Annotated in this window: 61 protein-coding genes, 1 pseudogene and 1 other annotated feature; all 62 genes and pseudogenes read right to left on the bottom strand. The window is 60.8% G+C overall.

Annotation, left to right across the window (positions count from 1 at the left end; all coding sequences use genetic code 11):
* Nucleotides 1–62: 62 nt before the first annotated feature.
* Nucleotides 63–839 (bottom strand): tRNA pseudouridine(38-40) synthase TruA, encoded by a 777-nt coding sequence (gene truA / locus KJQ12_RS04840; protein ID WP_015253318.1) that lies wholly within the window; start codon nt 837–839, stop codon nt 63–65.
* 331 nt (nt 840–1170) lie between these two features.
* Nucleotides 1171–1536, bottom strand: coding sequence for a 50S ribosomal protein L17 (gene rplQ, locus KJQ12_RS04835; RefSeq protein WP_015253317.1), 366 nt, complete (start codon nt 1534–1536; stop codon nt 1171–1173).
* A 48-nt stretch (nt 1537–1584) separates the two neighbouring features.
* Nucleotides 1585–2529, bottom strand: coding sequence for a DNA-directed RNA polymerase subunit alpha (locus KJQ12_RS04830; protein WP_015253316.1), 945 nt, complete (start codon nt 2527–2529; stop codon nt 1585–1587).
* A gap of 160 nt (nt 2530–2689) precedes the next feature.
* Nucleotides 2690–3091: a 30S ribosomal protein S11 gene (rpsK, locus tag KJQ12_RS04825; protein WP_015253315.1), complete on the bottom strand. Its 402-nt coding sequence runs from the start codon at nt 3089–3091 to the stop codon at nt 2690–2692.
* An 18-nt stretch (nt 3092–3109) separates the two neighbouring features.
* Nucleotides 3110–3475: a 30S ribosomal protein S13 gene (rpsM, locus tag KJQ12_RS04820; protein ID WP_015253314.1), complete on the bottom strand. Its 366-nt coding sequence runs from the start codon at nt 3473–3475 to the stop codon at nt 3110–3112.
* 21 nt (nt 3476–3496) lie between these two features.
* A complete protein-coding gene (gene rpmJ, locus KJQ12_RS04815; RefSeq protein WP_015253313.1) occupies nt 3497–3610 on the bottom strand; it encodes a 50S ribosomal protein L36 in 114 nt (37 codons plus the stop codon).
* 43 nt (nt 3611–3653) lie between these two features.
* Nucleotides 3654–3869, bottom strand: a complete 216-nt coding sequence (infA, locus tag KJQ12_RS04810) for a translation initiation factor IF-1 (RefSeq protein WP_015253312.1) — start codon at nt 3867–3869, stop codon at nt 3654–3656.
* A gap of 2 nt (nt 3870–3871) precedes the next feature.
* Entirely contained in the window at nt 3872–4153 is a 282-nt protein-coding gene (locus tag KJQ12_RS04805; RefSeq protein ID WP_213483720.1) for a KOW domain-containing RNA-binding protein, read from the bottom strand.
* 34 nt (nt 4154–4187) lie between these two features.
* Nucleotides 4188–4940 (bottom strand): type I methionyl aminopeptidase, encoded by a 753-nt coding sequence (gene map, locus KJQ12_RS04800; protein ID WP_213483719.1) that lies wholly within the window; start codon nt 4938–4940, stop codon nt 4188–4190.
* A complete protein-coding gene (locus KJQ12_RS04795; RefSeq protein ID WP_015253309.1) occupies nt 4937–5590 on the bottom strand; it encodes an adenylate kinase in 654 nt (217 codons plus the stop codon). The genes map and KJQ12_RS04795 overlap by 4 nt, the downstream gene beginning before the upstream one ends.
* A gap of 69 nt (nt 5591–5659) precedes the next feature.
* The gene (secY, locus tag KJQ12_RS04790; RefSeq protein WP_213483718.1) at nt 5660–6952 is read right to left on the bottom strand and encodes a preprotein translocase subunit SecY; all 1293 of its coding nucleotides are present in this window, start codon (nt 6950–6952) and stop codon (nt 5660–5662) included.
* Nucleotides 6952–7392 carry a 50S ribosomal protein L15 gene (gene rplO, locus KJQ12_RS04785; RefSeq protein ID WP_015253307.1) on the bottom strand — a complete coding sequence of 147 codons (441 nt, stop codon included), beginning with the start codon at nt 7390–7392 and terminating at the stop codon, nt 6952–6954. Before rplO ends, secY begins: the two co-directional genes overlap by 1 nt.
* 58 nt (nt 7393–7450) lie before the next feature.
* Nucleotides 7451–7636 carry a 50S ribosomal protein L30 gene (gene rpmD, locus KJQ12_RS04780; RefSeq protein ID WP_015253306.1) on the bottom strand — a complete coding sequence of 62 codons (186 nt, stop codon included), beginning with the start codon at nt 7634–7636 and terminating at the stop codon, nt 7451–7453.
* A gap of 13 nt (nt 7637–7649) precedes the next feature.
* A complete protein-coding gene (gene rpsE, locus KJQ12_RS04775) occupies nt 7650–8147 on the bottom strand; it encodes a 30S ribosomal protein S5 (RefSeq protein ID WP_015253305.1) in 498 nt (165 codons plus the stop codon).
* Between the two features lie 28 nt (nt 8148–8175).
* Nucleotides 8176–8544 (bottom strand): 50S ribosomal protein L18, encoded by a 369-nt coding sequence (gene rplR, locus KJQ12_RS04770; protein ID WP_015253304.1) that lies wholly within the window; start codon nt 8542–8544, stop codon nt 8176–8178.
* Between the two features lie 84 nt (nt 8545–8628).
* Nucleotides 8629–9171, bottom strand: coding sequence for a 50S ribosomal protein L6 (rplF, locus tag KJQ12_RS04765; protein WP_213483717.1), 543 nt, complete (start codon nt 9169–9171; stop codon nt 8629–8631).
* 28 nt (nt 9172–9199) lie between these two features.
* Nucleotides 9200–9598, bottom strand: coding sequence for a 30S ribosomal protein S8 (gene rpsH, locus KJQ12_RS04760; protein ID WP_213483716.1), 399 nt, complete (start codon nt 9596–9598; stop codon nt 9200–9202).
* Nucleotides 9599–9631: 33 nt separating this feature from the next.
* Nucleotides 9632–9817: a type Z 30S ribosomal protein S14 gene (locus KJQ12_RS04755; RefSeq protein WP_015253301.1), complete on the bottom strand. Its 186-nt coding sequence runs from the start codon at nt 9815–9817 to the stop codon at nt 9632–9634.
* 25 nt (nt 9818–9842) lie between these two features.
* Nucleotides 9843–10385, bottom strand: coding sequence for a 50S ribosomal protein L5 (gene rplE / locus KJQ12_RS04750; RefSeq protein WP_015253300.1), 543 nt, complete (start codon nt 10383–10385; stop codon nt 9843–9845).
* A 31-nt stretch (nt 10386–10416) separates the two neighbouring features.
* Complete coding sequence (gene rplX / locus KJQ12_RS04745; RefSeq protein ID WP_015253299.1) at nt 10417–10770, bottom strand: 50S ribosomal protein L24; 354 nt, start codon at nt 10768–10770, stop codon at nt 10417–10419.
* Between the two features lie 84 nt (nt 10771–10854).
* A complete protein-coding gene (rplN, locus tag KJQ12_RS04740; protein ID WP_015253298.1) occupies nt 10855–11223 on the bottom strand; it encodes a 50S ribosomal protein L14 in 369 nt (122 codons plus the stop codon).
* Between the two features lie 41 nt (nt 11224–11264).
* A complete protein-coding gene (gene rpsQ, locus KJQ12_RS04735) occupies nt 11265–11528 on the bottom strand; it encodes a 30S ribosomal protein S17 (RefSeq protein ID WP_213483715.1) in 264 nt (87 codons plus the stop codon).
* Between the two features lie 46 nt (nt 11529–11574).
* Nucleotides 11575–11784: a 50S ribosomal protein L29 gene (rpmC, locus tag KJQ12_RS04730; protein WP_213483714.1), complete on the bottom strand. Its 210-nt coding sequence runs from the start codon at nt 11782–11784 to the stop codon at nt 11575–11577.
* A complete protein-coding gene (gene rplP, locus KJQ12_RS04725) occupies nt 11774–12208 on the bottom strand; it encodes a 50S ribosomal protein L16 (protein WP_015253295.1) in 435 nt (144 codons plus the stop codon). Before rplP ends, rpmC begins: the two co-directional genes overlap by 11 nt.
* A gap of 3 nt (nt 12209–12211) precedes the next feature.
* Nucleotides 12212–12877 (bottom strand): 30S ribosomal protein S3, encoded by a 666-nt coding sequence (gene rpsC / locus KJQ12_RS04720; protein WP_213483713.1) that lies wholly within the window; start codon nt 12875–12877, stop codon nt 12212–12214.
* A gap of 12 nt (nt 12878–12889) precedes the next feature.
* On the bottom strand, nt 12890–13225 hold the full coding sequence (gene rplV, locus KJQ12_RS04715) for a 50S ribosomal protein L22 (RefSeq protein WP_213483712.1): 336 nt from the start codon (nt 13223–13225) through the stop codon (nt 12890–12892).
* A gap of 82 nt (nt 13226–13307) precedes the next feature.
* On the bottom strand, nt 13308–13589 hold the full coding sequence (rpsS, locus tag KJQ12_RS04710) for a 30S ribosomal protein S19 (RefSeq protein WP_213483711.1): 282 nt from the start codon (nt 13587–13589) through the stop codon (nt 13308–13310).
* Between the two features lie 107 nt (nt 13590–13696).
* Entirely contained in the window at nt 13697–14527 is an 831-nt protein-coding gene (gene rplB / locus KJQ12_RS04705; RefSeq protein WP_213483710.1) for a 50S ribosomal protein L2, read from the bottom strand.
* Nucleotides 14528–14554: 27 nt separating this feature from the next.
* Nucleotides 14555–14848, bottom strand: coding sequence for a 50S ribosomal protein L23 (rplW, locus tag KJQ12_RS04700; protein ID WP_015253290.1), 294 nt, complete (start codon nt 14846–14848; stop codon nt 14555–14557).
* Nucleotides 14845–15471 carry a 50S ribosomal protein L4 gene (rplD, locus tag KJQ12_RS04695; protein ID WP_213483709.1) on the bottom strand — a complete coding sequence of 209 codons (627 nt, stop codon included), beginning with the start codon at nt 15469–15471 and terminating at the stop codon, nt 14845–14847. The genes rplW and rplD overlap by 4 nt, the downstream gene beginning before the upstream one ends.
* Before the next feature lie 31 nt (nt 15472–15502).
* Complete coding sequence (gene rplC / locus KJQ12_RS04690) at nt 15503–16120, bottom strand: 50S ribosomal protein L3 (RefSeq protein WP_213483708.1); 618 nt, start codon at nt 16118–16120, stop codon at nt 15503–15505.
* 55 nt (nt 16121–16175) lie between these two features.
* Nucleotides 16176–16487 carry a 30S ribosomal protein S10 gene (gene rpsJ / locus KJQ12_RS04685; RefSeq protein WP_015253287.1) on the bottom strand — a complete coding sequence of 104 codons (312 nt, stop codon included), beginning with the start codon at nt 16485–16487 and terminating at the stop codon, nt 16176–16178.
* Nucleotides 16488–16722: 235 nt separating this feature from the next.
* Complete coding sequence (locus KJQ12_RS04680) at nt 16723–17769, bottom strand: ABC transporter substrate-binding protein (protein ID WP_213483707.1); 1047 nt, start codon at nt 17767–17769, stop codon at nt 16723–16725.
* 160 nt (nt 17770–17929) lie between these two features.
* Nucleotides 17930–18976: a FecCD family ABC transporter permease gene (locus tag KJQ12_RS04675; protein WP_213483706.1), complete on the bottom strand. Its 1047-nt coding sequence runs from the start codon at nt 18974–18976 to the stop codon at nt 17930–17932.
* A 111-nt stretch (nt 18977–19087) separates the two neighbouring features.
* Nucleotides 19088–19972 carry an ABC transporter ATP-binding protein gene (locus KJQ12_RS04670; RefSeq protein WP_213483705.1) on the bottom strand — a complete coding sequence of 295 codons (885 nt, stop codon included), beginning with the start codon at nt 19970–19972 and terminating at the stop codon, nt 19088–19090.
* A 285-nt stretch (nt 19973–20257) separates the two neighbouring features.
* Nucleotides 20258–21451, bottom strand: a complete 1194-nt coding sequence (gene tuf / locus KJQ12_RS04665; protein WP_015253285.1) for an elongation factor Tu — start codon at nt 21449–21451, stop codon at nt 20258–20260.
* 111 nt (nt 21452–21562) lie between these two features.
* Nucleotides 21563–23647 (bottom strand): elongation factor G, encoded by a 2085-nt coding sequence (gene fusA / locus KJQ12_RS04660; RefSeq protein ID WP_213483704.1) that lies wholly within the window; start codon nt 23645–23647, stop codon nt 21563–21565.
* Nucleotides 23648–23675: 28 nt separating this feature from the next.
* On the bottom strand, nt 23676–24146 hold the full coding sequence (rpsG, locus tag KJQ12_RS04655) for a 30S ribosomal protein S7 (protein WP_213483703.1): 471 nt from the start codon (nt 24144–24146) through the stop codon (nt 23676–23678).
* Between the two features lie 46 nt (nt 24147–24192).
* Nucleotides 24193–24615 (bottom strand): 30S ribosomal protein S12, encoded by a 423-nt coding sequence (rpsL, locus tag KJQ12_RS04650; protein ID WP_015253282.1) that lies wholly within the window; start codon nt 24613–24615, stop codon nt 24193–24195.
* A 136-nt stretch (nt 24616–24751) separates the two neighbouring features.
* Entirely contained in the window at nt 24752–24982 is a 231-nt protein-coding gene (locus KJQ12_RS04645) for a ribosomal L7Ae/L30e/S12e/Gadd45 family protein (RefSeq protein WP_213483702.1), read from the bottom strand.
* Nucleotides 24983–25379: 397 nt separating this feature from the next.
* Complete coding sequence (gene rpoC / locus KJQ12_RS04640) at nt 25380–29000, bottom strand: DNA-directed RNA polymerase subunit beta' (RefSeq protein WP_213483701.1); 3621 nt, start codon at nt 28998–29000, stop codon at nt 25380–25382.
* A 98-nt stretch (nt 29001–29098) separates the two neighbouring features.
* Complete coding sequence (gene rpoB, locus KJQ12_RS04635; protein ID WP_198285761.1) at nt 29099–32662, bottom strand: DNA-directed RNA polymerase subunit beta; 3564 nt, start codon at nt 32660–32662, stop codon at nt 29099–29101.
* 396 nt (nt 32663–33058) lie between these two features.
* Entirely contained in the window at nt 33059–33673 is a 615-nt protein-coding gene (locus tag KJQ12_RS04630) for a class I SAM-dependent methyltransferase (protein ID WP_213483700.1), read from the bottom strand.
* Between the two features lie 90 nt (nt 33674–33763).
* Nucleotides 33764–34132 carry a 50S ribosomal protein L7/L12 gene (gene rplL, locus KJQ12_RS04625; protein ID WP_015253277.1) on the bottom strand — a complete coding sequence of 123 codons (369 nt, stop codon included), beginning with the start codon at nt 34130–34132 and terminating at the stop codon, nt 33764–33766.
* A gap of 78 nt (nt 34133–34210) precedes the next feature.
* The gene (gene rplJ / locus KJQ12_RS04620) at nt 34211–34714 is read right to left on the bottom strand and encodes a 50S ribosomal protein L10 (RefSeq protein ID WP_213483699.1); all 504 of its coding nucleotides are present in this window, start codon (nt 34712–34714) and stop codon (nt 34211–34213) included.
* Between the two features lie 51 nt (nt 34715–34765).
* Nucleotides 34766–34917 (bottom strand) — a sequence feature (ribosomal protein L10 leader region).
* Nucleotides 34918–34931: 14 nt separating this feature from the next.
* Nucleotides 34932–35624 (bottom strand): 50S ribosomal protein L1, encoded by a 693-nt coding sequence (gene rplA, locus KJQ12_RS04615; protein ID WP_213483698.1) that lies wholly within the window; start codon nt 35622–35624, stop codon nt 34932–34934.
* A gap of 145 nt (nt 35625–35769) precedes the next feature.
* On the bottom strand, nt 35770–36195 hold the full coding sequence (rplK, locus tag KJQ12_RS04610; protein WP_213483697.1) for a 50S ribosomal protein L11: 426 nt from the start codon (nt 36193–36195) through the stop codon (nt 35770–35772).
* Nucleotides 36196–36346: 151 nt separating this feature from the next.
* Nucleotides 36347–36880: a transcription termination/antitermination protein NusG gene (gene nusG / locus KJQ12_RS04605; RefSeq protein WP_015253273.1), complete on the bottom strand. Its 534-nt coding sequence runs from the start codon at nt 36878–36880 to the stop codon at nt 36347–36349.
* Nucleotides 36881–36907: 27 nt separating this feature from the next.
* Nucleotides 36908–37117 carry a preprotein translocase subunit SecE gene (gene secE, locus KJQ12_RS04600; protein WP_213483696.1) on the bottom strand — a complete coding sequence of 70 codons (210 nt, stop codon included), beginning with the start codon at nt 37115–37117 and terminating at the stop codon, nt 36908–36910.
* Between the two features lie 18 nt (nt 37118–37135).
* The gene (gene rpmG, locus KJQ12_RS04595) at nt 37136–37285 is read right to left on the bottom strand and encodes a 50S ribosomal protein L33 (RefSeq protein ID WP_213483695.1); all 150 of its coding nucleotides are present in this window, start codon (nt 37283–37285) and stop codon (nt 37136–37138) included.
* 686 nt (nt 37286–37971) lie between these two features.
* Nucleotides 37972–38622 (bottom strand): RNA polymerase sporulation sigma factor SigH, encoded by a 651-nt coding sequence (gene sigH / locus KJQ12_RS04590; protein ID WP_425315960.1) that lies wholly within the window; start codon nt 38620–38622, stop codon nt 37972–37974.
* Nucleotides 38623–38823: 201 nt separating this feature from the next.
* Nucleotides 38824–39492, bottom strand: a complete 669-nt coding sequence (locus tag KJQ12_RS04585) for a TetR/AcrR family transcriptional regulator (protein ID WP_213483694.1) — start codon at nt 39490–39492, stop codon at nt 38824–38826.
* A gap of 49 nt (nt 39493–39541) precedes the next feature.
* Entirely contained in the window at nt 39542–40582 is a 1041-nt protein-coding gene (locus tag KJQ12_RS04580; protein WP_213483693.1) for an ABC transporter permease, read from the bottom strand.
* Nucleotides 40579–41313: an ABC transporter ATP-binding protein gene (locus tag KJQ12_RS04575; RefSeq protein ID WP_213483692.1), complete on the bottom strand. Its 735-nt coding sequence runs from the start codon at nt 41311–41313 to the stop codon at nt 40579–40581. The genes KJQ12_RS04580 and KJQ12_RS04575 overlap by 4 nt, the downstream gene beginning before the upstream one ends.
* 134 nt (nt 41314–41447) lie before the next feature.
* The gene (locus tag KJQ12_RS04570; protein WP_015253264.1) at nt 41448–41999 is read right to left on the bottom strand and encodes an NYN domain-containing protein; all 552 of its coding nucleotides are present in this window, start codon (nt 41997–41999) and stop codon (nt 41448–41450) included.
* A 1-nt stretch (nt 42000) separates the two neighbouring features.
* Nucleotides 42001–42810: a 23S rRNA (guanosine(2251)-2'-O)-methyltransferase RlmB gene (rlmB, locus tag KJQ12_RS04565; protein WP_213483691.1), complete on the bottom strand. Its 810-nt coding sequence runs from the start codon at nt 42808–42810 to the stop codon at nt 42001–42003.
* Nucleotides 42807–43274, bottom strand: coding sequence for a Mini-ribonuclease 3 (locus tag KJQ12_RS04560; protein WP_213483690.1), 468 nt, complete (start codon nt 43272–43274; stop codon nt 42807–42809). The genes rlmB and KJQ12_RS04560 overlap by 4 nt, the downstream gene beginning before the upstream one ends.
* Nucleotides 43271–44719 carry a cysteine--tRNA ligase gene (cysS, locus tag KJQ12_RS04555; protein ID WP_213483689.1) on the bottom strand — a complete coding sequence of 483 codons (1449 nt, stop codon included), beginning with the start codon at nt 44717–44719 and terminating at the stop codon, nt 43271–43273. Before cysS ends, KJQ12_RS04560 begins: the two co-directional genes overlap by 4 nt.
* 1 nt (nt 44720) lies before the next feature.
* Nucleotides 44721–45455 carry a serine O-acetyltransferase gene (gene cysE / locus KJQ12_RS04550; RefSeq protein ID WP_244860422.1) on the bottom strand — a complete coding sequence of 245 codons (735 nt, stop codon included), beginning with the start codon at nt 45453–45455 and terminating at the stop codon, nt 44721–44723.
* 765 nt (nt 45456–46220) lie between these two features.
* A complete protein-coding gene (gene gltX / locus KJQ12_RS04545; protein ID WP_213483688.1) occupies nt 46221–47681 on the bottom strand; it encodes a glutamate--tRNA ligase in 1461 nt (486 codons plus the stop codon).
* Nucleotides 47682–47738: 57 nt separating this feature from the next.
* A complete protein-coding gene (gene ispF / locus KJQ12_RS19525) occupies nt 47739–48221 on the bottom strand; it encodes a 2-C-methyl-D-erythritol 2,4-cyclodiphosphate synthase (protein ID WP_244860423.1) in 483 nt (160 codons plus the stop codon).
* An 84-nt stretch (nt 48222–48305) separates the two neighbouring features.
* Nucleotides 48306–48998, bottom strand: a pseudogene (gene ispD / locus KJQ12_RS19520) (2-C-methyl-D-erythritol 4-phosphate cytidylyltransferase); the annotation flags it as partial.
* Nucleotides 48999–49128: the final 130 nt, after the last annotated feature.

The raw sequence follows: 49128 nt of genomic DNA, 5'->3' as shown, positions 1-49128 counted from the left end.
GCTCTTTTTCTATATCCGCTTTTTCCAATTCCTACACCCACAGAGATTTTACACTAACTGTTTCATTCCGCCGGATCGACCGACAGAATCGCTTCATAGGCTGGCGGATACTCGACCCGCCACAGGGCAAGTCCCTGCGCCGGCGCCTTCGGACCGGCCATATTCCGGTCTTTCGCTTCCAGAATGGCCGGGATATGGCCGGGCGCCTTCTTGCCTTCGCCGATTTCGATCAGCGTGCCCGCGATGATCCGCACCATGTTGTACAGGAAACCGCTGCCCGTCAGGTAGAGATGAAGATCGCCGCCGTCCCGTTCGAGCCGGGCTTCGTAGATCGTGCGGACGTTCGATTTCCGCGGCGCCCCCGCCGAACTGAACGCGGTGAAATCATGCTCGCCGACGAAAAACTTCAGCGAATCCCGCATCGCGTCCTCATCCAGCGGCCGATAGTGGTGATAACGATAGCGGGCGGTGAAAATCTCCGGAAATTTCCCCGTCGAGATCGAATAGCGGTATGTCTTGCGGATGGCCGAATAGCGGGCATGGAAATCTTCCGGCATCTCATGCGCGCTGCGCACGATGATGTCGTCCGGCAGCCTGCCGTTCAGCGCGAGCGCCCACTTCTCGATCGGAATCGGCGTCTCCGTCCGGAAATTGACGACCTGGCCGAGCGCGTGAACGCCCGCATCCGTCCGCCCGGACCCCTCGACCCGGATGTCCGTCCCGGTCAGACTGCGAATCGCCCGTTCCAGCTCGTCCTGGATCGTGCCGCCTCCCGGCTGCGTCTGGAATCCCCGGTACGCCGTGCCGTCGTAGCTGACGATCAGCGCGATATTCCGCATCTTCCGCTCTCTCCTTCCGCCCGTAACCGCTCAACCCGCCGCATGTTTCAAAAAATTATCCATCCGCCGGCCGTTTCCCGCCGTCTGCCGCATGCCGAACCTCCATACGCGATGAGCGAAACACCATTCCAGGCTCCGCATAGCTGGAGCGCGGGGCGTCCATACTCTGCATGACAGGACAAGTGCCTGTTTCTGCTGCGGCAGCGGGGGCGGTGGAGCGGCGCAATCCGCCGTCCGCTTCGTCTGCGTTCAGCGGGTGCGGGCCCCGCCCTCCCCGGGCCCTGGCAGAAAGAAAAAAAGGCGGCGCCTTCGCCACCCTTTCTCTTCTGCCTCAGATCCGGTCGACCAGTTCGAGGTAAACCATCGGCGCCGAATCCCCGCGGCGGGGACCCAGCTTCAGGATCCGCGTGTATCCGCCCGCACGTTCAGCGTAACGGGTGGCAAGCTCGGAGAACAGTTTCTGAAGGGCGTCCTGCTCGCCGTTCACCGTCTCGCGCCGCACGAATGCCGCAGCTTGACGACGGGCGTGCAAATCGCCTTTCTTCGCTTTCGTGATGAGCTTCTCCGCGATCGAACGGACTTCCTTCGCTTTCGCTTCCGTCGTCTGGATGCGCTCGTACAGGATCAGGTCGGTCACGAGATCGCGGAACAACGCCTTCCGCGCGCTCGAGTCGCGCCCGAGTTTCTGGTAAGCCATCGTCTTTTCCCCTCCTTTGGTGCGTATGCTGCCGCTCTGGATGTGTCGTCAGTCTTCCTGCCGGAGGCTGAGTCCGAGTTCCGCGAGCTTCTCCTGCACTTCCTCGAGCGACTTGCGGCCGAGGTTGCGGACCTTCATCATGTCTTCTTCGGTCTTCGTGATCAGCTCTTGAACCGTGTTGATGCCAGCCCGTTTCAGGCAGTTGTAGGAACGGACAGAAAGATCGAGCTCCTCGATCGTCATCTCGAGCACTTTCTCCTTCTTGTCCTCTTCCTTCTCGACCATGATCTCGGCATCTTTCGCCTCGTCGGTCAAGCCGACGAACAGTTCAAGATGCGAGTTCAAAATTTTCGCGCCGAGGCTGACCGCCTCTTCGGGTCGGATGCTGCCGTCGGTCCATACTTCGAGGGTCAACTTGTCATAGTTCGTCACTTGGCCGACGCGCGTATTCTCCACCGTGTAGTTGACGCGGGTGATCGGCGTGTAGATCGAGTCAACCGGCAGAACGCCGATCGGCTGATCTTCCCGTTTGTTGCGGTCAGCCGGAACGTAGCCGCGGCCGCGGTTGGCGAATATGCGCATGTGAAGCCGAGCGCCGGATGCCAGCGTTGCAATGTGAAGATCAGGGTTGAGAATCTCGACATCGCTGTCCGCGCGAATGTCGCCGGCCGTAACCGTACCTTCGCCTTCCGCGTCGATCTCCAGCACTTTCTCCTCGTCGGAATGAATTTTGAGCGACAGCTTCTTCAGGTTCAGGATGATTTCGGTGACATCCTCATATACGCCCGGAATCGTCGAGAACTCGTGAAGCACGCCGTCGATCTGTACCGACGTGACAGCCGCCCCAGGCAGAGACGAGAGCAGAATGCGGCGAAGTGAATTCCCGAGCGTCGTTCCGTAACCGCGCTCCAGCGGTTCGACAACGAAGGCTCCGTACGTGCCGTCTTCGCTCAGCTCTACGGTTTCGATTTTCGGCTTTTCGATCTCAATCACGGTTTAACCCTCCTTCAACGTCGCTCCGTGCCGTACCCTTCAGACCGGCCGCCGGCCGGTCGGCACCGCTCGCGGACCGGCTCAAAACCATGTAGTATACCAATCCATCACAACCATTATTCACAAGTTGCAAATCTTTGATACCACAGGCGTTTGAGCACTATACGCGACGACGTTTCGGCGGGCGGCAGCCGTTGTGCGGAACCGGCGTGACGTCCTTGATCAGATTCACTTCGAGTCCTGCGGCTTGCAAGGAACGAATCGCCGCTTCGCGGCCCGCGCCCGGACCTTTGACCATGACTTCAACAGACTTCATGCCGTGTTCCATTGCGGCTTTCGCTGCCGCTTCGGCTGCCATCTGCGCCGCATACGGCGTGCTTTTCCGGGAACCTTTGAAGCCGAGGTTGCCGGCGCTTGCCCAGGAGATGGCGTTGCCGTGCGGGTCCGTGATCGTGACGATCGTATTGTTGAACGTGGAACGGATATGCGCAACGCCGGATTCGATATTCTTGCGATCGCGGCGTTTCGTGCGCACCGTCTTCTTCGCTGCTGCTCTGGCCATTTCAGTTATCCCCCCTCATTACTTCTTCTTGTTCGCTACCGTACGGCGAGGACCTTTGCGCGTCCGCGCGTTCGTCTTCGTCCGTTGACCCCGGACGGGAAGACCGCGGCGGTGACGAATGCCCCGGTAGCAGCCGATCTCAATCAACCGTTTGATGTTCAGCGAGACTTCGCGGCGGAGGTCGCCTTCCACTTTCAGCTTGTCGATCGTGTCGCGCAGACGGTTCACTTCGTCTTCCGTCAGATCGCGCACGCGGGTGTTCTCGTCGATCCCGTTCTGAGCCAGAATCTTCTGGGCCGTCGACTTGCCGATGCCGTAAATGTACGTCAGGCCGATCACGACGCGTTTGTCCCGCGGCAGGTCTACACCAGCTATGCGTGCCATGGTTCGTCTATCCCTCCTTCGTTATCCTTGTTTTTGCTTATGGCGCGGATTTTCGCAGATGACCATCACGTTGCCCTTGCGACGAATGACTTTGCATTTTTCGCAAATCGGCTTCACCGAAGGTCTTACTTTCATGTTCGTTTCCCTCCCGAATTGCCGGCGCTGCTTGAGCCGCGGGCTATTTCCGATACGTGATCCGACCCCGGGTCAGATCGTAGGGCGACAGTTGGATGACGACTTTGTCACCTGTCAGGATGCGGATGAAATGCATTCTGAGTTTGCCGGACACGTGGGCGAGAATCTGGTGTCCGTTCTCCAGTTCCACCCTGAACATGGCGTTGGGCAGCGGTTCGATAACCGTACCTTCGACTTCAATGACGTCTTCTTTCGCCACAGTCATTCTCCTTTCCGCTCAAGATACTTCTGAATCGCATAACGGAGTTTGGCGTTCGTCACCCGGCCCGTCAGCTTGATGCTCTCCGCAACTTCGCTGCTGACAGCGGGTTGAAATTCCAGGTGCAGGACATTCTTCTTCTTCGGACGTTCGAATTTGCGGCCGTTGCCATCGGCGATGAGTACGAACCGCTCGTCTACGATTCCGACGATCACCGCATGGCCGCCCCGGTCTTTGCCGCGCAGGATGCGGACCAACCTTCCGATTTCAGGTTCCGGTCGCATGGCCGTCACCATCCTTCTACAGCCGGCCGCCGCGCTAATCGCGCACGACGGTCAGAATCTCGCAACCGTCTTCGGTCACCGCGACCGTATGCTCGAAGTGCGCGCACCATGTGCCGTCCACGGTGACGACGGTCCAATTGTCCTCCAGCGTGCGGACGTACCGCTCGCCGAGGATGACCATCGGTTCGATCGCCAGCGTCATGCCGGGCTTGAGCCGCGGACCGCGGTCGGGAATGCCGTAGTTCGGAATCTGCGGCTCTTCGTGGAGCCGCGTGCCGATGCCGTGGCCGACATATTCGCGGACGACGGACATGCCCGCCTCCTCGATGACCCGCTGAATCGCATGCGATACGGTGTAGAGCCGAACGCCGGCCTTGACGTGCTTCAGGCCTTCCATCAGCGACGCTTCCGTCACCTCGAGCAGCCTCCGGTGTTCCTCGGCGATCTCCCCGACGGGATACGTCCAGGCGGAATCGCCGTGGTAACCCTGAAACTGCGCGCCGATGTCGATGCTGATGATGTCGCCTTCGTTCAGCACGCGCGGACCCGGAATGCCGTGCACCAACTCGTCGTTCACAGAAGCACAGATACTGGCAGGAAATTGATTGTAGCCTTTGAAGGAAGGTACGGCTCCCTGGCTTCGGATGTACTCTTCAGCCAGCTTGTCAAGCTCGGCGGTCGTTACGCCGGGCTTGATCGCCTGTTTGAGCAGGCGGTGCGTCTCCGCCACGATCCGTCCGGCTTCCCTCATATATTCCAGTTCGGCTGCAGATTTGCAGACGATCATTCCGCTTGCCCCTTCAGAATCGAAGTAATCTGCGCGGTGACCGCGTCGATTTCTTGCTCGCCGTTGACCTCCCGCAGCAGTCCTTGATCCCGGTAATAGCGGAGAAGCGGCTCCGTCTTCGAGAGATACTCGTCGAGCCGCGTGCCGACTTTCTCCTCCGTATCGTCAGAGCGCTGGTACAGTTCGCCGCCGCACTTGTCGCAGACGCCTTCCTGCTTCGGCGGGTTGAACAGGATGTGATACGTTGCGCCGCACGATTTGCAGATCCTGCGGCCGGTGAGCCGCTTCAGCAGCATGTCGCGGTCGACGACCAGGCTGATCACATGGTCGATGCGGCGTCCGGATTCCTTCAGCATGCCGTCCAGCGCTTCCGCCTGCGCCAGCGTGCGCGGGTACCCGTCAAGCAGGAAGCCGCGCTTGCAGTCATCCTGCTGCAGCCGTTCGCGGACAATGCCGTTCGTCACGTCGTCCGGGACGAGAAGCCCCTGGTCGACATACTCCTTCGCTTTCAGGCCAAGCGGCGTTCCTTCCTTCATGGCGAGACGGAAAGCATCGCCGGTCGAAATATGCGGAATGCCGAATTCCGCAACGATCCGCTCGGCCTGAGTGCCTTTGCCCGCGCCGGGAGGCCCCATAAACAGGATGTTCATTCGCAGTTCCTCACTTTAAGCAGAATAGGCCCGGACCCGTTGGTGGTCCGGATGCCTGACCCGTGCCGATCACTTGTTGATGAACCCTTTGTAATGGCGCTTGATCAGCTGGCCTTCGATCTGCTTCATCGTGTCGAGCGCGACGCCGACGACGATGAGAAGCGACGTGCCGCCGAGCTGCACCGAACGGGGCAGACCCGAAATGGCGCCGAAGAATACCGGCAAGATCGATATGAGCGCCAGGAAGATCGCGCCGAAGAGCGTGATCCGCGTAATGACACGGGTGATATAGCTCGACGTCGGTTTGCCCGGACGGATGCCCGGAATATAGCCGCCGTTCTTCTTCATCTGATCCGCCATCTGGATCGGGTTGATCTGCACGAACGTGTAGAAGAACGTAAAGCCGATGATCAGGATCACGTACAGCACCATGCCGAGCGGCTGGTCATAGTACAGATTGGCGATGACCCACTCTGCCCATTGCTTGCCCCGCCAGAACGTGGCAATCGTGACCGGGAACATCAGCAGCGAGATCGCGAAGATGACCGGGATGACGCCGGCGCTGTTCACCTTGAGCGGGATGTGCGTCGACTGGCCGCCGTACATCTTGCGGCCGACGATCCGCTTCGCGTATTGGACCGGGATCTTCCGGACGCCTTGCTGCACGAAGATGACCAAGACAACGACCGCCACAACCACGGCCAGCAGGATCAGCACCTTGACGATGCTCAGGAACAGCTGATCGTTCTCCACGAACTCGGAAGCGTAGATCGTCCGGATCGCGCCAGGGATTCCCGCGATGATGCCCGCGAAGATGATGATCGAAATCCCGTTGCCGATGCCTTTCTCCGTAATCTGCTCACCGAGCCACATCAGGAAGGCCGTGCCGGCTGTCAGGACGATCGCGATCACCAGATAAGTCGTAAAGCTCGGATCAATGACCATCCCGTACTGATTCTGGAAACCGATCGACGTCGCAAACGCCTGGATCAGACCCAGGATGACCGTGCCGTAACGGGTGATCTGCGCCAGCTTGCGCTTCCCGTTCTCGCCTTCTTTCGCCCATTCGGCGAATTTCGGGATGACATCCATGCTGAGCAGCTGCACGATGATCGATGCCGTGATGTATGGCATGATCCCGAGCGCGAAGATCGAGAACTGGAAGAGCGCGCCGCCGGAGAACGTGTTCAAGAGCCCGAAAATATCGCTGCCGCCTTTGGTAGCCTCGATCAGCGTTTCTTGATCGATGTTCGGTACCGGAATGAACGAGCCGATCCGGTAGACGATCAGGATCATCAGCGTGAACAAGATCCGTTTGCGAAGATCTTCCACTTTCCAGATGTTGGACAGGGTCCTGAACATTAGATCACCTCGGTTTTACCGCCGGCAGCCTGAATTTTCTCTACCGCAGATTGAGAGAACTTGTTCGCTTTCACGGTGAGGCCGACCTTGATCTCGCCGTTGCCGAGAATCTTGATGCCCGCCAGAGGATTTTTCACGATCCCTTGCGACATGAGCAGTTCGGGCGTAACTTCGGTTCCAGCCTCGAAGCGGTTCAGTTCCTCAATGTTGACAATCGCGTATTCCTTGCGGAAACGATTGTTGAAACCGCGCTTCGGCAGACGACGGTACAGCGGGTTTTGACCGCCCTCAAAGCCCGGGCGCACACCGCCGCCGGAACGTGCGTTCTGACCTTTGTGGCCGCGGCCTGCCGTCTTGCCGTTGCCGCTGGCAATCCCGCGACCCACACGCTTCGGTGCCTTGCGGGAACCTTCTGCCGGCTTGAGCTCGTGCAGTTTCATCGTTCGTTGCACCTCCTTGCAAAATGTGCAGCCGCACTCGGCTTATGTCCCGGCTTGTTCAGCCTTGTACTTCTTCGACTTTGACCAGGTGCTTGACATGGTTCACCATGCCGCGGATGGCCGGATTGTCTTCCTTCACGACCGTCTGATGAAGCTTGCGGAGACCCAGGGCCGCCACGGTCGCGCGCTGCTTCTCGTTGCGGCCGATCAGGCTGCGAACGAGGGTGATTTGCAGTTTCGCCATCGATTACCCCTCCTTAACCCAGAAGCTCTTCGACGGTTTTGCCGCGGAGGCGCGCCACATCTTCCGCCCGCTTCAGGCGAGACAACCCTTCGATCGTCGCGTTGACCATGTTGGTGGAGTTGGAAGAACCGAGCGATTTCGTCAGGATATCGCCGATGCCGGCCAGCTCGAGCACCGCACGGACCGGACCGCCGGCAATGACGCCCGTACCTTCGGATGCCGGCTTCAGCAGCACTTTGCCTGCGCCGAAATGGCCGATGACCTGATGCGGAATCGTCGTGCCGACGATCGGCACATGAATCAGGTTCTTCTTCGCGTCTTCGATGCCTTTGCGGATCGCATCCGGCACTTCGGACGCCTTGCCGATCCCCGCGCCGACCCAGCCTTTGCCGTCGCCGACGACGACGAGCGCGCTGAAGCTGAAGCGGCGGCCGCCCTTGACGACCTTCGATACGCGGTTGATGTGCACGACCTTCTCGGTCAATTCTAACGTATTCGGATCTACACGCAAGTCATATACCTCCTTATCGAGAGATGGATCAGAATTCGAGCCCGCCTTCGCGCGCAGCGTCGGCCAGCGCCTGGATGCGGCCGTGATACAGGTATCCGCCGCGGTCGAACACGACTTTGGCCACGCCTTTCTCTTTCGCGCGCCGTGCGATCAGTTCGCCGACTTGACGTGCGGCTTCGACGCTGCCGCCGTTGCCGATCTTGTCCCGCAGTTCCTTGTCGAGCGTCGATGCGGACGCGAGGGTGATCCCCTTCTCGTCGTCAATGAGCTGCGCGTAGATATGCTTCGAGGAGCGGAATACCGACAGACGCGGCCGTTCCGCCGTGCCGTTGATTTTCTTGCGAACCCGCAGATGCCGTTTCAGGCGGGCTTTGTTCTTGTCGATCTTCGTGATCATGCCAGGTTTCACTCCTTCCCGGGCTTATGCGGCGTGCCGCCGCGGACGCTTGCCCGATGTACCGTCCTTCAGCGGCTCGGCCGATCATTTCTTCTTGCCGGCCTTGCCTTCCTTGCGGAGAATCCGTTCGTCTTCGTATTTGATGCCTTTGCCCTTGTACGGTTCCGGCTCGCGTACGGCGCGGATCTTCGCGGCCGTTGCGCCGACGAGTTCCTTGTCGATGCCTTTCACGACAATCTTCGTCTGCGAGGGCACTTCGAATTCGATGCCCTTGTCCGGCACGATCTCCACCGGGTGCGAGTAACCGACGTTCAGGACGATCTTGTCGCCTTGCTTGTTCACGCGGTAACCGACACCGACCAGTTCCAGGCTCTTGCTGAAGCCTTCGGTTACGCCGCTGACCATGTTGGCGATGACGCTCCGCGTCGTGCCGTGCAGGGAGCGGTGCAATTTATCGTCAGAAGGACGCTCGACCGATACGGCGCCGCCATCGACAACGACTTTCATGTCTTTGTGCAGTTCGCGCGTCAGCGTTCCCTTCGGACCTTTCACGGTAATGACATTGCCGTTCAGCGTGACGTCCACGCCGCTCGGAATGGCGATCGGTTTGCGGCCGATACGAGACATGTCGACACCTCCAATCGTTATAGCGGTCTTACCACACGTAGCAGATGACTTCGCCGCCCGTTTTCAGTTGGCGGGCCTGCTTGTCGGTCATGACGCCCTTGGACGTCGAGAGAATCGCGATGCCCAGACCGCCGAGCACGCGCGGAACTTCGTTCGCTTTCGTGTAAACGCGCAGACCCGGCTTGCTGATGCGCTTCAGCCCGGTGATGACGCGTTCGTTGTTCGGTCCGTACTTCAGGAAGATGCGGATGATCCCCTGCTTGTTGTCCTCGATATATTCGGCATCGCGGATGAAGCCTTCATTCTTCAAGATCTCGGCGATCTGCCGTTTGATCTTCGAAGCCGGCATTTCCACGGTTTCGTGACGTACGGTGTTCGCGTTGCGGATACGCGTCAGCATATCTGCAATCGGATCGGACATAACCATTGGTTCGAGAACCTCCTTCCCGTGCCGGGTGAATTACCAGCTCGCTTTTTTCACGCCCGGAATCTGTCCCTTGTAGGCCAGTTCACGGAAACAGATCCGGCAAATCTTGAATTTCCGGAAGACGGAATGCGGACGGCCGCAGCGTTCGCAGCGCGTGTAAGCCCGCACTTTAAACTTCGGCTTGCGCTGCTGCTTCACTTTCATTGACGTCTTCGCCATAGGGTTCGCACCTCCTGCCTTCGGATTACTTCGCGAACGGCATGCCCAGCTGGGCCAGCAGCTCACGAGCTTCTTCGTCCGTCTTGGCCGTCGTAACGATGACGACGTCCATACCGCGCACCTTGTCGATCTTGTCGTACTCGATTTCCGGGAAGATCAGCTGCTCTCTCAAGCCGAGCGTGTAGTTGCCGCGTCCGTCGAACGCCTTCGTCGAGACGCCGCGGAAGTCGCGAACCCGCGGAAGCGCGACATTGAACAGTTTGTCGAGGAAGTAATACATCCGGTCGCCGCGCAGCGTCACCTTCACGCCGATCGGCATGCCCTCGCGGAGCTTGAATCCCGCGATCGATTTCTTCGCCCGGGTGACGACCGGTTTCTGGCCGGAAATCAGCCGCAGGTCTTCAACGGCCGCATCGAGCACTTTCGGGTTGCCGACCGCTTCGCCGACGCCCATGTTGATGACGACCTTCTCGACCTTCGGTACTTGCATGACCGTTGTATAGTTGAACTTCTGCATCAAAGCAGGCGTGATCTCGTTCAGGAATTTATCCTTCAGTCGTACTGCCATTCTTCACACGGACCTCCTTTCGTCTCGCGGATTAGTCGATGACTTCTCCGGAACGCTTCGCGACCCGGACTTTCTTGCCGTTCTCCAGCACCTTGTAGCCGATGCGCGTCGGCTTGCCGGTCTTCGGGTCGACATGCATCACGTTCGATACGTGAATCGGCGCTTCTTGTTCGATAATGCCGCCTTGCGGATTTTGCTGCGAAGGACGCGTATGCTTCTTCACCATGTTCACGCCTTCGACCAGCACCCGGTTCTCGCGCGGGAAAGCTGCGATGACGCGGCCTTTTTTGCCCTTGTCCTTGCCCGTGATGACGATGACCGTGTCATCCTTCTTCACGTGCAGCTTGTTGTTGTGCGACTCGAGAACTTTCTTCAGCCTGGGCATTCGTTACACCTCACTTCGACTGCAGGATTGGCTTGTCGTGCTTTCTTGAAGAGCGGTCCGTTCCCGCTCTTGTGTGCTGTCCGATCAGATGACTTCCGGCGCCAGCGAGATGATCTTCATGAAATCCTTGTCGCGGAGTTCACGTGCGACAGGCCCGAAGATCCGCGTGCCGCGCGGGCTCTTGTCTTCCCGCACGATGACGGCGGCGTTCTCGTCGAACGAAATATAGGAACCGTCTTTGCGGCGCACAGGGCGTTTCGTGCGGACGATAACGGCTTTCACGACATCGCCCTTCTTGACAACGCCCCCGGGTGTTGCGGACTTGACGGAACATACGATCAGATCGCCGATGCGGCCCGTGCGGCGTCCCGTGCCGCCCAGAACGCGAATGCACATCAGTTCCTTCGCGCCGGAGTTGTCGGCAACTGCCAGGCGAGTGAACGGTTGAATCATGCTAGCGTCCTCCTTTCGGGAAAATGAAACCGAACATTAACTTACAGCACAACGGCTTTTTCGACGATTTCGACCAGACGGAACCGTTTGTCTTTCGACAGCGGGCGCGTCTCCATGATCTTCACGATATCGCCGATCTTTGCCTCGTTGTTCTCATCGTGCGCTTTGTATTTCTTCGTGTACTTGATCCGCTTGTGGTACAGCTTGTGCTTCTTGTACGTCTCGACCGCCACGACGATCGTCTTGTCCATTTTGTCGCTGACGACCCGTCCGATCTCCACTTTGCGGGGTTTGCGTTCGCTCATGGTTTTCCTCCTTCCTCGTCAAGAGGTCCGGTTGTTGCGGATGAATTCAGCTTCCGCTTTTGCTGATGCCCAGTTCGCGTTCGCGGATGACGGTCTTCGCACGCGCAATCGCCTTGCGCACGTCGCGGATGCGCGTCGGGTTCTCCAGCTGGCCGGTAGCCAATTGGAAGCGAAGGTTGAAAAGCTCTTCCTTGTAGCCGGAAATCTTCTGTTCAATTTCGGCCGTCGTCAGGTTGCGGAAGTCATTAGCTTTCATTTGCTTCACCACCCGCTTCTTCTCGTTTCACGAACTTCGTCTTCACCGGAAGCTTGTGGGACGCCAGACGCATCGCTTCACGCGCGACTTCTTCGGATACGCCCGCAAGTTCGAACATGATCTTGCCCGGTTTGACGACTGCTACCCACTTCTCGACGTTACCTTTACCGGAACCCATCCGGACTTCCAGCGGCTTCTGCGTGATCGGCTTGGACGGGAAAATCTTGATCCACACCTTGCCGCCCCGCTTGATGTAACGGGTCATTGCAATCCGCGCCGCCTCGATCTGCCGGTTCGTGATCCATGCCGGCTCGAGCGCCTGCAGACCGTATTCGCCGAATGCTACTTCCGTGCCGCCTTTGGCGCGGCCTTTCATTTTACCGCGTTGAACCTTGCGGTGTTTGACGCGCTTCGGTATCAACATGGGTCAGTTGCCTCCTTCCTGGACGGCAGCTTTCTTTCTCGCCGGGAGCACCTCACCGCGGTAGATCCATACTTTCACGCCGATGCGGCCGTAAGTCGTATGGGCTTCCGCCGTACCGTAGTCGATGTCCGCGCGCAGCGTGTGCAGCGGCACCGTGCCTTCGGTGTACCCTTCCGTACGGGCGATTTCCGCACCGCCGAGACGGCCGCTGACGCTGGCCTTGATGCCCTTCGCGCCGGCGCGCATCGTCCGCTGGATCGCCTGTTTCAGGGCGCGGCGGAACGAGATGCGGCGTTCAAGCTGCTGAGCGATCGATTCCGCGACGAGCGTCGCGTCCAGATCCGCTTGTTTGATCTCCAGAATATTGATGTGGACTTTCTTGCCCTTCGTGAGCTTCGTCAGTTCTGCGCGAAGATTCTCGACTTCCGAACCGCCTTTGCCGATGACCATGCCCGGCTTCGCGGTGTGGATCGTCACGTTGACGCGGTTCGCCGCCCGTTCGATCTCGATGCGGGAGACCGCGGCGTCTTTCAGTTTCTTCTTCAGGAAATCACGGATTTTGACGTCTTCAAGCAGAAGGTCGCCGAAGTCTTTGCCGGCGTACCATTTGGATTCCCAATCCCGGATGATTCCGATGCGGAGACCGACCGGATTGACCTTTTGACCCACACGTGTCCCTCCTTATTTTTCAGATACCACCAGCGTAATGTGGCTCGTACGTTTCTTGATCGGGAATGCGCGGCCCTGGGCGCGGGGACGGTACCGTTTCAACGTCGGCCCCTGGTTCACGTATGCCTGGGAAATGTAGAGCCGTTCTACGTTCATCTGGTAGTTATGTTCTGCATTCGCGATTGCCGAGTTGAGCAGCTTTTCCACGATCGGGGAAGCCGCCTTCGGCGTATGGCGCAGAATCGCGATCGCTTCGCCCACGCTCTTGCCGCGGATCAGGTCCACGACGAGCTGTGCCTTGCGCGGCGCGATGCGCACATAGTTCGCGTGTGCCTTCGCTTCTGGCATGGAAGAAACCTCCTCTCATGACATAGGCCTGTTCCGGCATGAACCGCTTGAAACCGCAAGTTCAAAACCGGCAGGCGCCGAATTATCTTCTGCCCGTCTTCTTGTCGTCGTCGGTGTGGCCCTTGAACGTGCGCGTCGGCGCGAATTCGCCGAGCTTGTGACCCACCATGTCTTCCGTTACATAAACCGGCACATGCTTGCGTCCGTCGTAGACGGCGAACGTATGGCCGATAAATTGCGGGAAAATCGTGGAACGGCGGGACCAGGTCTTGATGACGGCTTTCTTGTTGTTTGCGTTCAGTTCTTCGACTTTCTTCATCAGGTGATCGTCGACGAACGGTCCCTTCTTCAGGCTGCGACCCATCGGTGTTCCTCCCTTCGCTTAAATCGAGACCAAAGCCCGCCGGATCCGCGCGGGCGCTTCATGCAGCTCCGCGCGTGACCTCGCGATCTGCGCGGCGGGCAATTCGATCACTTCGTGCGGCTGCGAATGATGTACTTGCTCGACGCTTTCTTCTTCTTGCGCGTCTTGTAGCCGAGCGTCGGTTTGCCCCACGGCGACATCGGCGACTTGCGGCCGATCGGAGCGCGGCCTTCGCCGCCGCCGTGCGGGTGGTCGACCGGGTTCATGACGACACCGCGGACCGTCGGGCGCTTGCCGAGCCAGCGGCTGCGGCCGGCCTTGCCGATACTGATCAGCTCGTGGTCTTCGTTGCCGACCGAGCCGATCGTCGCGCGGCACGTCTTCAGGATGCGGCGCATTTCACCGGACGTGAGACGGACAATGGCATACTTGTCCTCTTTGCCGAGCAGCTGCGCTTCCGTACCTGCGGCGCGCACGAGCTGGCCGCCCTTGCCGGGCTTGAGTTCGATGTTGTGGATGACCGTACCGACCGGGATGTTCTCAAGCGGCAGCGCGTTGCCGACCTTGATGTCCGCGTTCGGACCGGACATGATCTCGTCGCCGACTTTCAGACCCTTCGGCGCGATGATGTAGCGCTTCTCGCCGTCGACGTAGTGGATCAGCGCGATGTTCGCCGTGCGGTTCGGGTCGTACTCGATCGTCGCGACCTTGCCGACGATGCCGTCCTTGTTCCGTTTGAAGTCGATGATCCGGTATTTCCGTTTATGGCCGCCGCCGTGATGGCGGACCGTGATCTTGCCCTGGTTGTTGCGGCCCGCTTTCTTCTTCAGCGGCGCAAGCAGCGATTTCTCCGGGCGGTCCGTCGTAATTTCCTCGAACGTCGAGACCGACATGGCGCGCCGGGCCGGAGAAGTCGGTTTGTACTTCTTGATGGGCACGAATATCCCCTCCTTGTCTCAACAGAATCAGACGGACGCCTCGAAGAACTCGAGTTCCTTGCTGTCCGGGCTGAGCTGCACGATCGCTTTCTTCCATTCGCTCGTGTAGCCCTCATAACGGCCGTAGCGCTTCGGCTTGGCCGGAACGCGCATCGTGTTCACTTTCACGACCTTGACCTTGAAGATCTGTTCGACGGCGGACTTGATTTCCGTCTTCGTCGCCTTCAGATCCACTTCGAACACATAGCGTTTGTTCGCCATCAGTTCGCTCGACTCTTCGGTGATGACCGGACGTTTGATGATGTCGCGCGGGTCCTTCATTGCGCCAGCACCTCCTGTACTTTCAGTGCCGCGTCCTTCGTCATGATGAGCTTGTCGTGGACCATGACGTCACGCACATTGATGCCGTCAGCCGCAATGAATTTCACACCCGGAATGTTCCGTGCGGAAAGCGCCACGTTGTCGTCGTATTCCGCCGTCACAACAAGCGCCTTGCGGTCGACTTTCAGATTGTTCAGGATGCCGGCGAAATCCTTCGTCTTCGGCTGAGCGAGTTTCAGCTCATCCAGCACGATCAGTTCGCTCGCGCCCACTTTCGCGGACAGCGCCGAGCGGATCGCCAGCCGGCGGACTTTCTTCGGCAGCTTGAATCCGTACGTGCGCGGTACCGGTCCGAACACGGTGCCGCCGCCTTTCCATTGCGGAGCCCGGATGCTGCCTTGACGGGCGCGCCCCGTTCCTTTCTGTCTCCAGGGCTTGCGGCCGCCGCCGCTCACTTCCGAACGCCCTTTCGTTTTATGCGTACCGCGGCGCTCGGCGGCTTCTTGCAGCACGATCGCGCTGTGCAGCGCATGCACGTGCGGCTCGATTCCGAATACCGCATCGGACAGCTCGATCTCGCCTACCTGCGCCCCGCTCACATTGTATACTGCTACTTTCGGCATTTCATGTTCCTCCTTTCCTGCAAGAATCGGTTTATTTCTTCACCGAGGATCTGATTTTCACGAACGAGTTCTTCGCGCCCGGGATCGAACCCTTGACGAGAATGACGTTGCGCTCCGCGTCGACGCGAACCACTTCGAGGTTCTGGATCGTGACCGTCTCGCTGCCCATGCGGCCCGCCAGATGCTTGCCCTTCGGCACGCGGTTCGCCTGGATGGAGCCCATCGAACCCGGTCCGCGATGGTACTTCGAACCGTGCGCCATCGGACCGCGCTGTTGACCCCACCGTTTGATGACGCCGGCGAAGCCTTTACCCTTCGAAATGCCCGTCACGTCAACGAACTCGCCTTCCGCGAAAATATCCGCTTTGATCTCCTGGCCAACTTCATACTCGCCCGGGTTGACCCCGCGGATTTCTTTTACGTAGCGCTTGGGAGCCGTGCCGGCTTTCTTCGCGTGACCGACTTCCGGCTTGATCGGGTTCTTCTTGTCGGCAAAACCGAGCTGGATCGCTTCGTAGCCGTCGGTCTCCCGATCCTTCTTCTGGAGCACGACGCACGGGCCGGCCTCGATGACCGTAACCGGTACGACGGAGCCGTCAGCCGCGAAGACTTGCGTCATCCCCAGCTTTCTGCCCAAGATACCTTTCATGTTGACACCTCATTTCCTCTCATGCATATAATAGCCGCCCTTCGCGGCCTGGGCCTTACAGTTTGATCTCGATGTCGACGCCGGACGGCAGGTCCAGACGCATCAGCGCATCGACCGTCTGCGGCGTGGGATTCACAATGTCAATGAGACGCTTGTGCGTGCGCATCTCGAATTGTTCACGGGAATCCTTGTACTTGTGCACCGCCCGCAGAATCGTGATGACTTGCTTCTCCGTCGGAAGCGGAATCGGACCGGACACCCCGGCGCCGGAACGCTTCGCCGTCTCCACGATTTTCTCCGCGGACTGGTCGAGAATTCGGTGATCGTATGCCTTGAGACGGATACGGATCTTTTGCTTTGCTGCCATATGAGTCCCTCCTTCTATCGCCCAATTTGGTAATCGGACATACTCCGCGAGAATAACCCGACAGGCTCCCTATGGCAAAGGGGCCGGGTGTGTCGGCAACCTCCCGCATCATCGCAACGTCGCAGACCAACATGCAATATTATAGCGAAACACCCGGGCGTTTGCAATCTTTTTTCTTTGCGGGACGAATCAAGCATCCGAACCAATAAAAAAGGAAGAGCGGCGGCTTGCGCCGTCACTCTCCCAGCACCCGTTCGATATCTTCCAGCACCAGCTGTCCCGCGATGGCGCCGCTGTACAGCCAGCTGCGGTTCTTGTCCATCTCGTAGACATGTCCCGCTTTGACGGCGGGGATCGTCTTCCAGAGGTCGCTCTCGATCAGCGAGTCCGTCTGGCCTTCTTCGTAGTTCACCAGGAAAATGTAGTCCGCCGTCAGTTCCGACAGTTTCTCGAGCGATATCGGATTCCACGATGCGCGGTTCTCTTCCGGAATCTCGGTCATGATGTTCGGCGGGTTCACGCCCAGATCGCCGTACACGACCGCGCCGCTCGCCGTCTTCGTGTCGACCATGTAGAACTGCTTGGCGGTCAGCCACAGGATGGCGATCGATTTGCCTTCAAGCTTGCCCTCGAGCTTGGCTTTCGTCTCCTGCACTTTTTGATCGTAAGCTTCGAGCGCGGCTTTCGCTTCTTCTTCCTTGCCGAGCACTTCGCCGATCTTGCTCAGCGCGGCGCGCCAGTCGGCCGTCGTCTCGTCGCTGAGGACGAAAGTCGGCGCAATCTTCGAATATTGCGAGTACAGGTCGTTCTGCACCAGCGAGGGCGAGTTGACGATGATGAGGTCCGGATTGAAGCTCACGACCTCTTCCGGCGGCAGGTTGTAGCTGATCGTCGGCACGCCTTCCAGACCGGCCGCCTGCAGGTAGTCCTGCACCCCGTTCGGCACCGACCACTGCGCGGCCGGCATGACGCCGAGCGTGAGCAGATGGTCTTCCAGATAGGGCGCGATGATCCGCTGCGGATTCGCCGGAATCGTCACGTCATTGCCGAGCGCGTCCGTCAGCGTGCGCTCCTGCGGGTTCGCGGCTTCCTCTTGTTCCGCGCCGTTTCCGGCAGTGCCGCCGTTCGTTCCGCCGGCCGCATTGTCGCTGCCGGAAGCCGCCCCGTTGCTCTCTCCCGCATTGTTATTGCCGCCGCAAGCGGCGAGCGCCAGCGCGAGCACCAGCAGCAGCGCCGCGAACATCCCGGCCGTTCGTTTGCCTTCTTTCTTGCTGCGCAACATTGAGCATTTCATCCTTTCGCTTGTTTGCAGATATGCTGCTTAACCTGCTTTGTTATCCTGAACAAGAATGATAATCATTCTCATGGATGTTGTCAATTGAACGTTCTGTGACTGCCCCGGTTTCACGGTGCCATCCGCCTCATTCCGCTGCGGAACCGATCTACCGGCCCCTGCGGCGCGCCAGCCAGAGGAAAAACGGCACCCCGGCCAGCGAAATGAGCGCGCCGGCCGGCGTCTCGTAAGGCGGGTTGACCGACCGCGCGCCGATGTCGGCGAGCACCATGAACAGACTTCCGAGCACGGCGGAACACGGAATGATCCACCGGTAATCGACGCCGACGAGAAACCGGGCGACATGCGGCACCATCAGCCCGATGAACGCAATGCTGCCGACGGCCGACATCGACGATCCGGCCAGGATCAGCACGACCAGCATGCCCGCCGTCTTCACCCAGCGGGTGCGCATTCCGAGACCGGCCGCCACCTCCTCGCCGAGACTGAGCAGCGTGATGGAACGGGACATCAGCAGCGCGGCGATCAGACTGACACCGATCCATGGCCACAATACCGATATCTGCGGCCAGGTGATCCCCGCCGCGCCGCCGGCATACCAGAAGGCGAGATCTTGTCCGACTCGAAACATGAGCGCGATGCCTTCGCTAACCGCGGTGAGCAGCGCGCTTACCGCCGCTCCCGCCAGCGTCAAGCGCACCGGTGTCATGCCGCCCCTCGCCATCGAGCCGATGCCGAACACCAATCCCGCGCCGATGGCCGCCCCCAGGAACGCATACACCATCAACAGGATGTACGGCGTCTGCGGAAAAAATGCGAAACAGACCGCGAGCATCACGCCAGCCCCCGCGTTGAGCCCGAGCAATCCGGAGTCCGCGAGCGGGTTGCGCGTCATGCCTTGCATCATCGCGCCGGCGACGGCGAGTCCGGCTCCGACGAGCGCGCTTCCGAGCGCTCGCGGCACGCGCAAGTCCCGCACGACGTGATGGCTCGACAGTTCCGGATCGAACCGGAACAAGGCATCCCATACGGTGGAGAGACGGATGTCCGCCGCACCGATGGCTGTGGCGGCCGCCATGGCCAGGGCAAGCGCGGCGAGTCCGCCCGTAATGATCAGGATGGCCGCAAGCGGACGGCCTTTGACCGGCATTTGCCGCGCGTTCGCCGCATCATGCCGGGTGTTGAACGCGTTCATTTAACCACCTGCTCACAAAGACAAAGCCACCGTCCCAACGGGAACCAGTGGCTTCGAAAATCAGCCGCAATCTCGGAAGGCTGCAGATCTTTCGCATGCCGGAGCGGCCCGTCAACCGTTCGTCACGGCATTCGCCTGCTTGCCGTAAGCCCGATCTTCCTGTTTGCTCTTCACCTGCTGATGCTCGCGGTTCTTCGCCGTACGCAGGCTTTCGCGGAACAGTTCGAACGGCAGACAGAGCGGCACGCCGGTGCGCGGATCGAACAGAATATCGGCTTCGATCCCGAATACTTCGCGGAGCACTTCCTTCGTCGTTACTTTCGCCGGTTCGCCTTCGGCCACGATCTTGCCGGACTTGATCGCGACCATGTGATGCGCATAACGCGTGGCGTGGTTCAGATCGTGCACGACCATGACGATCGTTCGGCCTTGCTCTTCATTGAGCTGCTGCAGCAGCTTCAGCACCTCGAGCTGATGCGCCATATCGAGATAGGTCGTCGGCTCGTCCAGGAACAATATTTCCGTCTGCTGCGCGAGCGCCATCGCAATCCATGCCCGCTGCCGCTGACCGCCGGACAACTGATCAACCGCACGGTCGGCAAATGAAACAAGACCGGTCATCTCGATCGCCCACTCCACGATCTCACGGTCTTCCCGGCTCATCGTGCCGAAACCTTTCTGATGCGGATAGCGGCCGTAGCCGACCAGTTCGCGGACCGTAAGCCCTTCGGGCGCAACGGGATTCTGGGGCAAAATCGCCAGCTGTTTCGCCACTTCCCGCGTCGATTGCGAGTGGATCGCCTTCCCGTCGAGCAGCACGCTGCCGCGCTGGGGTTTCATGATGCGGGCCATCGTCTTCAAAATCGTCGATTTGCCCGATCCGTTCGAACCTACCAGGGCGGTAATCTTTCCCGTCGGTATGCTCAGGTTCAGACCGTCCACAATCAGCCGTTCGTCATAGCCAATCGCCAGGTCTTGCGTTATCAGTCTGTCCAAGGCGCCTCATCCTCTCCGGTCGCCTGCCGCAGTCAGGCCATATCCATCACAGTCGGATTCGAAAAATCAATCGGCTTCGCAGCCGCGCCCGATCCTTCATCCACCCTGCTGGTCAAATCAATCCGTCTATTATGATAATGGTTCTCATTATCGTCGTCAATGATCTGCTTGCAATCCGGCAAGAAAATCGGCTGACGTCGTGACGGACGTGAAAAAAACAAGCGGCCGTTTGACAGCAGTTGCTGCCAAACGGCCGTGCAATATGCGGCTTGGAGCCGCGCCTCATTACTTCAGGATCGAAGCAACGGCGCCTGCGCCTACCGTACGGCCGCCTTCGCGGATAGCGAAGCGCGTACCTTCTTCGATAGCGATCGGAGCGATCAGTTCAACCGTCAGGGTGACGTTGTCGCCCGGCATAACCATCTCGGTGCCTTCCGGCAGTTCGATAACGCCCGTTACGTCCGTCGTCCGGAAGTAGAATTGCGGACGGTAGCCCGTGAAGAACGGTTTGTGGCGGCCGCCTTCTTCCTTCGTCAGGACGTAAACTTGAGCCGTGAATTTCGTGTGCGGGTTAACCGAGCCCGGTTTAACCAGAACTTGGCCGCGCTCGATTTCCTTGCGCTCTACGCCGCGGAGCAGCGCGCCGATGTTGTCGCCGGCTTGCGCTTGGTCGAGCAGCTTACGGAACATTTCAACGCCCGTAACGACCGTTTTCTTCGTTTCGTCTTGCAGACCGACGATTTCGACTTCATCGCCGACTTTAACCGTACCGCGCTCGACGCGGCCCGTTGCAACCGTACCGCGGCCGGTGATCGTGAATACGTCTTCGACCGGCATGAGGAACGGCTTGTCGACGTCGCGTTCCGGCGTCGGGATGTAGGAGTCGATCGCTTCGAACAGTTCAACGATCTTGTCAGCCCACGGACCGTCCGGATTTTCGAGCGCTTCGCGCGCGGAACCGCGGATGATCGGCGTGTCGTCGCCTGGGAACTCGTATTCGCTCAGCAGGTCGCGAACTTCCATTTCAACGAGTTCGAGCAGCTCTTCGTCTTCAACCATGTCGCACTTGTTCAGGAATACGACAATGTACGGAACGCCGACCTGACGGGAGAGCAGGATGTGCTCGCGCGTTTGCGGCATCGGGCCGTCAGCAGCGGATACGACGAGGATTGCGCCGTCCATCTGAGCTGCACCCGTAATCATGTTCTTGACGTAGTCGGCGTGGCCCGGGCAGTCAACGTGCGCATAGTGGCGGTTCGGTGTTTCGTACTCGACGTGTGCGGTCGAGATCGTGATGCCGCGCTCGCGCTCTTCCGGAGCCTTGTCGATTTGGTCGTAAGCGACTGCAGCGCCGCCGCCATACTTCTTCGACAGAACCGTCGTGATGGCGGCCGTCAGCGTCGTCTTGCCATGGTCGACGTGACCGATGGTGCCGATGTTGACGTGCGGTTTCGTACGTTCGAATTTAGCCTTAGCCATTGAACCATTTCCTCCTTGGGATGATGGATTGGGTTATGTGTGGAGCGGGGCGCGGCGCAAGGCGCCGCGGCATCCGTCCTGTAACCACATCGGTTATGTCGTCATGCAGGCTTACTCGTTGCTGCTTCCCTTGTACTTCGCGATGATCTCGTCCGCAATCGACTTCGGAACTTCCTCATAGTGGGACAGTTCCATCGAGAACACCCCGCGGCCTTGCGTGCCCGAACGAAGCGTCGTCGAGTAGCCGAACATTTCGCCGAGCGGCACCTTCGCGCGGATGATTTGCGCGCCTGCGCGCGTATCCGTGCCCTCGATGCGTCCGCGGCGGGAGCTGAGCGTGCCCATGACGTCGCCGAAGTATTCTTCCGGCACCGTGACCTCGACCTTCATGATCGGCTCGAGGAGCACAGGGTTACACTTGTCCTTCGCGGCCTTGAGCGCCAGCGAACCGGCGATCTTGAACGCCATTTCGGACGAGTCGACGTCGTGGTACGAACCGTCGACGAGCGTAGCCTTGATGTCGACCATCGGATAACCGGCGAGGACGCCGTTGCGCATCGCTTCTTCGATACCGGCTTGAACGGCCGGCACGTATTCTTTCGGAACGACGCCGCCGACGATCTTGTTCTCGAACACGAAGCCCGCGCCTTGCTCAAGCGGTTCGAATTCGATCCAGACGTGGCCGTATTGACCGCGGCCGCCCGACTGGCGGACGAATTTGCCTTCGACGCGCGCCGGCGTGCGGAACGTCTCGCGGTATGCGACCTGCGGCTTGCCGACGTTCGTCTCGACCTTGAATTCCCGTTTCAGACGGTCGACGATGATCTCCAGATGGAGCTCGCCCATGCCGGCGATGATCGTCTGGCCGGTCTCTTCGTCCGTGTAGGCACGGAACGTCGGGTCTTCTTCGGAGAGCTTCGACAGCGCGACGCCAAGTTTGTCCTGGTCGTTCTTCGTCTTCGGCTCGATCGCGACCTCGATGACCGGTTCCGGGAAGTTCATCGATTCCAGGATAACCGGATGCTTCTCGTCGCAGAGCGTGTCGCCCGTCGTCGTGTCCTTCAGGCCGACGGCAGCGGCGATGTCGCCCGCATACACTTCCGTGATCTCCTCGCGATGGTTCGCGTGCATCTGCAGAATCCGGCCGATCCGTTCGCGCTTGCCCTTCGTGGCGTTCAGCACGTACGAACCGGAGTTCAGGATGCCGGAGTAGACGCGGAAGAACGTCAGCTTACCGACATAGGGGTCGGTCATGATCTTGAATGCGAGTGCCGCGAACGGCTCGTCGTCGGACGACTTGCGCGTCGTCTCCGTGCCGTCTTCGAGCGTGCCCTTGATATCCGGCACGTCAACCGGCGACGGCAGATATTCGATGACGGCGTCCAGCATCAATTGAACGCCTTTGTTCCGGTACGAAGAGCCGCAGACGACCGGGAAAATCTGAACGGAACATACGCCTTTGCGCAGTGCCGCCTTCAGTTCCGGAACGGTGATCTCTTCGCCTTCCAGATACTTCATCATGAGCTCTTCGTCGATTTCAGCGACCTTCTCGACGAGCTCATTGCGAAGCTCTTCGGCCTTGTCGGCCAGGTCGGCCGGAATGTCCCCGACTTCGATATCTTTGCCGAGGTCGTCTTTGTAGAAGTACGCTTTCCGCTCGATCAGGTCAATGATGCCGCGGAAATCGTTCTCGGCGCCGATCGGCAGTTGGATCGCGACGGCGTTCGCCTGCAGACGATCGCGCATGTCCTGGACGACGGCGAGGTAATCCGCGCCGATAATGTCCATCTTGTTGACATAGGCGATCCGCGGCACGCCGTACTTGTCCGCCTGGCGCCAGACGGTCTCGGACTGCGGTTCAACGCCTTCCTTCGCGCTGAACACGGCTACTGCTCCGTCCAGCACGCGCAGGGAACGCTCGACTTCGACGGTGAAGTCGACGTGGCCCGGAGTGTCGATGATATTGATCCGGTGACCTTTCCATTGAGCGGTCGTCGCGGCCGACGTGATCGTGATGCCGCGCTCCTGCTCCTGTTCCATCCAGTCCATCGTCGCGGCGCCTTCGTGCACCTCGCCGATCTTGTGGGTGCGGCCGGTATAGAACAGGATGCGCTCCGTGGTGGTCGTCTTGCCGGCGTCAATATGGGCCATGATCCCGATATTGCGCGTATCTTTCAAGGAGAACTGTCTAGGCATGCTGTTGTCTCCTTCCGAAATCTGAATCCTACCAGCGGTAGTGCGCGAACGCCTTGTTCGCCTCGGCCATCTTGTGCGTGTCTTCGCGCTTCTTCACGGCAGCGCCCGTGTTGTTCGAAGCGTCGATGATCTCTGCGGCCAGGCGTTCCTGCATCGTCTTCTCGCCGCGGGTGCGGGCGTAGTTGACGAGCCAGCGGAGGCCAAGGGACGTCCGGCGTTCCGGTCTGACTTCCACCGGAACCTGGTAGTTCGCGCCGCCGACGCGGCGAGCCTTGACTTCGAGCACCGGCATGACATTCTTGAGAGCGGCCTCGAACACTTCCATCGGGTCCTTGCCCGTGCGCTCACGGATAATCTCGAACGCTTCGTACAGGATTCTGGACGCGACTCCGCGCTTGCCGTCGATCATGATGCGGTTGATGAGCCGCGTGACCAGCTTGCTGTTGTAGATCGGGTCCGGCAGCACATCGCGCTTCGGCACCGGTCCTTTGCGTGGCATGGATCCAACCTCCTTCCATCATGTTTCTCCATCGTCAGCCGATCTATTACTTCTTCGCTTCCTTCGGACGCTTCGCGCCGTACTTGGAGCGGCCTTGCTTACGGTTGTTCACGCCGGCCGTATCCAGCGCGCCGCGGACGATATGATAGCGGACACCCGGAAGGTCCTTGACCCGGCCGCCGCGGATCAACACGACGCTGTGCTCTTGAAGATTGTGACCAATACCCGGAATATATGCCGTAACCTCAACGCGGTTGGTCAGACGAACCCGCGCATATTTCCGCAGGGCGGAGTTCGGCTTCTTCGGCGTCATCGTGCCGACACGGGTGCAGACGCCCCGCTTCTGCGGCGAGCTGATGTTGGTCGCTTCACGCTTGAGCGCGTTGAAACCCCGTTGCAGCGCCGGCGATTTCGACTTGACGACCTTCGCTTTGCGGCCTTTGCGCACGAGCTGGTTGATTGTTGGCATGTTGCCACCCCCTTCCTTGGGCGAGTCGGTTGAATCGCTGCGTGTTTCAAGTCCACAGATCCAGGCGGTTCATCAATAAGCAGACAAAAGTCCGCGCCGCATTCCTTTCGTGAATCCGGCCCGAACGTCGCCTGCCTTACGGTCCATCCGGAATCCAGGCGGCCGACGCGGCTCCGACGTCGATCCCGCAGCGTCTGCCGAGATCGGCCATCCGGTCCACCCATTCGACCTCGATCTCCGCTTGGCGGCAGAGCTCCACAATCTTGCCCGTCAACCGAGGATCTGCATCGCGCGCGACAAATACCCGCGCGGCCAATCCTTGCTCCACAGCTTTCGTCGTTTGCTTGGTGCCGATCTTCCAGGGCATGGAGACTCCTCCCTTTCGCGAAGGCGCACGATCCCCATCCTTATAGGCACACTCCGATATAGTATCACCTGCTGCCAGGGTGTGTCAAGCAGAACAGCTTTGGCCGACAAACGCATACCGCGCGGCTTGTCTTATACCGTCAACTTCCGGTTCAGTGCAAGTCCTTTGACATGCGAGCCGCCTGTCGGTTCTTGCATCTCATGCAAAACGGCTCATCCCCGCGGAGAGCTTGTCCGTCTTGCAAACGGTTGTATCGAAAACTCCCTCCGACAGCCGCCGGGCCGGTCCGGACGATCGGTTCGTCCGGCCGGCCCAGGCCGCCTTCCTCGGAATCGGGTCAAACGTTATCCTCGGATGTGTGCCGCATCCGATGCGCCCGGACGGAAGGTCCGGCGCATCAGGATTCGACCGCTACGCCTTCAAGCACTTCTTCCGATTGCTGCTCGTCTTCTTCCAGACCGGCGAAGCGAATGTTCCGGTAATGGGCCATGCCCGTGCCCGCCGGAATCAGCTTGCCGATAATGACGTTCTCCTTCAGGCCGAGCAGCTGGTCGACCTTGCCCTTGATCGCGGCGTCCGTGAGCACGCGCGTCGTCTCCTGGAACGATGCGGCGGACAGGAAGGAGTCCGTCTCGAGCGACGCCTTCGTGATGCCGAGCAGCACCGGCTTCGCGACGGCCGGCTCCTTGCCCGCGAGAATCGCTTCGCGGTTCGCCGCCTCGTACTCGTGGATGTCGACGTACGAACCCGGCAGGAGCTGCGTGTCGCCCGCATCGACGATCCGGATTTTCCGGAGCATCTGCTTGATCATGACCTCGATATGCTTGTCGTTGATCTCGACGCCCTGGTTCCGGTAGACGCGCTGCACTTCCTGCAGGATGTAGTTCTGCACGCCGCGGATACCCTTGATCCGGAGCATCTCCTTCGGGTCGATCGAACCGTCCGTCAGCTCGTCGCCCGCTTCGACGCGGTCGCCGATGTTCACGCGGATACGCGAACCGTAGCTGACCGAGTAAACCTTCGTCTCCGCTTCGCCTTCGACTTCGATCTCGCGCCGGTCTTTCGCGTCGCGGATATCCTTGACGACGCCGTCGATCTCGGAGATCGTCGCCTGGCCTTTCGGATTCCGGGCTTCGAACAGCTCCTGGATCCGCGGCAGACCTTGCGTGATGTCGTCGCCGGCGACGCCGCCCGTGTGGAACGTCCGCATCGTAAGCTGCGTACCCGGCTCGCCGATCGACTGGGCCGCGATGATGCCGACCGCTTCGCCGATCTCGACATGTTTGCCGGTCGCCAGGTTCCGGCCGTAGCAGATCTTGCAGACGCCGTGGCGGGCGCGGCAGCTGAGCACGGAGCGGATCTCCAGCTTCTCGATGCCGGCGGCGATGATCTTCTCCGCGATCTCGGCATCGATCATTTCGCCCTTGCCGACGATGATCTCGCCCGTCTCCGGATGGCGCACCGCCGCCGCCGTGTAGCGGCCTTCGATCCGGTCGTACAGATCCTCGATGACTTCCTTGCCGTCGTGGATCTTCGTGACGGTGATGCCTTTATCCGTGCCGCAGTCTTCTTCGCGCACGATGACGTCCTGCGCGACGTCGACGAGACGGCGGGTCAGATAACCCGAGTCCGCGGTCCGGAGCGCCGTGTCGGCGAGACCTTTCCGCGCGCCGTGCGTCGAGATGAAGTACTCGAGGACCGTCAGCCCTTCGCGGAAGTTCGATTTGATCGGGAGCTCGAAGATCCGGCCGGACGGCGTCGCCATCAGGCCGCGCATGCCGCCGAGCTGCGTGATCTGCGACTTGTTGCCCCGCGCCTTCGAATCGACCATGAGCATGATCGAGTTGTAGCGGTCCATCGATTTCATGAGCACGTCCGTGATCCGGTCCTTCGTCTGGCCCCAGATCTCGATGACGCGGTCGTACCGCTCCTCGTCCGTGATGAGGCCGCGGCGGTACTGGTTCGTGACGACCCTGACCTTCTCCTCGGACTCGGCGAGAATGTCCTTCTTCGCATCCGGCACGACAACGTCCGAAATCGCGATCGTGATGCCGGCCCGCGTCGAGTACGTGAAGCCGAGCTGCTTGATCTTGTCGAGAATGATCGACGTCGTCGTCGTCTGGAACAGGCGGAAGCATTCCGCGATGATCTGGCCGAGATATTCCTTGCCCACCGCGCTGGCGATCGGGAGCTGGGCGATGTACGCGTTCACGTCCGCGCCCTTCTCCTTGACGAACCAGCGTTCCGGCGTGCCCTTGAGCAGGTTGTCCTTCGTCGCTTCGTTGATGTACGGGAACGTGTCCGGGAAAATCTCGTTGAAAATCAGTTTCCCGACCGTCGTCACGATGAGCGAGCGCTCCTGCTCTTCCGTGAACATCTTCTTGTTCAGCGCGCGCGCCGGGATGACGATCCGCGCGTGAAGCGACACGATGTCGCGGTGGTAAGCGGAGATCGCTTCGTTCACCGTGGCGAACATCATGCCCGTGCCCTTCGCCTCGGGATTGTCCATCGTCAGATAGTAGCTGCCGAGGACCATGTCCTGCGAAGGCGTAACGACCGGCTTGCCGTCCTTCGGGTTCAGGATGTTGCCCGAAGCGAGCATGAGCAGGCGCGCTTCCGCCTGCGCTTCAGCCGAGAGCGGCACGTGCACGGCCATCTGGTCGCCGTCGAAGTCGGCGTTGTACGCCGTACAGACGAGCGGGTGCAGCTTGATCGCGCGGCCTTCGACGAGCGTCGGCTCGAACGCCTGGATGCCGAGGCGGTGGAGCGTCGGCGCGCGGTTCAGCAGCACCGGGTGCTCGCGGATGACTTCCTCGAGCACGTCCCAGACTTCCGGGCTCACGCGCTCGACCTTGCGCTTCGCGCTCTTGATGTTGTGCGCGAGCCCCTTGTTCACGAGCTCCTTCATGACGAACGGCTTGAACAGCTCCAGCGCCATCTCCTTCGGCAGGCCGCACTGATACATCTTCAGGCTCGGCCCGACGACGATGACGGAACGGCCGGAGTAGTCGACCCGTTTGCCGAGCAGGTTCTGACGGAACCGGCCCTGCTTGCCCTTCAGCATATGACTGAGCGATTTCAGCGGACGGTTGCCCGGTCCGGTAACCGGACGGCCGCGGCGGCCGTTGTCGATCAGCGCGTCAACGGCTTCCTGCAGCATCCGCTTCTCGTTCTGCACGATGATGTCCGGCGCGCCAAGATCGAGCAGCCGCTTCAGCCGGTTGTTCCGGTTGATGACGCGGCGGTACAGGTCGTTCAGGTCGCTCGTCGCGAACCGGCCGCCGTCGAGCTGCACCATCGGGCGCAGTTCCGGCGGAATGACCGGCAGCACATCGAGAATCATCCATTCCGGACGGTTGCCCGAATTGCGGAACGCCTCAAGCACCTCAAGCCGCTTGATCGCGCGGTTGCGGCGCTGGCCTTGCGCCGTGCGCAGCTCTTCCTTGAGGATATCGATCTCGCGGTCGAGGTCGATGTCCATCAGGAGCTTCTTGATCGCTTCGGCGCCCATGCCGGCCTGGAAACCGTAGCCGTACTTCTCGCGGTAGCTGCGGTATTCCTTCTCGGAGAGGAGCTGCTTCTTCTCCAGCGGCGTGTCGCCCGGGTCGGTCACGACATAGGATGCGAAGTAGATGACCTCCTCGAGCGAACGCGGCGACATGTCGAGCGCCAGCCCCATCCGGCTCGGAATCCCTTTGAAATACCAGATATGCGACACCGGAGCGGCCAGCTCGATGTGGCCCATCCGCTCGCGGCGCACCTTCGCGCGCGTCACTTCGACGCCGCAGCGGTCGCAGACGACGCCTTTGTAACGCACGCGCTTGTATTTGCCGCAGTGGCACTCCCAGTCCTTCGTCGGACCGAAAATTTTCTCGCAGAACAGCCCTTCCTTCTCGGGTTTGAGCGTCCGATAGTTGATCGTCTCGGGTTTCTTCACTTCTCCGCGCGACCAGGAACGGATCTTGTCCGGAGAAGCCAGGCCGATCTTCATAAACTCGAAGTTGTTAACATCCAACAAGGAGCAACCCTCCTTCAGTCTCTGCCGCGAGGCAGGCGAGGCCGCCCGCTGGACAGGGCGGCGATGCCTTGTCTGACGATGAAGTCACGTGGCGCCGATCACTCGATGCCGACTTCCGATCCTTCGAGGTTCAGGTTGAGCTTGTCGCCCGCGCCGTCTTCCTCGTCGTCGATCTCCCTCATCTCGATCTCTTCTTCGTTCTCGGTCAGGATCTTCACGTCCATGCCGAGGCTCTGAAGTTCCTTGATGAGGACCTTGAACGACTCCGGAACGCCCGGTTCGGGGACGTTTTCGCCCTTGACGATCGATTCGTACGTCTTCACCCGTCCGACGACGTCGTCGGATTTGACGGTCAGAATCTCCTGCAATGTATAGGCGGCGCCGTATGCTTCAAGCGCCCACACTTCCATCTCGCCGAACCGCTGGCCGCCGAACTGCGCCTTGCCGCCCAGCGGCTGCTGGGTGACGAGCGAGTACGGACCGGTCGAACGGGCGTGGATCTTGTCGTCGACCATGTGGGCCAGCTTGATCATGTACATGACGCCGACGGTGACTTCCCGCTCGAACGGTTCGCCCGTCCGGCCGTCGTACAGGATCGTCTTGCCGTTACGCTGCATGCCGGCTTCTTCCATCGCGTTGAACACGTCTTCCTCGTTCGCGCCGTCGAAGACCGGCGTCGCGGCGTAGATTCCCATCCGCTTGCACGCCATGCCGAGGTGCACTTCGAGCACCTGGCCGATGTTCATCCGCGACGGAACGCCGAGCGGGTTCAGCACGACATCGACCGGCGTGCCGTCCGGCAGGAACGGCATGTCTTCCTCCGGCATGATGCGCGCGATGACACCCTTGTTGCCGTGGCGTCCGGCCATCTTGTCGCCTTCGGAAATCTTCCGCTTCTGCGCGATGTACACGCGCACGAGCTGGTTCACGCCCGGCGGCAGCTCGTCGCCGTTCTCGCGGGTGAACACCTTGACGTCGACGACGATGCCGTCGGTGCCGTGCGGCACGCGGAGCGACGTGTCGCGCACTTCGCGCGCCTTCTCGCCGAAGATCGCGTGCAGCAGCCGCTCTTCCGCCGTCAGCTCGGTCACGCCCTTCGGCGTCACCTTGCCGACGAGGATGTCGCCCGCGCTGATCTCGGCGCCGACGCGGATGATGCCGCGTTCGTCGAGGTTCTTCAGCGCGTCTTCACCGACGTTCGGAATGTCGCGCGTAATCTCTTCGGGTCCGAGCTTCGTGTCGCGCGCTTCGGACTCGTATTCTTCGATATGAATCGAGGTGTACACGTCTTCCTTGACCAGCTTCTCGCTGAGCAGGATCGCGTCCTCGTAGTTGTACCCTTCCCAGGTCATGAAGGCGACGACGACGTTGCGGCCGAGCGCCAGTTCGCCCTGGTCGGTCGACGGACCGTCCGCCAGAATGTCGCCTTTCTTCACGAACTCGCCCTTCTTCACGATCGGGCGCTGGTTGATGCAGGTGCCCTGGTTCGAACGTTCGAACTTGTGCAGCTTGTATTTCACGAGATCGCCGGTCACCTGCTTGCCGTCGATCGTCTCGACGCGGCGCAGCCAGATCTCGTTCGCGGTGACGCGCTCGATGATGCCGTCGTACTTCGAGACGATGCAGACGCCCGAGTCCTTCGCCGCCTTGTACTCCATGCCGGTGCCGACGAGCGGCGCTTCCGGCACGAGCAGCGGCACGGCCTGACGCTGCATGTTCGCGCCCATGAGCGCGCGGTTCGAGTCGTCGTTCTCAAGGAACGGGATGAGCGCCGTCGCGACGGAAACCACCTGTTTCGGCGACACGTCCATGTAGTCGACGCGGTCGCTCGGCATCGTCAGGATGTTGTCCGCCTGCTTGTTGTAGCGGACGATCACCATGTCGTCCGCGAATTTGCCTTCCGGCGTCAGCGCGGCGTTCGCCTGCGCGATGACGTAGTTGTCCTCTTCATCCGCCGTCATATAATCGATATGGTCCGTGACGATGCCCGTCTCCGGATCGACGCGGCGGTACGGCGCCTCGATGAAGCCGTACTCGTTGATCCGCGCGTACGTCGACAGCGAGTTGATCAGGCCGATGTTCGGACCTTCCGGCGTCTCGATCGGACACATCCGGCCGTAGTGGGACGGATGGACGTCGCGCACTTCGAAGCCCGCGCGTTCCCGCGTGAGACCCCCCGGACCGAGCGCGGACAGCCGGCGCTTGTGCGTAAGCTCGGCCAGCGGGTTCGTCTGGTCCATGAACTGCGACAGCTGCGAGCTGCCGAAGAATTCCTTGATCGCCGCGATGACCGGACGGATGTTGATCAGCGCCTGCGGCGTGATCGCATTCGCGTCCTGGATCGACATCCGCTCGCGGACGACGCGTTCCATCCGGGAGAGGCCGATGCGGAACTGGTTCTGCAGCAGCTCGCCGACCGAACGGAGGCGGCGGTTGCCGAGGTGGTCAATGTCGTCCGTGCTGCCGATGCCGTGCAGCAGATTGATGAAATAGTTGATCGACGCGATGATGTCGGCCGGCGTAATGTGCTTGACCGACTTGTCGATATTGCCGTTCGAGATGATCTTGACGATCTTCCCGTCCTCATTGGGCGAGAATACGCTGATTGCCTGGAGGGGAATACTGTCGGCATCCAGCACCCCGTTCGCGACATGGTACGTCTTGAAGCCGACGCCGCCATCCAGGTACGGCGTAATCTGATCAAGCAGCCGGCGGTCGATCACCTGTCCCGCTTCGGCGATAATCTCGCCGGTCGACGGATCGACGAGCGTCTCCGCGAGCCGCTGGTTGAACAGCCGGTTCTTGATATTCAGCTTCTTGTTGATTTTGTAACGGCCCACGTTCGCCAGGTCATACCGCTTCGGATCGAAGAAACGGGCGACGAGCAGACTCTTCGCGTTCTCGAGCGTCGGCGGTTCGCCCGGACGGAGCCGTTCATAGATTTCGATGAGCGCCTTCTCGACGGAATCGGTGTTGTCCTTGTCGAGGGTGTTGCGGATGAACTCATCCTGACCGAGCAAGTCGAGAATTTCGGCATCCGTGCCGAAACCGAGGGCGCGGAGCAGCACGGTGACAGGAATCTTCCGCGTGCGGTCGATCCGGACGTAGATGATGTCCTTCGCGTCCGTCTCGAGCTCGAGCCATGCGCCGCGGTTCGGAATAACCGTCGCCGTGTAGGTTTTCTTGCCGTTCTTGTCAACCTTCGTGCTGAAGTACACGCTGGGGGATCGGACCAACTGGCTGACAATGACGCGTTCCGCGCCGTTGATGATGAACGTGCCGGTCTCGGTCATGAGCGGAAAATCGCCCATGAACACCTCCTGCTCCTTCACCTCGCCGGTCTCCTTGTTGATGAGGCGCACCTTGACGCGGAGCGGAGCGGCGTACGTCACATCGCGTTCCTTCGCATCATCCACCGTATATTTCGGTTCGCCCAAGGAATAGTCGATGAACTCGAGCGACAAGTTGCCCGTGAAATCCGTAATCGGCGAAATGTCCTGGAACAGCTCGAGCAGATCGCGCTCCAGAAATTTCTGATACGATTTCTGCTGGATTTCAATCAGGTTCGGTACTTCGAGCACTTCTTTGATGCGGGAATAGCTCCTGCGCGTGCGTCGGCCATACTGAACGAGATGTCCTGCCAACTTTACCCCACCCCTCATGGTTGACTTGCAGCCTTGCCTTGCTATATGATCAATCCGCCGCGGTATTTAGCGGCGGCCTGAAAACGCCCATAGACGAAAGAAAGGCCTTACCGGACGCATGCGCCCGGTTAAAGACCGTCGTGCCGCGAATCGCCGCCGAACCGGTACCTGCCGCGCGCGGGCAGCCGCGAAAACGGAAAACGGCCGAAGCGCCGCACTCCTCCGGTTGAGGCAGAAATCCCCATATGTTTAATCATTTTCACCGAAAAGACAGCCATTATACCTGAATCCGCCGGATCATGGACACGGTCCGTTCCGCCTATTGAAATTTGCACTTGACAAACGGCGGACAAAAGACTTGTGCCCTATTTTAATGCTGACATTTTATAATGATACCACAGGCAAGAAGGCGAGTCAACAAATGTTTGACCGCTCCGCCCGCAGAATGCAATAACCTTTGTCCCGTGCCGCCACCCTCACGTTGTCTGCTCCGAAAATTTCTTCCAGCTTCGCTTCGGCCGAAGGAGCCCCCTGCTTCTTCTGGATGACGACCCACAGCGCGCCGCCCGGGACCAGCCGCTCAAAAGCCTCTTCGAAAATCCGATGCACGACCGCCTTCCCGGCCCGGATCGGCGGATTGGTCAGCACGGCGTCGAAGGTCTGATCGCGCACCGCCTCGAACAGATCGCTTTCCAGAATCGTCACATTGCGGATGCCGTTCCGTTCCGCGTTCTCGCGTGCCAGCTTCACGGCCCGCTCGTTGATGTCAATCATGGTGACGTGCGCGGACGGCTTCGCGGCCGCGATCGCGAGGCCGATCGGGCCGTAACCGCAGCCGACGTCCAGCACGCGCGCGCCGTCCGGGATGTCGGCCGTCTCGATCAGCAGCCTGCTGCCGAAGTCGACGCCCGATTTCGAAAAGACCCCCGCATCCGTTGCAAATGCCAGCCGTCTGCCGCGCAGCACCGCTTCGATCCGCTTTCGGTCGCTGACAGACCGCGGCGTCTTCGTGTAATAGTGTTCGGACATGCAGCACACCTCCCGGCCGGTTGCCGCGCACCTGGCCATAATGACGACGAACCCCCCGAAGCCATGCTTCAAGGGGTTCGACACAGACGATTACTTCAGTTCGACGGTAGCGCCAGCTTCTTCGAGCTTCGCCTTGATCGACTCGGCCTCTTCCTTGCTGACTTTCTCTTTCAGCGGCTTCGGAGCGTTGTCGACCAGGTCTTTCGCTTCCTTCAGGCCGAGGCCCGTAACTTCGCGGACAACCTTGATGACATTGATCTTCGATGCGCCGGCGTTTGCCAGGATGACATCGAATTCCGATTGTTCAGCAGCTTCGGCACCGCCGGCTGCGCCGCCTGCAACAACCGCAACCGGAGCTGCGGCCGTCACGCCGAATTCTTCTTCGATCGCTTTTACCAGTTCGTTCAGTTCAAGGACCGTCATGCCCTTGATCGCTTCAAGAATTTGTTCCTTCGACATAGGATTACCCTCCATCAGGATTGAAGTTTTGCCGCATGCCCGACCGGGCAGCGGATTATGCGCAATATATCTGTGCGATTAAGCTTCCGCTTCCTTCTTGTCCGCGACCGCCTTGACGGCGAGCGCGAAGTTGCGGACCGGAGCCTGCAGCACGCTGAGCAGCATGGAGAGCAGGCCTTCGCGGGACGGAAGATCCGCCAGCGCCTTGATCTCGTCGAATCCGACAACGCGGCCTTCGACCACGCCGCCCTTGATCTTGAGCGCCTCGTTCTCCTTCGCGAATTGGCTCAGAATCTTGGCCGGAGCCACGGCATCGTCCTTGCCGAACGCAACGGCCGTCGGACCGGTGAGCACCGAATCCAGTTCCGTCAGTTCGGCGTTCGCCGTCGCGCGGCGGATGAGGGTGTTCTTCAGCACCCGGAACTCGATGCCCGCTTCGCGCAACTTGCGGCGAAGTTCCGTCACCTGGGCGACGTTCAGGCCGCGGTAGTCGGTGAGGACCGTTGTCGCGCTTTCGCGAAGTTTCGCCGTAATTTCTTCAACGATCTGCTGCTTCTCCTGGATGATCTTGGCGTTTGCCATGATGGACACCTCCCGTATATAGAGTCGCGCATCCGCAACCTGTCGGCTTAGTCCGATGCATGAACATGGCCTCCGCAGACAACGGAGGCCATGACGTGCGCCGCCGGAACATACCTTCCGGCGCATCGCGTCTATTCATAGCACCTCGGTAGGACATTAAGCCTTGCGGCACCTACTGTCTACGGTACGCATATTCGATTTGGATGTGCGCTGTTGCTTAACGATAGGCCGCCGTGTTGACGGTTACGCTCGGCCCCATCGTGGAAGAGATCGCGATCTTCTTCAGATAGACCCCTTTGGCCGCTGCCGGTTTCGCGCGGTTCAGCGCGTCGATGAGCGCCCGCAGGTTCTCTTCCAGTTTCTCGGCATCGAACGATACCTTGCCGATGGCCGCGTGGATTTGACCCGCGCGGTCGAGACGGTATTCGATCTTGCCGGCCTTGATCTCCTGCACGGCTTTCGCCACGTCGAACGTGACCGTGCCGGCCTTCGGGTTCGGCATGAGCCCTTTGCCACCGAGAATCCGGCCGAGCTTGCCGACTTCCGCCATCATGTCGGGCGTCGCCACGCAGACGTCGAAGTCGAACCAGCCCTGCTGAATCTTGTTGATCAGGTCGGAATCGCCGACGTAATCGGCGCCCGCTGCTTCAGCTTCTTTCGCTTTTTCGCCTTTGGCGAATACGAGCACGCGCTTCGTCTTGCCCGTGCCGTGCGGCAGGACGACGACACCGCGCACCGCCTGGTCTTGCTTCTTCGGATCAACGCCGAGACGAACGGCAACTTCAACCGATTCGTCGAACTTGGCGGTTGCCGCTTTCTTCACAAGCTCCACCGCCTGGCGCGGTTCATAAACCGCGTCGCGGTCGATCAGCTTGGCGGCTTCCTGATATTTCTTGCCGCGCTTTGCCATGTTGCTCTCCTCCTTGTGTGGTTGTAGCGGACAATCCCCTTGCGGGCATCCTCCCACTTCGAGCAGTCGCGGAGCGACTGCGGGACCAATGTGAACGCGGGGTGTTCACCGAAGCAGTCGCGGAGCGACTGCGGAACCAAACCCATCAGTCTTCTACAACAATGCCCATGGAACGAGCCGTTCCTTCGACCATCCGCATCGCAGCTTCGACGGAAGCCGCGTTCAGGTCGGGCATCTTCTGCTCGGCGATTTCGCGAACTTTGCTGCGCTTGATCGTGGCGACCTTGCGCTTGTTCGGTTCGCCGGAGCCTTTCTCAACGCCTGCCGCGATGCGAAGCAGCACCGCTGCCGGCGGCGTCTTCGTCTCGAACGTGAACGAACGGTCTTCGAACACGGTAAGGACGACCGGAATGATCAGGCCAGCCTGGTCAGCCGTGCGGGCGTTGAACTCTTTGCAGAATTGCATGATGTTCACGCCGGCCTGACCGAGCGCGGGACCGATCGGCGGCGCCGGATTGGCCTTGCCCGCAGGAACCTGCAGCTTCACAACCTTGATGACTTTCTTTGCCATTTTGCAACACCTCCTGCCCCTGGAATGTGGTCAGACGGACCGCTTCCCACGCATCGGACGCCGGCTTCGCAAACAGCCGCGCCGGACGCATGTTGCCGCAGCCCTCCCACCGCCGCACGCAAGGCGCGCGCGGACGCCGGAAACCGGATAATTATATCTTTTCCACCTGAGTATAATCGAGCTCAAGCGGGGTTTCCCTTCCGAACATATTGACGTGGACTTTCAGCTTGTTCTTGTCGAACAAGATTTCCTCCACCGTGCCGATGAAATCGGTGAAAGGCCCGTATTTGACGCGGACGGTGTCCTTCAGCTCGAATTCCATCTTCGGTTTCGGCTCTTCCATGCCCATATGTCTCAGGATCTGATCGACTTCTTCCGGCATGAGCGGCGTAGGCTTCGATCCCGATCCGGTCGATCCGACGAACCCCGTCACGCCCGGCGTGTTGCGGACGACATACCAGGAATCGTCGGTCTGAATCATCTCGACGAGGACATAGCCCGGATACACCTTGCGCTGAACGGTTTTCTTCTTCCCGTCCTTGGTGACCACTTCTTCCTCGGTCGGGACGAGCACGCGGAAGATTTTGTCCTGCATGCCCATCGATTCGACCCGCTTCTCGAGATTCGTTTTTACCTTGTTCTCATACCCGGAGTACGTATGGACAACATACCATCGTTTCTCCATAATCAAGGCCACCTTCGGATTCGTTCATCAAACGATCAGTTCGAGCAGCTCGGAGATGATGATGTCCAGTACCCAGAAGTAGATCGTCACGAAAATGATCGCCACGAACACGACGATCGAGTAGCTTGTCAGCTCCTTGCGGTTGGGCCAGCGGACTTTCTTCAATTCGTTCCAGCTGTCGGAGAAAAAGGAGATCGTCGAACCGAAGCCCTGTTTCATTCTCGCCAGGAAGGTCACGTCAATACCTCCAGTGCCTTATCTCGTCTCGCGGTGAGGCGTGTGCTCGTTGCAGAACTTGCAGAACTTCCTCATCTCGATGCGGTCGGGGGTCGTCCGCTTGTTCTTGGTCGTCGTATAGTTCCGTTGTTTGCAATTCGTGCAAGCCAGCGTAATGATCACCCGCATGTGTAGTACACCTCCCGAACATGAAAATGCCGTGTGCAGCATTCCGGCGAACCGCCGGGATCAGTTGCCCGGGCGACACGGTCTGCCGTCCCGTGTACGGCAAGGCCGGTCACAGGATAAAGCGCAAAAAAAATAAACCGTTCGCAATATATGGGGCTACCTAACCCACTTTAGCATAACGGATGTCCCGTGTCAACGCACAATGTGCGGGTGCTTTCCGCAGCGAGCCGCGCCAATGTTTCCCGTTTCAACCATTCTGGACAAAAAAGCCCTCCGCCATACCCTTCCTTCGACCGGTGCCCGCAGCGCCGCACATCCGTGCTATGCATTCCACCTCATCGGCTTGATCGCGATCACGGATGAATTTGGGTGCATTTTTGCACTACAATGGGCGGTACCGGTGTATGGGGTGCGAATCTGGTGCATTATTGCACCATAATTCGGACCCACACCTCGGAATGCGGTAAATCTGGTGCATTTTTGCACTACATTGGGCGATTCCGGCGCTTGGCCCGCAAATCTGGTGCATTTTTGCACGATATCGGGTCCAAATCCGTCGGAGCATCGAAATCCGCATCCGGAAGCCGCCGGGCATCCGACGGCTCCGGCCGCTTTCGCCATTGACGCGCGTTTTCCAGTGTTAGCGCTTCCGAATCACCTGGCGGCCGCCTGCGACCGCGATACCCTTAACCGCCGATATTCCGGATTTCCAGGTAGCGCTCGAGCTTGCGCTTGACGCGCTGCAGCGCGTTGTCGATCGACTTTACGTGCCGGTCCAGATCGACCGCAATCTCCTGGTAGGACCGGCCGTCCAGATAGAGCATGAGCACCTGGCGCTCGAGATCGCTCAGAATCTCGGCCATCTTGTCCTCCAGCCCGACGAACTCTTCCTGGTTGATGATCAGTTCTTCGGGATCGGATACGCGCGATCCGCTCAGAACATCCATCAGCGTCCGGTCGGAATCCTCGTCGTAGATGGGCTTGTCCAGCGAAATGTAGGAGTTCAGCGGGATATGTTTCTGCCGGGTGGCCGTCTTGATGGCGGTGATGATCTGCCGCGTGATGCACAACTCGGCGAACGCCTTGAACGACGCGAGCTTGTCGCCCTTGAAGTCGCGGATCGACTTGTAGAGGCCGATCATGCCTTCCTGGACGATGTCTTCGCGGTCCGCGCCGATCAGGAAATACGACCTGGCCTTGGCCCGGACAAAATTCTTGTATTTGTTGATCAGGTACTCCAGCGCATCGCTGTCGCCTTCGCGCACCGCCTCGACAATGTCTTCGTCCGATCTCGATTCATATTCACGCATACGCGCTGCTTTGAGGTCGACGCCCACGAACTATCCCTCCGGCCTGCAAGACGTGTACGCATCCGAGCCCGCTCGAAGCGGCGCAATAATAGATTCAGTATAAAGGATGATCTTTTGGAGCGTCAACAAGGGCGGGCCGGCATTTATTGTAACCAATGGGATCATGCCGGAAACGGACGCCGCGCCATTCCCTGCCGCCGCTGCCGGGCTTTGGAATGCGCGTTCTCGTCAGGAAGGCCTTCCGGCGATGCCGTGCAGGAGAATGTCCACCGTCCGCTCGATCTCTTCTTCCTCGTCGAACGGAAAATCCGGCGCCAGGAAGACGTGGAACACGATCATGCCGACGAACTGGCTGACGGTCGACCGGATGACGCGCCACGGCGGTATCTCCTTCAGCGCGCCCTGCGCCTGAAAATGCTTGACGGCCTTCTCGACCCGCGTGACGACGATATGGGTGAACAGCTCCTTGACCTGCGCGAGCAGCTCCGGCTGAAACGGCACCTCGTGGACCAGAATCTTGATCAGTTTCATGTTCTTGCGGGCGAATTCCAGCCGGTCCCGCAAGATCGCGCGCAAGAAATCTTCGACCCGGTCGTACGGAAGTTCCAGCAGCCTGGCGAAATCGCGCATGAGGAACGGCGCGAACAGCTTGGCCGCGACCGGACCGGCGATCGACAGCAGAAGGTCTTTCTTTGTCTTGTAATGACGGAAGATCGTCCCTTCCGCGACGCCGGCCCGCTGCGCGATCTCGCTTGTGGAAGCGGCGGCGAACCCCTTCTCCGAGAACACCTCCACGGCCGCCTCGATGATCCGGATCTGCTTCTCGGTTTTCTTCCCGTCATCGTCTTCGAGCCGGCGGAGCAAGTCGACCAGCCATTGTTCCTTCTCGTCTGTCATGGCGGCTCTCTTCTCGCTCCCCTCGAAAATCGTCTGCCACCTCAGGTTACTATATTTTCCGATGCTTGCGCAATGCGAGCACGTTGGCCGCCATGAAGACGAGCGCAAGCCCGAGCAGGATGAAGACCTCGCGCGCGATGGCGCTCCAGCCTTCGCCGCGGATCATGACGTCCCTGAGCGCGTCCGCGCCGTATTTCAGCGGCGTCACATGCGACAGCCAGCGGAGCCACGGGGAGATGTTCTCCAGATCGAACAGGCCGGAGAAGAACACCTGCGGCACGATGACGAGCGGAATGAACTGGATCATCTGGAACTCCGTGTCGGCGAACGCGGACAGGAATGTGCCGAGGCTCAGCGCGGTCAGCGACAGAAGCAGCATGATCAGGAGCACGTACCCGAACGATCCGACCATGAGGCTCCCGAGCGCGCCGACGGCGTAGCCCGCAATCAGCACCGCCTGCAGGCTCGTGAAAAGGCCGAAGCCCGCCGTATAGCCGGCCACGATCTCCCAGCGGCGCAGCGGCGTGGCGAGCAGACGCTCCAGCGTGCCGCTGATCCGCTCCCGCAGGAAGGATACGCCCGCGATCAGAAAAACGAAGAAAAACGCGAACAAGCCGATCAATACGGGGCTGAGGCTGTCGAAGGCCGACATGTCCGGTCCGCCGTGCAGATATTCAAAGGCAGGCAAGGTGACGGCGACCGCCCGGCTCTGCAAGACGGCGAGATCCTGCATGGCCGCCTGTATCACCGCCATGGCGGCGCGGTTCTTCGACGGATCGCTGCCCTCCAGCTTCACCCGGGGCGCGCCGGCATCCATCCGGACGATCGCGTCGATCTCCCGGCCGGCGAGCGCTTGCTCGGCGTCCTCCGCGCTGCCGTACACCGTCACTTCGGCATGGTGTTCGACGAGATGCTGCGTGATCGGGTCCGGCACCTGGACGGCGCCGATTTTCGGCTGATACGTATCGCCGTCGAAAACCAGGTAGATCAGCGACAGCACGACCAGGGGGACGATGATCAAGAGCGCCAGCGTCCGCTTGTCATGGATGAACTGGCGGATGATCCGGACGATCAGGGCGCGGACTCTCATGCGCGGACACCCCCGTAATGGAGAAATGCTTCCTCGATGGATGCAGCTCCCGACGCAGCCTTGAGCTCCTCCGGCGTGCCCTCGGCGATCAGACGGCCGCCGCGGAGCATGCCGAGCCGGTGGCATTTCCCGGCTTCGTCCATGACATGCGTCGTGACGATCACCGTCGTGCCCCGCCGGCTCAGGGACTCAAGCTCGTCCCAGATCGACTTGCGCAGCACGGGATCGATGCCGACGGTCGGCTCGTCGAGGATGAGCACCTCCGGCTCGTGCAGCAGCGCGATGGCCAGCGACAAGCGGCGCTTCATGCCGCCCGAGTACGCGCTGACGGGGCGGTTCAGGTGCGCGGTCAGGTCCACCAGTTCCATCGCTTCCCGCATGCGCGTCTTCAGCCTGCCGCCGCGCAGGCCGTACAGCGATCCGAAGAACGCGAGGTTCTCCCGGGCGGTCAGCTCCGCATACAATGCATCGGATTGCGCCATGTATCCGATCCGGCTCAACATTTGCAGCTTCGGCATGCGGATGCCGAGCACGTCGATCTCGCCGCCGGTCGCCTTGTCGATGCCGGCCAGCATCTTGACCAGGGTTGTCTTGCCCGAGCCGGAAGGACCGAGCAAGCCGAAAATCTCGCCGGAGCGGACCGTCAGCGTAATGCCGTGAAGCACTTCCTTGTCGCCAAACTTGCGGGTGACGCCGCGGACCGAGATGCACGCGGCCTGTTCGCGGGACATGGCAACCCCTCCCGTTACAAGAGTGAGTAATCACTCACTATTCCTTGAATCCAGTATAAACCTGGCTTCCTCTGTCAGTCAAGTGAGTACTCACTCATTTTTGGGGTTAAAAAAAGCCGGACCGGCGGCAGAATTTACGCTTTGTCCGCATCGTCCGAATCGATGCCGCCGCGCCGCATCCGCTCCAACTTGGTGCGGATGTCCAGATCCAGCAGGCTGTCCAGCGGATTGCGCTTTACCGGCGGCGTCCGGCGGAGGGCGTCGCCGATGAATTTGCGGTTCTGCTCGATCTCGATCAGCAATTCGCGGGCCGAAATGCGCAGCGCGCCCTTGCCGAAAGCGACATGCTGCTCCACGAGGTCGGAGGTTGCGACATAGATGTGCCGCCCCCGTCCCGACAGTTCGCCGACGAGCCGTTCGATGCATTCGTCCGCGGTCTCGTTTTCCTTCGTATAGATGACGGTCAGCTTCTGCTGCTTGTAAGTCCGGCCGAGACCGGGCACCTGGTGCGCGTCAAAAATGACGTACACCCGCGTGCCGGAGTAACCCTGATATTCGGCGAGCAGATCCAGCAGCCGGTCGCGCGCTTCCTCGAAGTCGCGTTCCTTCAGCCTTTCCAGTTCGGGCCATGCGCCGATCATGTTGTAGCCGTCGACCAGGAGCACGACTTCCCGACCCGCGGACATGTCAGCCGTCCCGCTCCGGAGACAGACCGCTGCCTCCGGCTGCTTCCAGCGCGGCGGTCCGCTGTCGGACGGCTTCATACAGCAGGACGCCCGCGGCGACGGAGGCGTTCAGTGAATTGATCCTGCCGAACATCGGCAGTTTGACGAGAAAATCGCATTTGTCCCGGATGAGCCGGCCGATGCCGCGGCCTTCACTGCCGATCACAATGGCCAGCGGCAGCGTCAGGTCCGCGCGGTAGACGTCGTCCCGCGCGCCCGCGTCGGCGCCGGCGATCCAGAGGCCGCGCTCCTTCAGCCGGTCGATCGTCTGCGCCAGGTTCGTAACCCGGGCGACGGGCACGAACTCGGCCGCGCCGGCCGACGCCTTGTACACGGCGGCCGTAAGGCCCGCCGAGCGCCGCTTCGGAATGACGACGCCGTGCGCGCCCGCGCATTCGGCCGTGCGCAGAATGGAACCGAGGTTGTGCGGATCCTCGATCTCGTCCAGCAGCAGAAGGAGCGGCGGCTCCCCCTTCGCCTCGGCCGCTTCGAGCAGCTCGTCCAGCTCCGCGTAGCGGTGGGCCGCCGCCTGCGCGGCGACGCCCTGGTGGGCGATCCCCTGCGCGAGCTGATCGAGCCGGCGCCGGTCCACCGTCTGGATCACGATGCCGCGCCGGCGCGCTTCCGCCTCGATCGGCTGGATCAGCGCGCGCTGGACGCCTTCGGCGATCCAGATTTTGTGGATCTCCCGGCCGGCCTTGAGCGCCTCCAGCACCGGATGCCTGCCGGCGATGATTTCATCTTGATGCTTGCTGTCTTCCCGACCGGTCATCGGTCATCCTCCTTGCGATGAACTGCGGCATCCGCGCCCGCGGACGGCTCGCCCAATTCCGTCAGGCGCAAGAGCTCCGCCATGCGGTCGAACTTTCCCGCATAATACAGCCAGCCGAACAGGCACTCCAGCGCCGTCGCATGCCGGTAATCGCGGATGTCCGCGCCCTTGGGCGGCGCGCCGGACTTCGCGTTGCGTCCCCGGCGGACGATCTCGGCTTCTTCCTCCGTCAAGTGCGGCTGCAGTATCTCGAGCAGCGCGCGCTGCGCCTTCGCGGAGACGAACCGGACGGCGCCGCGGTGCAGCTCATCCGGCTTGTGATTCGGCCTGGCCGCCAGATGCTGGCGCACCAGCAATTCGAACACGGCGTCGCCGACGTAGGCGAGCACCACGGGATTCATGAGATTCAGCGGCTTGGCCGGCGGCGTAACCGGCCATTCTCCGGATTTCGTCCGATCGTTCATTTGCGGCGCCAGCGCACGCCTTGCGGCGTGTCCTCGAGCACGATGCCCCGCTCCGCCAGCAGATCGCGGATCTCGTCCGCGCGCGCCCAATTCTTGTTCCGGCGCGCTTCCGTCCGCTCCGCGATCAGCCGCTCGATCTCTTTGTCTCCCAGCTGCGCGGCGTCCGCCGGCGGCAGGAAGCCGAGCACGCGGTCGATCGCCTCCAGCTCATCGAGCAGCACCCGGATGACGGCGCCCGACAGCACTTCCCGCTTGAGCGCCTGGTTCGCCTCGCTGACCAGGTCGAACAGCGCGGTCACCGCGTCCGGCGTGTTGAAATCGTCGCTCATCTTCTCATGGAAACGGGCGCGGATCTCCGCGATCCGCCGATCGAGCTCCGGCTCGCCGGTCGATCCGGACGCGCGCGCCTGCTCCGCTTCGACGGCGCCGCGGCTGCCGAGGGCGGCCAGCCGGTGGTTCAAATTCACATGGCAGTTCACGATCCGCTCGATGCTGTTCTCGGCCTGGCGGATCGTCTCGTCGGTGAAGTTGAGCGGGCTCCGGTAGTGCGTCGACAGCATGAAATAGCGCACCGCCGCCGGCTTCGTCCGCTTGAGCAGTTCCTTCACCGTGATGCCGTTGCCGAGCGACTTCGACATCTTCTCATTGTTGATGTGGATGTAGCCGTTGTGCATCCAGTACCGCGCCAGCGGCTTGCCGGTGAGCGACTCCGATTGCGCGACTTCGCACTCGTGATGCGGGAACTGCAGGTCGTGGCCGCCGCCGTGGATATCGAGCGTATCGCCCGCATACTCCCGCGCCATCGCCGAGCATTCGATGTGCCAGCCCGGCCGGCCCGGTCCCCACGGGCTCTCCCAGAAAATCTCTCCCGGCTTCGCCGCCTTCCACAGCGCGAAATCCTGCGGATTCTCCTTCTTCTCGCCGACCTCGATCCGGATGCCGTACTGCAGCTCCTCCGGATTCTGGTGCGAGAGCTTGCCGTATTCCGGGAATTTCAGCGTCCGGAAATAGACGTCGCCGCCGCTTTCATACGCATATCCGCGTTCGACAAGCCCCTGGATGAACGCAATGATCTGGGGAATATGGTGCATGACGCGCGGGTTTACCGTCGCCTTCCGCACGCCGAGCGCCTCGATGTCCTCATTGAACGCCGCGATGTACTTCTCCGCCACCTCCGGCACCGTCGAGCCGGTCTCCGCGGACTTGCGGATCAGCTTGTCGTCCACGTCCGTGAAGTTCATGATATAGTTCACATCGTAGCCGACCGCTTCCAGATACCGCCGCACCACGTCAAAAAAGATCACCGGCCGCGCGTTGCCGATATGGATGTAGTCGTAGACGGTCGGTCCGCATACGTACATGTTTACTTTGCCCGGCGTCAGCGGGACGAACACTTCTTTCTCCCGCGACATCGTGTTATAGATTCTGATTTGGCCTTCTGCCATGTCACGCGTCTCCTCCGGTCGTGATCTTGAGCTTGTGCAAGTCGGCCTCGTCCCGCTCCGGCGCGGTTTCCGCGGCCTGCGCCCGCGCCTGACGGTCTGCCGCTTCCCGCTTCAACGTTTCCAGCTCTCCCCGAAGCTCCTCGATCTCCCGCTGCATGCTGCGGAACATCTCCATGATCGGGTCCGGAATTTTCGTATGGTCAAGCCGGTCGACCCGGCGGCCGTTGCTCCGGACGATTCGTCCGGGTATGCCGACGACCGTGCTGTTCGGCGGCACTTCCCGCACGACGACGGAGTTCGCGCCGATGTTCGAGTTGTCGCCGACCTTGAACGAGCCGAGCACTTTCGCCCCCGAGCCGATGACGACGTTGTTGCCGATCGTCGGATGGCGCTTGCCTTTCTCCTTGCCCGTGCCGCCGAGCGTGACGCCTTGATAGATGACCACGTCGTCGCCGATCTCGCACGTTTCGCCGATGACGACGCCCATCCCGTGGTCGATGAACAGCCGGTTGCCGATTTTCGCGCCGGGGTGGATTTCGATTCCGGTCATGAACCGGCTGAACTGCGAGATGATGCGCGCAAGCGTGTAGAACTTCCGCTTGTACAGCGCATGCGCCATCCGGTGGAACCAGATGGCATGCAGTCCGGAATATGTGAAGACGACTTCGAACCAGCTGCGCGCCGCGGGATCGTTATCGAATACCGCCTGAATGTCCGACCTCAGCCGACGAAACATCCTTCCCACCCCCTGAAAAACGACTTCGCATACACCGTCCGTTCCGTCCATCGCGCCCGGCGCCCCGCCGGTCTCCCACGCCAAAAAGCCTCTGCAGCCGAAGCTGCAGAGGCACGGTCGATGCGGTTCCACTCTGCCTGGGAACCCCTCTCCTCCGTTCGCTTGAAGCGAACGGTCCGGAGACACGGTCGGTTCCCGTCTCTTGCCGCGTGTAACGGCGCGACCCGCCGCCGCCTACTGCCGCCGGCATTTGAGGGCCGCGGGTTCGGGGCGAAGCTCCCAGGCGCATGTTCGGTTCCGCGGAATGGACAACTTCCAGCCGGCAGGCGCGGGCTTTCAGCCGCTCGCATGCCGGTTGTCCTCTCTGCGATTCCTGCCGGAACGTACTTCTCCTGTTCAACGCTTGTCGTCTGTATCGCTTGTCTGATCGCTCCCGCCGTGACGGGAGCCCGTCTGTCTGTAGTATAGCGTGCGGTGCGCAATCTTGCAATCCGCCGGGTTGGCCGTCATTCCGCCGGCCGCGCAGTGCAAAAATGCACTATATTTCGCCGCTTTTTCGGGAATTGGGCGAATGTAGTGCATTTTTGCACTATATGAGGCCTGTCCGGCAATCGGAGTTTGGAATAAAGTGCATTTTTGCACCAAATGAAATCTTCCCGGCAATTGGGGCTGAAATAAGGTGCATTTTTGCACTATGTCGGACGAACGGCCAGCGCCGCATCGGACCTGAACCGTCAGCCGGCCCGAAACTCTCAACCCGGAACGTCAACCCAGCCGCTTCTGCAGGCGCTGCACCGCTTTCTCCCGGCCGAGCAGCACGATCGTCTCGTTCAGGTCCGAACCGTGCGTCTGGCCCGTCAAGGCCGCGCGGATCGGCATGAACAGCTGCTTGCCCTTGAAGCCCGTCGCCTGCTGCACACCCTTGATCAGCGCCTTGACGCCCTCCGCCGTCCATTCGCCGTCCGCGGAACGGAGCGCATCCAGGAACGCGCGCAGCACCGTCGGCACATGCTCCTCGCGCAGCACCTCGGCCGCCTCCGGCTCGTCCGCGAGGTCATCGCGGAAGAACACCTCGGCGAGCGGCACGATATCCGCCGCGCTGCGCAGCTTCTCCTGGACGAGCGCCACGAGCCGCTTCGTCCACTCCAGCTGCGCCTGATCCGGCTCCGCCGGCAGGAAACCCGCCGCCTGCAGATGCGGCACGCAGAGCGCCGCGATCCGGTCCGCGTCGGCCCGCTTGATGTAGTCGTTGTTCATCCACGCCAGCTTCTGCGTGTCGAACACGGCCGGGCTCTTGCTGAGCCGCGCCGGCGTGAAGATCTTCGTCAGCTCTTCCCGGGTGAAGATCTCCTGCTCGCCCTCCGGCGACCAGCCGAGCAGCGCGATGAAGTTGAACAGCGCTTCCGGCAGATAGCCGAGCTTGTCGTATTGCTCAATGAATTGGATGATCGACTCGTCGCGCTTGCTCAGCTTCTTCCGCTGCTCGTTCACGATCAGCGTCATATGGCCGAACACCGGCGGCTCCCAGCCGAACGCTTCATAGATCATGAGCTGGCGCGGCGTGTTCGAGATGTGATCCTCGCCGCGCAGCACATGGCTGATCTTCATCCCGTGGTCGTCGGCGACAACCGCGAAGTTGTAGGTCGGGATGCCGTCTTTTTTCACGATGACGAAATCGCCGAAGCCTTCGGACTCGAACGAAATCTCGCCCTTCACCATATCGTTCCAGGCGTACGTTTTCCCTTCCGGCACCCGGAAACGGACGCTCGCCTCGCGGCCTTCCGCTTCCAGAGCCGCGCGCTCCGCGTCGGTCAGGTGCCGGCATCTGCCGGAATAGCGCGGCGTCTCGCCGCGGGCCGCCTGCTCTTCGCGCTCCCGCTCCAGCTCTTCCTCCGTGCAGTAGCACTTGTAGGCGAGACCGCGCTTCATCAGGTCGTCCGTCAGCTCCCGGTAGTAGTCCAGCCGCTCCGTCTGCCGGTACGGACCGTACGGCCCGCCGACATCGGGGCCTTCATCCCAATCGACGCCGAGCCAGCGCAAATATTGCAGCTGGTTCTGCTCGCCGCCTTCGACGTTGCGTTTCGTGTCGGTGTCTTCGATCCGGATGATGAATTTTCCGCCCGCGCTGCGCGCGAACAGATAGTTGAACAGCGCCGTTCTCGCGTTGCCGATGTGCAGATGCCCCGTCGGCGACGGCGCATAACGGACGCGCACTTCGCTTGTCATGCCCGGCATCCCCTTTCCGCTGTCAGTCATGATCAAATTCGGGGCTGCATCGCCCCTCTAAGCCTGCTTCACCAGACATACGGCCGCCTGTGCCGCCATGCCCTCTTCCCGGCCCGTGAAACCGAGCCGCTCCGTCGTCGTCGCCTTCACATTCACCTGCGACGGCTCGTCCGCTTCCAGCACGCGCGCGATGGTCTGCGCCATCTGCGGAATGTAAGGCGCCATCTTCGGCCGCTGCGCGATGATCGTCGCATCGACGTTGCCGAGCCTGTAGCCCCGCTCCTTCGCGAGCGACCATACGTGCTCGAGCAGCTTCACGCTGTCGGCGTCCTTGTACGCCGGATCGGTGTCGGGAAAATGTTTCCCGATATCCCCGAGTCCCAGCGCGCCGAGCACCGCGTCCGCAATCGCATGCAGCAGCACGTCGGCGTCCGAATGGCCGAGCAGCCCGCGCTCGTGGGGAATCGTCACTCCGCCGACAATGAGCGGCCGTCCTTCCGCGAACGCATGCACGTCAAAACCTTGTCCGACCCGGATCATGTTGCCCGCTCCTTTGGTGTTGCCGCCGTCTCCCGCGTCCGGAGGCGCGCCGGCCGCCCCCGGCCGGCCGATCCGCAGCAGCCATTCCGCTGCCGTCAAATCTTCCGGCGTCGTAATCTTCACGTTCGAATATTCGCCTTCCGCAACGGCGACCGGATGGCCGTACCGCTCGACGACGCCCGCGTCGTCGGTCGCGGCGAACCCTTCGCGAGCCGCCCGCTCGTGACAGGCGAGCAGCAGCTCCCGCCGGAACGCCTGCGGCGTCTGCACCGCCCGCAGCGTGCGGCGGTCCGGCGTCGCCGCGATCCGGCCGGCCTCGTCCACGACCTTGATCGTGTCCTTCACCGGCACGGCGAGCACCGCGGCGCCCGCCGCTTCAGCCTGCGCCATGCAGCGCCTGACCGCCTCGGGCGTCACGAGCGGCCGGACCGCGTCGTGCACGAGCACCCATTCGCCCGTCGCCGCGGCGAGCCCGCGGTGCACCGACTGCTGCCGCTCCGCGCCGCCGGCGACGATCCGCCGCACCTTGCGCAGGCCGTGCGCCGCGCACAGCGCCTCGCAGCGCCCGATCTCGTCCGCGCCGGTCACCAGCACGATCTCGCCGATCTCCGGCATCGCCTCGAACCGTTCCAGCGCATGCAGCAGAATCGGCTTGCCGGCGAGCGCGAGATATTGTTTCGGCTCGGCCGTTCCCATGCGCGAGCCGCGTCCCGCCGCGACGACGACAGCGCTCCAGGCCGGCGGGGAAGCGGCCGAGTCTTCTTTTCGCTCCAACATGCGGCAATCCCGCCTTCTCGCATCCAGCGTATCTTCCCTATCATACAACAGCGCTGTCGGCGGTTCAACGCCGCGCAATCACTCAGGTAAAATGTTACCGAAGGGGGATCGGATCACTCACGTCGAAATG

The organism is Thermobacillus xylanilyticus (assembly GCF_907165215.1).
Taxonomy (GTDB): Bacteria; Bacillota; Bacilli; order Paenibacillales; family Paenibacillaceae; genus Thermobacillus; species Thermobacillus xylanilyticus.
Note: the sequence above shows the minus strand (reverse complement) of the source record. Positions and strands in the feature narration are given on the sequence as shown.

Bases quoted from the DNA above. Each gene is read 5' to 3' on its own strand.
- KJQ12_RS04560 (WP_213483690.1), bottom strand. From the start codon at position 43,274: ATGAACGATCGGACGAAATCCGGAGAATGGCCGGTTACGCCGCCGGCC.
- rplW (WP_015253290.1), bottom strand. From the start codon at position 14,848: ATGAAGGACCCGCGCGACATCATCAAACGTCCGGTCATCACCGAAGAG.
- rpsH (WP_213483716.1), bottom strand. From the start codon at position 9,598: ATGGTTATGTCCGATCCGATTGCAGATATGCTGACGCGTATCCGCAAC.
- KJQ12_RS04630 (WP_213483700.1), bottom strand. From the start codon at position 33,673: ATGTCCGAACACTATTACACGAAGACGCCGCGGTCTGTCAGCGACCGA.
- KJQ12_RS04680 (WP_213483707.1), bottom strand. From the start codon at position 17,769: ATGTTGCGCAGCAAGAAAGAAGGCAAACGAACGGCCGGGATGTTCGCG.
- nusG (WP_015253273.1), bottom strand. From the start codon at position 36,880: ATGGAGAAACGATGGTATGTTGTCCATACGTACTCCGGGTATGAGAAC.
- KJQ12_RS04585 (WP_213483694.1), bottom strand. From the start codon at position 39,492: ATGACAGACGAGAAGGAACAATGGCTGGTCGACTTGCTCCGCCGGCTC.
- rpmD (WP_015253306.1), bottom strand. From the start codon at position 7,636: ATGGCGAAACTGCAAATCACCCTCGTTCGCAGCCTGATCGGCCGCAAC.
- KJQ12_RS04580 (WP_213483693.1), bottom strand. From the start codon at position 40,582: ATGAGAGTCCGCGCCCTGATCGTCCGGATCATCCGCCAGTTCATCCAT.
- rpmJ (WP_015253313.1), bottom strand. From the start codon at position 3,610: ATGAAAGTAAGACCTTCGGTGAAGCCGATTTGCGAAAAATGCAAAGTC.
- rplR (WP_015253304.1), bottom strand. From the start codon at position 8,544: ATGATCACGAAGATCGACAAGAACAAAGCCCGCCTGAAACGGCATCTG.
- rplD (WP_213483709.1), bottom strand. From the start codon at position 15,471: ATGCCGAAAGTAGCAGTATACAATGTGAGCGGGGCGCAGGTAGGCGAG.
- rplA (WP_213483698.1), bottom strand. From the start codon at position 35,624: ATGGCAAAGCGCGGCAAGAAATATCAGGAAGCCGCCAAGCTGATCGAC.
- rpmG (WP_213483695.1), bottom strand. From the start codon at position 37,285: ATGCGGGTGATCATTACGCTGGCTTGCACGAATTGCAAACAACGGAAC.
- rplJ (WP_213483699.1), bottom strand. From the start codon at position 34,714: ATGGCAAACGCCAAGATCATCCAGGAGAAGCAGCAGATCGTTGAAGAA.
- rplO (WP_015253307.1), bottom strand. From the start codon at position 7,392: ATGAAACTGCACGAGCTCAAGCCGGCAGAAGGTTCCCGCAAGGCACCG.
- rplF (WP_213483717.1), bottom strand. From the start codon at position 9,171: ATGTCTCGTATCGGCCGCAAACCGATCGCCATTCCGAGCGGCGTGGAC.
- rplK (WP_213483697.1), bottom strand. From the start codon at position 36,195: ATGGCAAAGAAAGTCATCAAGGTTGTGAAGCTGCAGGTTCCTGCGGGC.
- KJQ12_RS04795 (WP_015253309.1), bottom strand. From the start codon at position 5,590: ATGAACATCCTGTTTATGGGGCCTCCCGGCGCGGGCAAAGGCACTCAG.
- rplC (WP_213483708.1), bottom strand. From the start codon at position 16,120: ATGAAAGGTATCTTGGGCAGAAAGCTGGGGATGACGCAAGTCTTCGCG.
- rplQ (WP_015253317.1), bottom strand. From the start codon at position 1,536: ATGGCTTACCAGAAACTCGGGCGCGACTCGAGCGCGCGGAAGGCGTTG.
- ispF (WP_244860423.1), bottom strand. From the start codon at position 48,221: ATGATCCGGGTCGGACAAGGTTTTGACGTGCATGCGTTCGCGGAAGGA.
- rpmC (WP_213483714.1), bottom strand. From the start codon at position 11,784: ATGAAAGCTAATGACTTCCGCAACCTGACGACGGCCGAAATTGAACAG.
- KJQ12_RS04570 (WP_015253264.1), bottom strand. From the start codon at position 41,999: ATGTCCGCGGGTCGGGAAGTCGTGCTCCTGGTCGACGGCTACAACATG.
- rplE (WP_015253300.1), bottom strand. From the start codon at position 10,385: ATGGCAGTACGACTGAAGGATAAATTCCTGAACGAGATCACGCCTGCT.
- fusA (WP_213483704.1), bottom strand. From the start codon at position 23,647: ATGCCTAGACAGTTCTCCTTGAAAGATACGCGCAATATCGGGATCATG.
- rplP (WP_015253295.1), bottom strand. From the start codon at position 12,208: ATGTTGATACCGAAGCGCGTCAAACACCGCAAGGTTCAACGCGGTAAA.
- rlmB (WP_213483691.1), bottom strand. From the start codon at position 42,810: ATGACCGGTCGGGAAGACAGCAAGCATCAAGATGAAATCATCGCCGGC.
- KJQ12_RS04645 (WP_213483702.1), bottom strand. From the start codon at position 24,982: ATGCCCTGGAAGATCGGCACCAAGCAAACGACGAAAGCTGTGGAGCAA.
- cysS (WP_213483689.1), bottom strand. From the start codon at position 44,719: ATGGCAGAAGGCCAAATCAGAATCTATAACACGATGTCGCGGGAGAAA.
- rpsL (WP_015253282.1), bottom strand. From the start codon at position 24,615: ATGCCAACAATCAACCAGCTCGTGCGCAAAGGCCGCAAAGCGAAGGTC.
- cysE (WP_244860422.1), bottom strand. From the start codon at position 45,455: ATGTTTCGTCGGCTGAGGTCGGACATTCAGGCGGTATTCGATAACGAT.
- KJQ12_RS04755 (WP_015253301.1), bottom strand. From the start codon at position 9,817: ATGGCGAAGACGTCAATGAAAGTGAAGCAGCAGCGCAAGCCGAAGTTT.
- rplL (WP_015253277.1), bottom strand. From the start codon at position 34,132: ATGTCGAAGGAACAAATTCTTGAAGCGATCAAGGGCATGACGGTCCTT.
- rpoB (WP_198285761.1), bottom strand. From the start codon at position 32,662: ATGAGGGGTGGGGTAAAGTTGGCAGGACATCTCGTTCAGTATGGCCGA.
- gltX (WP_213483688.1), bottom strand. From the start codon at position 47,681: ATGACAAGCGAAGTGCGCGTCCGTTATGCGCCGTCGCCGACGGGGCAT.
- rplN (WP_015253298.1), bottom strand. From the start codon at position 11,223: ATGATTCAACCGTTCACTCGCCTGGCAGTTGCCGACAACTCCGGCGCG.
- KJQ12_RS04675 (WP_213483706.1), bottom strand. From the start codon at position 18,976: ATGAACGCGTTCAACACCCGGCATGATGCGGCGAACGCGCGGCAAATG.
- rpsQ (WP_213483715.1), bottom strand. From the start codon at position 11,528: ATGAGCGAACGCAAACCCCGCAAAGTGGAGATCGGACGGGTCGTCAGC.
- rpsK (WP_015253315.1), bottom strand. From the start codon at position 3,091: ATGGCCAGAGCAGCAGCGAAGAAGACGGTGCGCACGAAACGCCGCGAT.
- rpsS (WP_213483711.1), bottom strand. From the start codon at position 13,589: ATGGGTCGCAGCCTGAAGAAGGGACCGTTCGTCGACGATCACCTGATG.
- rplV (WP_213483712.1), bottom strand. From the start codon at position 13,225: ATGCCAGAAGCGAAGGCACACGCGAACTATGTGCGCATCGCGCCGCGC.
- truA (WP_015253318.1), bottom strand. From the start codon at position 839: ATGCGGAATATCGCGCTGATCGTCAGCTACGACGGCACGGCGTACCGG.
- rplX (WP_015253299.1), bottom strand. From the start codon at position 10,770: ATGCCCAGGCTGAAGAAAGTTCTCGAGTCGCACAACAACAAGCTGCAC.
- KJQ12_RS04575 (WP_213483692.1), bottom strand. From the start codon at position 41,313: ATGTCCCGCGAACAGGCCGCGTGCATCTCGGTCCGCGGCGTCACCCGC.
- tuf (WP_015253285.1), bottom strand. From the start codon at position 21,451: ATGGCTAAGGCTAAATTCGAACGTACGAAACCGCACGTCAACATCGGC.
- map (WP_213483719.1), bottom strand. From the start codon at position 4,940: ATGATCGTCTGCAAATCTGCAGCCGAACTGGAATATATGAGGGAAGCC.
- rpsG (WP_213483703.1), bottom strand. From the start codon at position 24,146: ATGCCACGCAAAGGACCGGTGCCGAAGCGCGATGTGCTGCCGGACCCG.
- KJQ12_RS04805 (WP_213483720.1), bottom strand. From the start codon at position 4,153: ATGCGACCGGAACCTGAAATCGGAAGGTTGGTCCGCATCCTGCGCGGC.
- secY (WP_213483718.1), bottom strand. From the start codon at position 6,952: ATGTTCAGGACCCTGTCCAACATCTGGAAAGTGGAAGATCTTCGCAAA.
- rpsM (WP_015253314.1), bottom strand. From the start codon at position 3,475: ATGGCACGCATAGCTGGTGTAGACCTGCCGCGGGACAAACGCGTCGTG.
- rpsJ (WP_015253287.1), bottom strand. From the start codon at position 16,487: ATGGCAGCAAAGCAAAAGATCCGTATCCGTCTCAAGGCATACGATCAC.